The sequence below is a fragment of the Cytophagaceae bacterium ABcell3 genome, assembly GCA_030913385.1.
Classification (GTDB): Bacteria; Bacteroidota; Bacteroidia; order Cytophagales; family Cytophagaceae; genus ABcell3.
This window is the reverse complement of record CP133159.1, coordinates 4,829,388-4,887,058: the sequence shown is the minus strand read 5'-3', so window position 1 is coordinate 4,887,058 and position 57,671 is coordinate 4,829,388. Positions and strand designations below refer to the sequence as shown.

The 57,671-nt window shown below is 39.0% G+C and carries 40 protein-coding genes and 2 tRNA genes (2 of these 42 cut by a window edge); 31 read left to right on the top strand and 11 right to left on the bottom strand.

What is annotated here, in order from left to right; translation table 11 throughout:
* Positions 1 to 218, top strand: partial view of a guanylate kinase gene (gmk, locus tag RCC89_20065; GenBank protein ID WMJ75436.1) — the end only. The gene continues 355 nt to the left of window position 1, outside the view; the window shows 218 of its 573 coding nt (coding positions 356–573); its start codon lies beyond the left edge, outside the window; its stop codon occupies positions 216 to 218.
* A 91-nt stretch (positions 219 to 309) separates the two neighbouring features.
* Here gmk and RCC89_20060 read toward each other — a convergent pair whose 3' ends face one another.
* Together RCC89_20060 and RCC89_20055 are read right to left on the bottom strand one after the other, a co-directional pair.
* The gene (locus RCC89_20060) at positions 310 to 1,608 is read right to left on the bottom strand and encodes an ABC transporter permease (GenBank protein ID WMJ75435.1); all 1,299 of its coding nucleotides are present in this window, start codon (positions 1,606 to 1,608) and stop codon (positions 310 to 312) included.
* Positions 1,608 to 2,495, bottom strand: a complete 888-nt coding sequence (locus tag RCC89_20055) for an ATP-binding cassette domain-containing protein (protein WMJ75434.1) — start codon at positions 2,493 to 2,495, stop codon at positions 1,608 to 1,610. Before RCC89_20055 ends, RCC89_20060 begins: the two co-directional genes overlap by 1 nt.
* A 291-nt stretch (positions 2,496 to 2,786) precedes the next feature.
* Between RCC89_20055 and RCC89_20050 the strand changes: the two genes are divergently transcribed.
* Positions 2,787 to 9,170 carry a gliding motility-associated C-terminal domain-containing protein gene (locus RCC89_20050; protein WMJ75433.1) on the top strand — a complete coding sequence of 2,128 codons (6,384 nt, stop codon included), beginning with the start codon at positions 2,787 to 2,789 and terminating at the stop codon, positions 9,168 to 9,170.
* Between the two features lie 254 nt (positions 9,171 to 9,424).
* On the opposite strand, the gene RCC89_20045 is transcribed toward RCC89_20050, so the two are convergent.
* On the bottom strand, positions 9,425 to 9,946 hold the full coding sequence (locus RCC89_20045) for an NAD(P)H-dependent oxidoreductase (GenBank protein WMJ75432.1): 522 nt from the start codon (positions 9,944 to 9,946) through the stop codon (positions 9,425 to 9,427).
* A gap of 152 nt (positions 9,947 to 10,098) precedes the next feature.
* Here RCC89_20045 and RCC89_20040 point away from each other — a divergent pair, with 152 nt between their 5' ends.
* The 3 genes from RCC89_20040 to RCC89_20030 are packed head-to-tail and all read left to right on the top strand — an operon-like array spanning position 10,099 to position 12,027.
* On the top strand, positions 10,099 to 10,683 hold the full coding sequence (locus RCC89_20040) for a DUF4230 domain-containing protein (protein ID WMJ75431.1): 585 nt from the start codon (positions 10,099 to 10,101) through the stop codon (positions 10,681 to 10,683).
* Positions 10,684 to 10,707: 24 nt separating this feature from the next.
* Positions 10,708 to 11,127 carry a hypothetical protein gene (locus RCC89_20035; GenBank protein WMJ75430.1) on the top strand — a complete coding sequence of 140 codons (420 nt, stop codon included), beginning with the start codon at positions 10,708 to 10,710 and terminating at the stop codon, positions 11,125 to 11,127.
* 9 nt (positions 11,128 to 11,136) lie between these two features.
* The gene (locus tag RCC89_20030) at positions 11,137 to 12,027 is read left to right on the top strand and encodes a mechanosensitive ion channel (GenBank protein ID WMJ75429.1); all 891 of its coding nucleotides are present in this window, start codon (positions 11,137 to 11,139) and stop codon (positions 12,025 to 12,027) included.
* 382 nt (positions 12,028 to 12,409) lie between these two features.
* Here the strand turns inward: RCC89_20030 and RCC89_20025 are convergent, their stop codons facing one another.
* The gene (locus RCC89_20025) at positions 12,410 to 14,314 is read right to left on the bottom strand and encodes a glycoside hydrolase family 9 protein (GenBank protein ID WMJ75428.1); all 1,905 of its coding nucleotides are present in this window, start codon (positions 14,312 to 14,314) and stop codon (positions 12,410 to 12,412) included.
* 228 nt (positions 14,315 to 14,542) lie between these two features.
* On the opposite strand from RCC89_20025, the gene RCC89_20020 reads away from it, so the two are divergent.
* Together RCC89_20020 and RCC89_20015 are read left to right on the top strand one after the other, a co-directional pair.
* The gene (locus tag RCC89_20020) at positions 14,543 to 19,618 is read left to right on the top strand and encodes a GEVED domain-containing protein (protein WMJ75427.1); all 5,076 of its coding nucleotides are present in this window, start codon (positions 14,543 to 14,545) and stop codon (positions 19,616 to 19,618) included.
* 296 nt (positions 19,619 to 19,914) lie between these two features.
* A complete protein-coding gene (locus RCC89_20015) occupies positions 19,915 to 22,554 on the top strand; it encodes a GEVED domain-containing protein (GenBank protein WMJ75426.1) in 2,640 nt (879 codons plus the stop codon).
* A gap of 199 nt (positions 22,555 to 22,753) precedes the next feature.
* Here the strand turns inward: RCC89_20015 and RCC89_20010 are convergent, their stop codons facing one another.
* From RCC89_20010 to RCC89_20000, 3 genes are all read right to left on the bottom strand, one after another.
* Positions 22,754 to 23,506, bottom strand: coding sequence for a succinate dehydrogenase/fumarate reductase iron-sulfur subunit (locus RCC89_20010; protein WMJ75425.1), 753 nt, complete (start codon positions 23,504 to 23,506; stop codon positions 22,754 to 22,756).
* A 63-nt stretch (positions 23,507 to 23,569) separates the two neighbouring features.
* The gene (locus RCC89_20005; GenBank protein ID WMJ75424.1) at positions 23,570 to 25,483 is read right to left on the bottom strand and encodes a fumarate reductase/succinate dehydrogenase flavoprotein subunit; all 1,914 of its coding nucleotides are present in this window, start codon (positions 25,481 to 25,483) and stop codon (positions 23,570 to 23,572) included.
* A 51-nt stretch (positions 25,484 to 25,534) separates the two neighbouring features.
* Positions 25,535 to 26,200 carry a succinate dehydrogenase cytochrome b subunit gene (locus RCC89_20000; protein ID WMJ75423.1) on the bottom strand — a complete coding sequence of 222 codons (666 nt, stop codon included), beginning with the start codon at positions 26,198 to 26,200 and terminating at the stop codon, positions 25,535 to 25,537.
* Between the two features lie 169 nt (positions 26,201 to 26,369).
* On the opposite strand from RCC89_20000, the gene RCC89_19995 reads away from it, so the two are divergent.
* Both RCC89_19995 and fabD read left to right on the top strand, forming a co-directional pair.
* Complete coding sequence (locus tag RCC89_19995; protein WMJ75422.1) at positions 26,370 to 29,006, top strand: gliding motility-associated C-terminal domain-containing protein; 2,637 nt, start codon at positions 26,370 to 26,372, stop codon at positions 29,004 to 29,006.
* Between the two features lie 302 nt (positions 29,007 to 29,308).
* The gene (gene fabD / locus RCC89_19990; GenBank protein ID WMJ75421.1) at positions 29,309 to 30,175 is read left to right on the top strand and encodes an ACP S-malonyltransferase; all 867 of its coding nucleotides are present in this window, start codon (positions 29,309 to 29,311) and stop codon (positions 30,173 to 30,175) included.
* A 77-nt stretch (positions 30,176 to 30,252) separates the two neighbouring features.
* Here the strand turns inward: fabD and folK are convergent, their stop codons facing one another.
* A complete protein-coding gene (folK, locus tag RCC89_19985) occupies positions 30,253 to 30,747 on the bottom strand; it encodes a 2-amino-4-hydroxy-6-hydroxymethyldihydropteridine diphosphokinase (GenBank protein WMJ75420.1) in 495 nt (164 codons plus the stop codon).
* Between the two features lie 241 nt (positions 30,748 to 30,988).
* On the opposite strand from folK, the gene sppA reads away from it, so the two are divergent.
* From sppA to RCC89_19970, 3 genes are all read left to right on the top strand, one after another.
* On the top strand, positions 30,989 to 32,749 hold the full coding sequence (gene sppA, locus RCC89_19980; protein ID WMJ75419.1) for a signal peptide peptidase SppA: 1,761 nt from the start codon (positions 30,989 to 30,991) through the stop codon (positions 32,747 to 32,749).
* Between the two features lie 79 nt (positions 32,750 to 32,828).
* Entirely contained in the window at positions 32,829 to 33,833 is a 1,005-nt protein-coding gene (gene bioB / locus RCC89_19975; GenBank protein ID WMJ75418.1) for a biotin synthase BioB, read from the top strand.
* A 12-nt stretch (positions 33,834 to 33,845) separates the two neighbouring features.
* Positions 33,846 to 34,562, top strand: coding sequence for a hypothetical protein (locus RCC89_19970; GenBank protein WMJ75417.1), 717 nt, complete (start codon positions 33,846 to 33,848; stop codon positions 34,560 to 34,562).
* 705 nt (positions 34,563 to 35,267) lie between these two features.
* Here RCC89_19970 and asnS read toward each other — a convergent pair.
* On the bottom strand, positions 35,268 to 36,707 hold the full coding sequence (gene asnS / locus RCC89_19965) for an asparagine--tRNA ligase (GenBank protein ID WMJ75416.1): 1,440 nt from the start codon (positions 36,705 to 36,707) through the stop codon (positions 35,268 to 35,270).
* Positions 36,708 to 36,912: 205 nt separating this feature from the next.
* Between asnS and rpoN the strand changes: the two genes are divergently transcribed.
* Genes rpoN through RCC89_19950 form a run of 3 tightly spaced genes read left to right on the top strand, consistent with a single transcriptional unit; the run spans position 36,913 to position 39,809 of the window.
* A complete protein-coding gene (gene rpoN, locus RCC89_19960) occupies positions 36,913 to 38,355 on the top strand; it encodes an RNA polymerase factor sigma-54 (GenBank protein ID WMJ75415.1) in 1,443 nt (480 codons plus the stop codon).
* Between the two features lie 53 nt (positions 38,356 to 38,408).
* On the top strand, positions 38,409 to 39,029 hold the full coding sequence (locus tag RCC89_19955; protein ID WMJ75414.1) for a hypothetical protein: 621 nt from the start codon (positions 38,409 to 38,411) through the stop codon (positions 39,027 to 39,029).
* Positions 39,030 to 39,032: 3 nt separating this feature from the next.
* Positions 39,033 to 39,809: an enoyl-CoA hydratase-related protein gene (locus RCC89_19950; GenBank protein ID WMJ75413.1), complete on the top strand. Its 777-nt coding sequence runs from the start codon at positions 39,033 to 39,035 to the stop codon at positions 39,807 to 39,809.
* Positions 39,810 to 39,824: 15 nt separating this feature from the next.
* On the opposite strand, the gene RCC89_19945 is transcribed toward RCC89_19950, so the two are convergent.
* Complete coding sequence (locus RCC89_19945) at positions 39,825 to 40,553, bottom strand: outer membrane beta-barrel protein (GenBank protein ID WMJ75412.1); 729 nt, start codon at positions 40,551 to 40,553, stop codon at positions 39,825 to 39,827.
* Between the two features lie 137 nt (positions 40,554 to 40,690).
* Here RCC89_19945 and RCC89_19940 point away from each other — a divergent pair.
* Both RCC89_19940 and dinD read left to right on the top strand, forming a co-directional pair.
* Positions 40,691 to 40,764: transfer RNA gene (locus tag RCC89_19940), tRNA-Arg, on the top strand.
* Positions 40,765 to 41,285: 521 nt separating this feature from the next.
* Positions 41,286 to 42,128 carry a DNA damage-inducible protein D gene (gene dinD / locus RCC89_19935; GenBank protein ID WMJ75411.1) on the top strand — a complete coding sequence of 281 codons (843 nt, stop codon included), beginning with the start codon at positions 41,286 to 41,288 and terminating at the stop codon, positions 42,126 to 42,128.
* 1,099 nt (positions 42,129 to 43,227) lie between these two features.
* Here dinD and RCC89_19930 read toward each other — a convergent pair.
* Complete coding sequence (locus tag RCC89_19930; protein ID WMJ75410.1) at positions 43,228 to 43,608, bottom strand: hypothetical protein; 381 nt, start codon at positions 43,606 to 43,608, stop codon at positions 43,228 to 43,230.
* Positions 43,609 to 43,715: 107 nt separating this feature from the next.
* Here RCC89_19930 and RCC89_19925 point away from each other — a divergent pair, with 107 nt between their 5' ends.
* The 14 genes from RCC89_19925 to RCC89_19860 form a co-directional block, all read left to right on the top strand.
* Positions 43,716 to 45,194 (top strand): tyrosine-type recombinase/integrase, encoded by a 1,479-nt coding sequence (locus RCC89_19925; protein ID WMJ75409.1) that lies wholly within the window; start codon positions 43,716 to 43,718, stop codon positions 45,192 to 45,194.
* A 686-nt stretch (positions 45,195 to 45,880) separates the two neighbouring features.
* Positions 45,881 to 45,974: transfer RNA gene (locus tag RCC89_19920), tRNA-OTHER, on the top strand.
* A 55-nt stretch (positions 45,975 to 46,029) separates the two neighbouring features.
* Positions 46,030 to 46,716, top strand: coding sequence for a hypothetical protein (locus RCC89_19915; protein WMJ75408.1), 687 nt, complete (start codon positions 46,030 to 46,032; stop codon positions 46,714 to 46,716).
* A gap of 162 nt (positions 46,717 to 46,878) precedes the next feature.
* Positions 46,879 to 47,502, top strand: a complete 624-nt coding sequence (locus RCC89_19910; protein ID WMJ75407.1) for a hypothetical protein — start codon at positions 46,879 to 46,881, stop codon at positions 47,500 to 47,502.
* Between the two features lie 5 nt (positions 47,503 to 47,507).
* Positions 47,508 to 48,863 (top strand): ParB N-terminal domain-containing protein, encoded by a 1,356-nt coding sequence (locus RCC89_19905; GenBank protein ID WMJ75406.1) that lies wholly within the window; start codon positions 47,508 to 47,510, stop codon positions 48,861 to 48,863.
* Positions 48,848 to 49,807, top strand: coding sequence for a DNA adenine methylase (locus RCC89_19900; GenBank protein ID WMJ75405.1), 960 nt, complete (start codon positions 48,848 to 48,850; stop codon positions 49,805 to 49,807). The genes RCC89_19905 and RCC89_19900 overlap by 16 nt, the downstream gene beginning before the upstream one ends.
* Positions 49,808 to 49,836: 29 nt before the next feature.
* Positions 49,837 to 50,745, top strand: coding sequence for an SDR family oxidoreductase (locus RCC89_19895; protein WMJ75404.1), 909 nt, complete (start codon positions 49,837 to 49,839; stop codon positions 50,743 to 50,745).
* A 156-nt stretch (positions 50,746 to 50,901) separates the two neighbouring features.
* Positions 50,902 to 51,477 (top strand): hypothetical protein, encoded by a 576-nt coding sequence (locus RCC89_19890; protein WMJ75403.1) that lies wholly within the window; start codon positions 50,902 to 50,904, stop codon positions 51,475 to 51,477.
* Between the two features lie 299 nt (positions 51,478 to 51,776).
* Entirely contained in the window at positions 51,777 to 51,962 is a 186-nt protein-coding gene (locus tag RCC89_19885) for a hypothetical protein (GenBank protein ID WMJ75402.1), read from the top strand.
* A gap of 205 nt (positions 51,963 to 52,167) precedes the next feature.
* On the top strand, positions 52,168 to 53,418 hold the full coding sequence (ltrA, locus tag RCC89_19880) for a group II intron reverse transcriptase/maturase (protein ID WMJ75401.1): 1,251 nt from the start codon (positions 52,168 to 52,170) through the stop codon (positions 53,416 to 53,418).
* Positions 53,419 to 55,316: 1,898 nt separating this feature from the next.
* Complete coding sequence (locus RCC89_19875; protein WMJ75400.1) at positions 55,317 to 55,841, top strand: TetR/AcrR family transcriptional regulator; 525 nt, start codon at positions 55,317 to 55,319, stop codon at positions 55,839 to 55,841.
* A 4-nt stretch (positions 55,842 to 55,845) separates the two neighbouring features.
* Positions 55,846 to 56,256: a nuclear transport factor 2 family protein gene (locus RCC89_19870; GenBank protein ID WMJ75399.1), complete on the top strand. Its 411-nt coding sequence runs from the start codon at positions 55,846 to 55,848 to the stop codon at positions 56,254 to 56,256.
* A 158-nt stretch (positions 56,257 to 56,414) separates the two neighbouring features.
* Positions 56,415 to 57,053 (top strand): hypothetical protein, encoded by a 639-nt coding sequence (locus tag RCC89_19865; protein ID WMJ75398.1) that lies wholly within the window; start codon positions 56,415 to 56,417, stop codon positions 57,051 to 57,053.
* Positions 57,054 to 57,292: 239 nt separating this feature from the next.
* On the top strand, positions 57,293 to 57,671 hold the 5' portion of the coding sequence (locus tag RCC89_19860) for a hypothetical protein (protein ID WMJ75397.1). 125 nt of this gene lie beyond the right edge of the window; 379 of the gene's 504 nt are visible here — the first part of the coding sequence; its start codon is at positions 57,293 to 57,295; its stop codon lies off the right edge, out of view.

The window sequence follows — 57,671 nt, the reverse complement described above, 5'->3', positions numbered from 1 at the left end:
CCTTGGCTATTTTTGTGAAATGCCCAAGTCAGGCTGTGTTGGAAAGAAGACTTCGTGAACGAAATACTGAATCTGAAGAAGCTATTTCTGCCAGGCTTTTTAAAGTCAATTTTGAAATGTCGTTTGAAGACAAGTTTGACACTACTCTTGTCAATAACGATCTTGAAGCGTCTTTGGCAGAAGCTGACAATTTAGTTGAAAACTTTCTGAAAAGTTAATTCTTGCCTTTTTGATAAAAAGCCATGGGTATAGCAGTTGCTAAAAAGCATGGGCGAAGCTTGAGTCTAAAGCATATTTTGTTTACTTGGATCAACTGTTACTGAACAACCATTTGGCAGCATCTTTAAAAGACGCTTTTTTACCATAAAATAATATGCCCACACGGTATATTCGTGCGGCAAGCCAAGTAACTATCAGAAAAGTAATACATAATATTGCTATAGAAAGCGCCAGTTCTTGCCATGGTACACCGAAGGGTATTCTGACCATCATTATTATAGGTGACGTAAAAGGAATCATGGACAGCCATTGCGCCACTGGACTGTGAGGGTTTTCTGTAACTGTTGCAGCCATAACAAATGAGAAAATGAGCGGAATAGTGACGGGGAGCATAAACTGTTGCGTGTCAGTTTCTGAATCAGCCAATGATCCTATGGCAGCAAATAAGGCACTGTACAGTAAATACCCTCCTAAAAAGTAAAAAGCAAAAGTGAGTAGCAAAGTGCCAAAATCTACAGAAGCTATTAAGTTCAAAACCTCGTTGACCTCTAACGCTTGCTGAATGTCTGTGGTAGTCCTTAAGGTTTCATGAATATTTTCATCCGCAAACCTGTCTAATTGGTACCTAGTAGCTATAAATGTAGTTACTCCTGCAGTAAGTGTGAGCCAAATAATAAACTGGGTTATACTTAATAATGCTATCCCTATAATTTTGCCCATCATTAGCTGAAATGGTTTGACAGATGAAATAATCACTTCAATTATTCTATTTGTCTTCTCTTCAATCACTCCTCGCATTACTTGAACACCGTAAAGGAAAATGAAAAAATAAATGAGTATAGCGGATACCAATCCAGCGGTGCTGAATGCCCTGAGATCGTGAATGCCCTCAAATTCATCTGTTATATCGGTAGTGGCAATAGATATTTTATTTTGTACTTGTGCTATATAATCTTTGGGTAGCCCATGTCTTGTCAGTGCGTGTTGCAATAAGACATCTCCCATAATAGCTGAAATTTCTTCATAATCTTGGGGGCTAGTCTGACTTTTTGCAAAAAGCTCGGCATTTACATCTTCTTGATAAGAGAAGGGGGGGATGTATAACAGCATATCTGCGTCATTGGCAGCAAAAGCTTCTTTGGCTTCCGAAAGCGAACCGCTTGCGTAGGTAAATCTTAGAAGCTCTGTACTTCTTAGCTTTTGAGTAAATAAAAAGCTATGGTCGAGTACTGTTACTGCTTTAGGCTCATGGGTAGCCATATTTAGCCACACCGGAACAATCAACAGCAATGCAAAAAATAAAGGCCCCAATAAAGTCATTACTATAAAAGACCTTTTTCGGATGCGCGTCAGGTATTCCCTGAGTATTATATGAAAAATTTTGTTCATTACGCTTCTTTGACACTTCTAATAAATATCTCATGTATACCGGGCAGCTCTTCGTTGAACGCTAGCACTGTGGCAGATTTCATTATTTCATGCAACAAATGATTAGGCGAAGTATCTGCCCAGCGGACACGTCCCTTCCAAGTTCCTGTTTTTGAAATCTCTTCTTCTAATATGTCCAGGTGCATGTCCGGTTTTTTATCTGTTTCCAGCGCAAATATGTTCTGTCTGTATGTTTTTCTTATCTTTTCGGGTTCACCCTCCAGAATGATCCGGGATTTGTTGATCAAGGCTATATGGTCGCACATTTCCTCTACTGTTTCCATTCGGTGTGTCGAGTAGATTATGGTTGCCCCTTTTTTCTGAAGTTCAAATATTTCCTCTTTAATGGTAATCGCATTTACAGGGTCGAATCCCGAAAAAGGTTCATCCAAAATAATTAGATCTGGTTCATGTAGAACAGTGGCAATAAACTGCACTTTCTGCTGCATACCTTTAGAAAGATTTTCGATGTTCTTTTTGGCCCAAGGGGTTAGGCCAAATTTATCTAGCATTTCTAGGGATTTCTTCTTGGCATCTTTCCCGCTCATGCCTTTTAACCTGGCCAAGTAAACTAAGTGTTCTTGTACCTGCATTTTTTTATACAGACCCCTTTCTTCCGGTAGGTATCCAAAGCGGTTGACATCTTCATCTTTTAGCTCATTGTCCTTATAGCGTATATTGCCAGAGTCGGGCAGGAGAATTTTTGTTATTAATCTTATCAGCGTAGTTTTTCCTGCTCCGTTGGGTCCTAGAAGGCCAAAAATACCCCCTTGACAAATCTTTAAGGATACGTCATTGAGGACATGAAGGTTGCCAAAAGATTTATTTATGTGATTGATTGTTAGCAAGCCCAATGTAATTTTTTTTTATATTCGGTTACTTTTTAGCAAATTTGGAGATTAATATACTATCTGAGTAACAAAGTTCAGATTTTATTAACCCAATACAACGGATTTTGAAAGAGTTTTGTCTTTTAAAATGTAATAATTTGCATAATGTATTGAAAATAAATAATAGAAATATTGTCTGTTTAAGTTTTTTTTAATTATTTTTATATTCCTAAATAGAAAATTTCTGCTATTTATTTGAATTTTGCCAACAACTGTAAGATTTAGAAAGAACTAATCGCCATGTATCATATGAAGAATCTATTACTCTTCTTATCAGGGTTTTCTAACCTGCCAATGATGACTGTATTGAGGTTGATGACGATTGTAACATTGTCGTTTTTTACTTCTGCGTCTATTGCACAGGAAACCTACACTGTTACTAATACTGAGCCCGGGGGTGGGACTAATGGAAGTTTAGCTTGGTGCATTCAGCAAGCAATTAATGAAGGACCTCCTCCAGGTGGTGGCAGTCATACTATTAATTTTAATATACCTGGCGGTGGGCCTCATGTGATTAATATTGGTGAAGCTTATAACCTTTGGGGTAATAGTAGTGTAATTATAGATGCGACAACACAGCCTGGTTATGATGGTACGCCTATAGTTGTTATTCGCGGCAATGGTGGTGGTACCGCTTTTGACCTGAACGGCACCAGGGCAACGATACGTGGCTTGGCATTTCAAAACTTGCAACATGGAATTAGGATCAATCAGCGGAATGAAAATATTGTTCAGGGCAACTTTTTTGGCTTAGGGGTAGATGGCAACTCTACTGCTAACAATAGCAGGCTTACGGGTGTAGGTGTTTTTGTAAGAGGTGGTACCTCTTCTAATATAATAGGTGGCGATGAACCTGAAGAAAGGAATATTATAGCTAATTGCGGTGAGTTCGGTATATTTTTTGACGGCGCAGGAGCAAATAACCAAGTCATAAACAATTACATTGGTACTAATTTAGAAGGTACGGAAGCCCGTGCAAACGGAACGGAAGTGCAAAACCATGCGGGTATCCGTGTAGATGGTGCTAGTTCGTTGCTTATCCATAATAACGTAGTATCTGGTAATAATGGTGTTGGTATTAGAATGTCTGGGAATTCAGGAGGGTCTGTAATTACTGGCAATAAAGTAGGTACTAACGCTGAAGGAATGGACAGGATTCCTAACCTTTCAGGAGGTATTCGTATTGACGACTCTAATAACCATAGAATAGGTGGTAATACTGAAGAAGAAAGAAACTTGATATCTGGTAATGGTGGTGCAACACACGCTATTGAAGGTCCTAACGATACTTATGACAGGAACAACCAGAGTGGTATTTACTTTGTTAATGTTAACAATTCAACTATAAGTGGAAACTATATAGGTACAGATATTACAGGTAGCTCAACCGGAGTTGACAACAGGATGGGTAACTTGTATAGTGGTATTAAAATGGAGTCGATGGGTAATGGTACTTGTGCCAATAACGTTGTTGGTGGTGATGATGCGACTTATAGGAATGTCATAGGTGGTAATGGCTTCTGGGATCCTGATTTTAGGAGCCACGGTGTCTTGTTTAAAGAAGGCGAGTGTCATTCTAACCGTGTTACAGCGAATTATATTGGACTTGGTGCCGACGGAGTTTCTAATATCGGAAATGCCCAAGATGGTGTATCCTTTTTGGGTGCAAAAGACAATATAATAGGTGGTTCTACCAGTGAACTGAGAAATGTTATTGTTAATAATACTTGGGGGGTATTTCTTCAGTCAAATTTTTGGCCTGAAGACTATCCGACTCAATCAACAGGAAACAGGATTATAGGTAACTATATTGGTGTGCTGGAAGATGGTTCTACCGTTGCCGGTAACGGGTTGATGGACGGGGAAGAAGGTGGTGGTGTTGGTATCCAGCATGGTTCTAGTGAGAATATTATCGGGGGGACAGAAGAAGGAGAGAGAAACCTTATCTCTGGTAACTATGCCGGTGTGGTTTTCAGGCATGAATTCGGGAATAACCCTCCTTCAGAAAACCACATTATTAATAACTACATAGGTGTCGACAACAGCGGTAATACAGCCCTTCCTAATCAAACAGATGGTATTATCATAGCGGGAGGTGCTACAGAAAACTTGATCGGTGGGGCTGTTCCAAATATCATTTCTTCTAATACTGAGAACGGTATACTTATCGCTAATGGTGAAAATAACAGTATTTTTAATAATTATATAGGTGTTGGTGCAGACGGTTCTACGCAGTTAGGAAACGGCCAAGATGGTATAAGGTTAATGGCTGATGAAGACTCAGGTGATGGAAGTGTCGGAAACTTACTGGGTGGTACAGATGATAACCAAGGAAATACTATCGCTTACAATGGAGAAAATGGTATTGCTATTTTGGATGAAGCCTCGCTGGACAATGCCATCCATAGAAACAGTATTTTCTGTAATGCTTTAAGGGGAATTGAATTGAACGGTGTTGGTAATGAGAACTATGCTAGTGGCTATGGCAATGGAGGCGTAGTGGAAATGTCATATAATGCTGATAGGGAAGTAGTACTTACTGGCCCTGAAGGATCATATATTGAAGTCTACGAAACAGGAGAGTGCTTGCAATGCGATGAAGATCTTCTTGAAGATGATGATGAAAAAAGAAGGTTGCAAGGAAAAACCTTTATTACCAGCGGATTCTCTCCTTTGAACATAGGAGATATTGACGAAAAAGAAATAGTGGTGACTGTATCAGAAAATAATACTACAGAGCCATATAATACTTCAGAGTTTTCATATTGTACAAGAATATGTGCTACACCTGAGGATGTTGTGGAGGTGGAAATTTCTGATGAGTATGTTTGCTTTGGATATGATGGAACTATTACCCTATCATCTCCTGATGAAGACAGAGTAGACGAGGAAATTGTTTGGTATGATGGCAACCCTGAAGACGGCGGAGTTTTGTTAGGATCTGGAATTTCTTTAGAAATTACCGCACCAGAAGAATCTACTACTTTCTATGCTGCTTGGGCTAGTGAGTGTGATACGTCTAATTTTATTACACTGGAATTTGAAGTTAAACCGCTCCCTAATGTTAGCATAACACCAAATGGCGATATTGAAATTTGTGAAGGTGGTAGTGTTGAGTTATTAGTAGAAGGGGATGAGGGTACTTTGGAGTGGTTCTTTGATGGCGAAGCTAGACCCGATATTGACGGTGATTCATATATTGCCAGTGACAGTGGTATTTATCAAGTTGTGTTGACCGATATACACGAATGTGAAAACTCTGATACAGCAAATGTAATCATACTACCGACCGAATTTGCAGAAGTAAACTTGCCTGACGGAGAGTTTTTCTGCGAAGGTGATTCTTTGCTGCTAGAAGCTGAGCCAAATTCAGGGGTTGAATATACTTGGTATTTTGATGGTGAGGAAATAGAAGGGGAAACAGAGTCAGTACTTTATGCTACGCAGCCGGGTGTTTATAGCGTTGTTATAGTTATGGAAGAGGGGTGTACGGATGATGCCGAAACCGAAATTTTCATGAACGACAACCCGGAAGTTTTTGAAATTACTGCTGATCCCGGAAGTGCATTTTGCGAAGGCGACTCTACTACTTTGATTATTTCTTCTAATGAAGACGACCTGCTTTTTAGATGGATTAAAAATGGACAAGAACTTGACGATGATGAAATAGAGCTAGTTGTTAGCGAAGAAGGTTTTTATAGTGCAGTTATTGAATATGAAAGCACTGGGTGTAACACCTCATCTAACAATGAGATTGAAGTTGTAGTACATCAAATCCCAGATATTTCCCTTACGCCTAGTGGAGATCATATTGCTTGCGAAGGTTCTACGATAGAAATCATAGCAGAAGGTGATGGCACTATTGACTGGATTAGGAACGGACAGCCAATTACGGCACCGTTAAACAATATTTACGAGGAGACTGAATCTGCATCATTTAATGTTACTGTAACCAGTGCTGAGGGTTGTGTTAATGAAGACTCTACCGATGTATCTTTCGAAAGAGAAGAGTTTGTAAATATTGACCTTTCTGATGCGGAGTTCTGTGAAGGTGAAACTGTAGATCTTGTAGCCATTACTAATGGTACAGATGGAAACACTTATGCATGGTTCCGTGACAACGAAGACTTAAACATTGACGCGGGAGAATATACTGCAAGCTTAGGAGGTAGATACAGGGTAGAAGCTGTTAATGCTGATGGGTGTTTTGATGATGATGAAGTAGATGTGGTAATGCATATGAACCCTGACCCTTTTGAGTTGACTGTTGATCCAGATGCTGAATTCTGCGAAGGCGAGTCGGCAGTAATTAGCATTGGATCAAGTGAAGAAGGTTTGCTTTATAGCTGGTCGAAAAACGGGGAAGACTTCGAAGGCGATGAAATAGACTTGACGGTAACTGAAGCTGGAACTTACGGAGCCATTATTATTAATGAAATTACGGAGTGTCAAACTTCTTCGGATAATGAAATTGAAATCATTGTTAGAGAGAACCCTGTGGTTGCTATTGTTGAAGGACCTGAATCAATCTGTGAAGATACTGAAGAGGTAGAGTTTGAGGTAAGTAATGCTCAAGAAGGTGTCACGTATGATTGGTTGGCTGAAGTTGCTGATATTGCTTCTGGGCAAGGTTCTAGTTCTGTAACTGTAAACTTCCCTGATGGCGGTGGCACAGTAAACATTTCTGTTAACGCTACCAACCAGTATGGTTGTGAGTCTTCAGAACCTGGTACTTTTGAGGTAAGTGTTGATGAAAGGCCTGGTGACATAGAAATTGTTGGAACAAGCCCTGTTTGTAACAGCTCTGAACATGACTACTCTGTTGAACCTGCTACCGATGGATCTACTTATACTTGGACGCTTCCGGGTGGAGCATCTTTTGAAGGTGGTGAAGATGGACCAACTATTTCTGTCAATTTTGGTGAAGATGCAGAAACTGGACTTATTACTATAGTAGAGACCAACGAAGCTGGCTGTACTTCAAGGGCAGAAGCTGAAAAAGAGGTTGTGGTTAACAACCGCCCTTCAGGTGGCTCTATCTCTGGGGATAATCCTGTGTGTGAAAACTCTGAAGATATTCTTTATGAATTTAGTGGCCCAGCTACTTCTACTTATGAGTGGACAGTTCCTTCTGGGTCTTCGATTGGATCTGGAAATGGAACAAACGCTATCAATGTAAACTTTGGCAGCAACAGTGGATCTATTTCTGTATTGGAAACCAATGAGCATGGTTGTGTCGCTTTAGAATCTGTAAGCATGAGTGTTACCGTTAATAGGGCTCCTACAGCTACTTTAAGTGGTCCATCTAGGGTTTGCTATGGTTCTGAAATGGTTTATGAGATGAGAGGGGGACTGAATAATTCTACTTATGAATGGACTGTTGACGACTCGGAAACTTCAATTGAGTATACCATTGATAATAATGAACTTACAGTGGTCTTTTCTCCAATGAATGATAGAACGACTCAGGAGCTTTTACATATTGAGGCAATTGAAGTGACAGACAATGATTGTGCTACCCCGGTACCACAATCCACTACAGTAACTATAAGCCCTCAACCTAGCATTTATCTAGAGAATAGTTCTATGAATGCTTGTAGCAGAGATACAGTTCAGCTAGAGGTATTTGTAGAAGATGGTACTGGCTCAGGGGAGTATGGTTACAGATGGTCTTCTTCTCAGTTCTTTGAAGATCCGGCTGTAGGTTTCGTGAATAACGATACTTTAATAGCTAACCCTGAAGTTCACATCACTCGAGATATTACTTATTATGTTTGGGTGGTAGACTCTTTAGGTAGATGTGATGCTGTTGAATCCATCAGTATTAATATGGTTTCGCCAGAAATAAATATCCCATCATACCTGCACATGTGTAGAGATGAAGAAAGGGAACTCCCTGTAGTTGTAATTGGTGCGTCAGGCAACTTAGGATTTAGCTGGGCTTCGAACAATGAGGATAGCCATATAGGTTATATTCATGAACCAGATGATAGTATCCCAACATTTATTGCTGAGGAACCTGGGCGATTTTCTTATGTACTGACTGTTACGGACTTTAACTTTAATTGTGCGCTATCTGATACGATTGAAATCTATGTTACAGAGCCTCCTGTTGTGGAGCTTGAAAGTTCAGTGGATACGGTATGTGCAGGTACAAGGGCAGATATTATAGCAACTGCTTATGGTGACCATGCCCCAGACTTTAGATATTATTGGTATGAACATGAAGATATAAGGCTGTTTGACGACCCTACATTCCATAATAAGGTTCCTGTGACTCCTTCGGAAATAACATATTATACGGTAATAGCTGTTGATACCATGGGCTGTCGTGGTTCTGATACAACTGGTATTGTAGCTATGTCTGAACAGGACTTAGTTTTACCAAACCTATTTACTCCTAACGGTGATGGTTTGAACGATACTTATGTTATCAAAGATGCTCATGGTTATGATATGTTTGAGGGTGCGCGAATTGAAGTGTATAACAGGTGGGGTAAGCTAGTTTATGAATCTGAAGATTATGACAATAGCTGGGATGGTGAGAACCTTTCTGATGGTGTGTATTACTATAACTTAAAGCCTTCCTGTGGTGAGAAGACCTTCAAAGGGTGGGTGCAGTTGATGCGATGATTGATATAATTTGATATAACCAATAAAAAAAGCCTCTACAAAAGAGGCTTTTTTTATATACTATTAAAAGTTATGGGTTAAGCACAAGGTATGCCTTGTGGCTACACACACTTGTGACTTTTACAGCAATTAAAATTAGTTTTCTGCCCAAGATTAGAGGTGTGTTAGGTATTGCTTTAGCACTAGGGGTATTAATGTACTGCAACTTAAATCATAGGGCGGACTGCTAAAGTTTTTTGAAGTAGAAATAAGGCCTAAAAAGATAAAAACTCTTCTACCTGCCTGCTTAACATATTTAAATAATGTTCCTTGTTCTTTTCTTTATACAGAACATTGCTCACATCAGGAATCTTTATTTTTTTGGCTAATACATGTACTCCTAGATAATTCAGGATGTCGGTAAAATGACTTAACGCAATAGTTCCTGCCGACATACCTGTAGAAATGCCTACCAGGGCGCATTTTTTATTTTTTAAAGGAGAAGGGTAGCTGAATCCATCTATAAATGCTTTCAGTATTCCTGGGAAGGATCCATTGTATTCAGGAATGATAAAAACTATTTTTTTTGCCTTAAACAAGCTTAATGTAAGGTCATTAAACAATGGATTTGAACCTGATCGCTCATACAGGGCTGTAAAGGCAAAGTCTTCAGGGAGTTTTTCGAGAGAAATGATTTCTGACTCAATACCTTTTTCTTTTAATAAGTTTTTGTAAATAACCGCTACTTCAAAGGAGTTGCTATTTTTTCTGTTTGTACCGGATATGATCGCTACCATATCTTTATGTTTATTTATTACGTTAATTGATATGGATTGTCAATATATTTAAGTGAGTTTGATTATCACGACATCATATTATGCATCCAAAATGTAAAATTAAAAAATGAAGGCATTATAAGTTAATTTAATTTAGAATATTACTTTTGAATATGCGTATTCTTTTACACTTGTTTCCCTGGGGTATTGTTATTTTGATGGGGGTATATATTTATGGGAGTGGTCAAAAGCATCAAAATGATAAAGAAGAAAGAGAGGTTGTCTCTCATGATGTACTTGTGGAGAAAATTTCTTCTCTTGGTAAACTAGAACTTATCAAATATAACCTGAAGGATATAGTTGAACATAAGGTTATAAAGCAATGGTTGCCGGATCCAAAAGTAGTTCTTATAGCTAGTGGAGAAATCGTAGGTTGTGTCAACTTGGCAATGGTAGATTCTAGCAGTATTAGAATAATGCCTGATGCCATATACGTTCAGTTGCCTGAACCTGAAATTTGCTATTTGAAATTGGATCATCAACGTTCGAGGGTTTATCATATGGAGTACCATTATTTTGAACAAGCCAAATTGATTGACAAGGCTTACCGACAGGCTGAAAAGCAAATGGCTAAAAGCGCCCAAGAATTGGATGTTGTTGGACAGACAAAAGCACACGCTAAAGTGATGCTTAAATCTTTCTTGGAAAATTTTACTGATAAAAAAGTTTATTTGAATTTTGAGTCAGATGAACTTTAAATCTTTCTTTAAGTTTAGGTAATTATGAAAAATGTCCCTGTTTTTGTATTCGTGTTGTTAATTGCTACTGCTTGCTTAAGAAACCAAGCATTATCTCATGATGAAGTGAAAGAAGTTATTATAGATAAAAATTTTGACAGCCGGAAGGCAGACGCTGATGTAAAGGTGTTAACGGCCACTGTCGAGGGAGATGTTCTTTCTGTTGAGTTAGAATGTGATGGATGTGGCGCAGGGGCTGCCTTTGACATGGTTAACGATGGCAAATACATGAAGTCCCTTCCTCCTGGGACTTATTTATATCCGGTAAAGACCTCCGATGGCAGAAAGTCAGAAACTGGTTCAGGTGTTTATAAATATGATATTTCTTCACTGCAGTACCATAACACCAATAGCATTTTTCTTCTTATCAAGGGATACGACGATCGCATAATGTATAAGTATTAATTTCTTATAATGGATTGGGTTTACAAGATTTTAGATTTTTTAGGGGATTTAATAAATAAAGAGCTTTTTACCATTGGTGTAAGCAGCATTACAGTAGGCTCTATATTGTATTTTTTCTTTTCTCTCGTTATCCTCTTTTTTCTTGCAGAGAGATTGCGGATGGTAATGATTTTTAGGGTTTTCCCTCGTTATAAAATAAGCTCCGGGGTTAGCCAAGCTATTGCCACTATAGTCAAATACTCTATTTTGACTGTAGGTTTTATTGTAATCATTCATTCTATAGGAATAGATATGAGTGCTTTGGGCATTATTGCTGGTGCTTTAGGTGTGGGTATTGGTTTTGGCCTTCAAAATATTACAAATAACTTTATTTCCGGTATCATTATCCTTTTTGAAAGGCCAATAAAAATAGGGGACAGAATAGAAGTTGGGGCTATTGTTGGCAATGTTGTGTCTATTGCTGCCAGGGCTACCACTGTTATAACTAATGACAATATAGCAGTTATCATTCCCAACTCTGAGTTTATTGCTTCTAAAGTCATAAACTGGAGCCATAGCGACCAGAAAACTAGGTTTAATTTTCCTGTTGGAGTGCATTATAAGGAAGATCCAGAAAAAGTCCGTCGTGTGTTGCTTGAGGTGGCTCATGAAAACTCTGGTGTACTCCAAAGTCCAGCGCCCGATGTCTTGTTTGATAAGTTCAATGATAGCTCTTTGGACTTTACTTTAAGGGTTTGGACAAGCATGTATGTGCAAAGTCCTAGTGTGCTTAAAAGTAACCTCTATTATGCAATAGCCAAAAAGTTTAAAGAACACCAAATTGAAATACCATACCCTCAAAGAGACCTGCATATAAAAAGTGGGCTCGAGAGGTTCGAAAGGACAGAAAAATTTAATTAAACCTGAAATACCCAAAAGAGCTTTTTATTAGGTAGCAAAATAGTCAAACCAGTCGCTTTGCTCGCATTTGTGTCTTAACCATAACGCTGCTATGTTTTGCGACCCCCAAGTGCTGATTTGTTGTTGCTTTGCTTCGCCTCAATACTTTTTTTTGAAGTACTTTAATGCGTCTTCATGTAAGGCCATGCGTATCTTGAACACTTGTGAGTTTTCAGCAGGCCCTATAATATAGTTTTGGATAAAAAAAAGAGGGTTGGTTTTCCCTCTTTTTTGTTTCGATGATTCCGTATATGGCAAAAGCACAACGTGCCAGCCACTAAAACTTAACCGCAACAGTTAATGGCTGACTATGCTTCAACCATTTAACGCTGTTTGTTATGTTTTACTTTTTACCTGCTTGAGATAACATGTTGGCTGCCATTATAAAGTATGCATTGTTAGGAATGTGGTACTCATTTGGCCACCACGCATAAGTCCAACCTCTTGCGTCAGTGTCAATGGCTGGGTAGTCTTTTGGAAGATAATAGCCTATGACAAAATTTTCAGCACCTTCATCTCCAAGAAACAACAGGTCTCCTGTTCCAGCTTTAATACCATTTAGCACCCCACCTGGCACAATTCCGTCTTCATGTCCTGGGATAGAGGTGTACCTGTGGTGGTAAGCGCCAGGGCCAAAGCCTACACCTGCCATCATGGAAACGTCTGCTGGGTTATAACCTAATATCCAGTTAAAGTTATGTACGGCCGTTTCACGATATTTTTCGTCTCCTGTTAGTGAATAGGTAAAAGCCAGTGCCCAAGCATTATATCCAGCAGTTTTATTTTCCATTATAAGCGAGAACTCGTTGTTTTCATATTTGCCAGTATGGCCAAAAGCGCTTTTCTCTGCATGTGTTACATAAAAATTGCTGTAATTAATAAATGCTTCTTCTATAGATTTTTTTAAACGATCATTTTCTGTAAAATGGTAATAATCATAAAGCGCTGTAAGGTACATGTCTGGCCAATAAGCTTTAGATTCTTGGTCATAGTCAGAATAGAAAATGCCCTCTGGCGATTGTGCTTTTAGTATAGCCTCTGCACGCTTTTCTGCATCTTTTTCATATTTTTCATCTTCTTCAAAGGCAAGTAGTGACAAGTTTGCAGAAAGTAAAGCAGATTGGATGCTTAGGTAATCCTGTTTGTCTTGCTCATATTCTTTGGTATTATAATCAACAGCTATAGCTCTGTCATATACTTTTTTTGTCAGGTTCAATGAAGAATCAGCTAGTTCTGGATAATGCTGTTTTAAGTGTATTGCACTTTTTAATACAGCAGCGCCTATTTTTATACCACTTGAGATGCTGGCAGGGTCGCCATTTCCTACATTGAAATTTACCCCAACTCTTTGTTCTTCTAGTTCAGGTACACCTGCCCATAACCAAGGCTTGTCTTCTTTCGAAATAATGGAATAAAAGGTACCATCATCTTTTTGCACCTTACATAGAAACGATAATTCCCATGCTAACTCATCAAGAATTTCACGTCCTTTTTTGTTTTCTTCTTTGTGGTGGTATTGTTCTTCATAAAGCATGCTGAGCGCCACAAGTGGGGGTGGGGTATAGGTTGGCCACTTATTATAATCGCCAGCATCGTGCCAGCCGCCAGTTACGCACTTTTCTTCGCTTTCTAGTTTTGCATCATTTAAATGGCATGCTTCATACCAGCCTTCTACTTCTACTCCGCACTTTTGATAAGCAAACCAATCCGCAGCTTTTTCAGCTAATTCGGCATACAAGTTTTCTTTAATTGGAAAATAGTAGCTGTCAGTAGTTTCGTAAGTTTCATTGAGCCTTAGTCTTAGTTTGTAAAGGCCAGGCGTCTTGAAGTCTGAGAAATCTGCTATAAGATTGTTTCCGCCCCAGATGTGGTTTCCTGCTTTTTTCAGCTCTCCTGTATATACTATAGGTTCTGCAGGTGGTTGGGAGTTTCTTTGTACATCTATAATTTCAAATTTCCCCGTGTACTCTTCATTGTTAGTCCAGATAACTGCTTTTTTAGACGCCCAAGGCTCATACCCTCCATGTGCAAGAATTGGTTTAATGGTTTTTTGAGCGATAATCTGATCAACAGAAAGGTCAGACCAACTTTCGGTTTGTGCTTTTATCCAACGTAACGTTAAGGGTTCAGTGCCCTTTAAGATCTTTTCGAGATCGGCGTCTACATCTCGGGTTTTCTCTTGCTTTTCAGGTGCATTACATGAAAATGCCATGCAGACTAAAGTAGCAAAAACAAATAGGTTCTTCATATGTTATTATTTCTTTTTCTCTTCAAAAATATTGAATTATCAGGAGGGAGCGAAATTTATTGTGTTTTTTACACTATTAAGATTTTTTGACCGTAGATTTTGTGGCCAGCATTTAGTTACTAATGCTTATTTCAATTGTATTTATATGCATTAAGCTTTTTTAGCAGATAATTTATCTTTAAAAATTGCCTGCATTTTAATATATTTAGGATTTAAAATATATAAAATATGATTAATCGAATTTACTGTTTACTTCTTCTGACCATGATCTTTTGTGTAGAGACTGCTATGGGGCAGGTTAGCGAAGGTGGTGAACCTTTAAGCTTTAGCGATAGATTGAAAGTAACTAACAAAGTTCCCTATGTCACTATGCCTGCTTTTGACATAGAGGCTGTACAGGAAGAAGCTAAGAAAAACAGTAAAGGGAAATATCATCAATTTGGCCATTCTTTGGAGCTTAATAAGGGTTTGGACGAGATTGGTCTTTGGGAAGATATTGGAAATGGCGATCGGATATGGAGGGTTGGGATACGTTCTGAACAGGCTTTCGCTATTAATTTGGTATTTAGTAGGTACAAACTGCCTGAAGGCGGAAAGCTTTTTATATACGACGCTAGCCGGTCTGAAGTGCTAGGTGCTTTTACTTCTAAAAATAACCAGCCTGATGGTATGTTGGGTACCATGCCTGTAAATGGTTCGGAAGTGGTAATTGAATATTTTGAACCTGCAGAAAGTGCTGGACAGGGTGAGCTGGTCATTGGTGAGGTTGTGCATGCCTTCGAGGATATCATGCCTATCATGAAATCATATGGGCTTGGACAGTCTGGCGATTGCAATATGGACGTAAATTGTCCGGATGGTGAAGAGTGGGAGAAGCAGAAGAGGTCTGTAGCCTTAATTGTAACCGGTAGTGGCTTTTGTAGTGGCGCACTTGTTAACAATACCGCTCAGGATAAAAAACCATTGGTCCTTACAGCCAATGATTGTATGATTGGCAGTAGCTCTGTTTCTGGGTGGGTTTTTGCTTTTAATTTTGAAAGTGCAGAGTGTGATGGTAACGATAGCCCGGTTGCCCAGTCAATATCAGGGGCAGAGCTAAGGGCAAATTTTGCTTATTCTGGATTCGCCTTATTGGAAATGCATTCCGCACCTCCGGAAGATTATAACACTTACTACTCCGGGTGGTCACGTGCCTCTTCTTTGGCTACCAGTACAGCCAGTATTCATCACCCTCAGGGAGATGTGAAAAAAATATCTTTTGACGACAACTCTGTTTATGACTCAGATGAGAATGAATGGCGAGTGCAGTGGGACAGAAATACAGTTACTGAAACAGGGTCTCTTGGCGCTCCCCTTTTTGATCAGAATCAACGTATCATAGGTCAATTGAGAAGGGGACATTCTAGCTGTGACAATCAAGACGGCTATGAGTTTTTTGGAAAGTTTAACAGGTCCTGGGAAGGGGGCGGTACTGATAACTCAAGGTTGAAAAATTGGCTTGACCCTGTTGGTGCGGATCCTGAGTACTTAGACGGGCTGGATGCTTCAGGAGAGCCTGAGTGGAATTATTGTGTTTCGGAGGCTGCTGAAGAGGATGGTGCTCGCATTGATTTGGTGGTGGTAGGAGAAGATAGTTTAGCATCGGAAGACCCTGTATGTAGAAAATATTCTGATTTTACTGATACCAAACTGTCTATTGTTCCAGATGAAGAACTGAACCTAAATGTTGTCACGGCTTCTTGCGATGATGATCGGGCAAGAAAGGTTAAAGTATGGGTTGATTGGAGCCGGGATTTCGACTTTGATGATGAAGGGGAGCTGGTAGCGGAATCAGAAGAGACAGATGGCGGCTCTCCTCTTGCTTTATCTTTTACAGTACCTGAAGATGTTGAGGAGGGGGCTGTATTCCGTATGAGGGTAGTTACATGGGAATCTGAACTGGATGAAGATGTTTCTCCTTGTGATATTTATCAAAGAGGTGAAACACAAGACTTTTCATTGGAAGTTTTATACGAAGGTGATGTGCCTGTAATCTCTGATTTTTCTCCTTCAAGTGGGGCACCTGGAGATGAAGTAACTATTACTGGTGAATTTAGGGCTATTCAAGAGGTGCTTTTTGGTGATATTCCCGCTTCTTTTACTGTTGTTTCCGAATCGGAATTGTTGGCTACGGTTCCTAGTGGATTTGAAGGAGGCCATATTGCCATAAAGAATCCCGCTGGAACTGTATTGTCTGATGATATTTTTTCTTTTGAGCCTGCTTACTGTACCTCTATGGCTACTACTTCTAATGGCGCAATAATTACCCATGTGGAATTTGGAGATATTAGTGAGGCTTTGTCGAGCTCCTGTAGACGTTATTCTAACAATACGCATCTTGTCAACGAAATGGAATATGGAGCGTCTCAAGAACTTTCGGTCTCAGTAGGGGCATGTGATGAACATTATAATAAAATGGTTAAAGTTTTTGTGGACTGGAATGGAGATGGTGATTTTGAAGATGAAGGCGAAGAACTGGGTGTTTCTCCCGTTTTTAGCCGTGAAGGTACTTTTGATTTGCTTGTAGAGGTGCCAAATCGTGCCGTAACAGCACGCCCTGTTAGAATGAGAATTATTTGCTGGGAGTCAAGTGGTATGTCTGATTTGGGGCCATGCGATTCTTATAACTGGGGTGAAACGCGTGACTATTCTATTCAAGTAAACGAATTTGAAGGGGACGTTCCTGTTATTTCTTCTTTTTCTCCAGAAAACGGTTTTCCTGGAGATGAAGTGACAATTTTAGGATCTTTTGAAATGGTTAATGGTGTCACTTTCAATGGAGTTGAAGCTGAATCGTATGAAGTAATTTCTTCTGAAGAAGTAAGAGCTATAGTTCCGAATGGAGATGTTTACGGTCCTATAGCAGTGCATAACCCAGCAGGCGCTGGAGAGTCTGACGTAGATTTTGCTGCTGGCGAAGCGCCTGTTATCGCTTCTTTCTCTCCAGAAGGCGGAACTGCTGGTACTCAGGTTACCATTGTTGGTTCTTTTGAATCAATTACCAGCGTTACTTTCAATGGTATTGAAGCCGCTTCTTTTACAGTTGTTTCTGATAGTGAAATTAGAGCTGTAGTGCCAGAAGGTGATACAGAAGGGACGATTTCTGTGGGTAACCCTGCAGGCACAAGTACTTCCGAAGGTGTTTTTTCCTTTGTGCCTAGTTATTGCACTTCAAGTCCTAATAGTAATAGTGGTGCTAGGATAGATAGTGTTACCATTGGCTCATTTACAAACCGGCTTGGCGACAATTGTAGGGGATATTCGGATTTTACAAACATGCCTAAAGAGACCTATAAAGGTAAAACTTTGCCAATCGAAGTTTCTGTAGGCGCTTGTAGGGAAAATTATACCAAACGGGTTCGGATTTTTGCAGACTGGGATGCTGATGGTTCTTTTGATGGCCCAGGGGAAATCGTTGCAACTTCTCCTCCTTATGAAGCGGAAGGTACCTTCAGCACATTTTTGACTATACCTGACCAAGCATCTACTTCCCGACCTGTGCGTCTTAGGGTTGTATGTTGGGAATCGGCGGGAGGAGGCCAAGTTGATCCATGTGGCTCTTACGCTTTTGGAGAAACACAAGACTATATTTTAGATGTCAAAGAGTATACAGGTGACGCTCCTGTTATCACTTCTATTTCCCCTGAGGCAGGAGAACCTGGTACGTTAGTGACACTGGAAGGTGAAAACTTTGAAGCCATCACTTCTATATCTTTCGGGGGGGCTGTTACACCGGTTTTTAACGTGGAGTCTGATTCCAGAATTACTGTAGAGGTTCCAACGGGTGCAAGTACGGGGCCTGTAATTGTTACCAACCCCGCTGGTAGTGGCGAATCTTCAGTCTTTCGAATTGAAAATTATTGTGTCAGCCAGGCCTCATCTTCTATCGATACCAAAATAGACCGAGTGCTGTTTGGTACTATTGACAACGAGTCTGGCGATTGTCCGGTATACACAGACTTTACAGACCATGTAGCTAATGTTTATCCTGGGCAGGTTTTACATCTTCAGGTGTTGGTAAATTCTTGTGGAAGTCTGGAAAATCATGCACTAAAAGCTTATATAGATTTTGACCAAAATCATGAGTTTGATGAGGTCGCAGAGCTTGTGGCATCAGGGCAGTCAAATCAGGATATATACAATTTAGAAGTAACAATACCTGAAGACTTGGATGTTACAGGAACTGCTCGTATGCGTCTGGTATGTGTAGAAGGGGCAGAATTGGCTTCTGTTAGTGCTTGTGGCGAGTATAACTGGGGAGAAACAGAAGACTATTCTGTAAATATCGTTTCTTCATCAGAAGATTTCCCTCAAATTGAATCGGTGTCTCCTGAAAGTATTGCATCTGGTACTAGTGTTGTGATATCGGGCAGTAACTTTGAAAATGTATCTACCGTTTATTTTGGAGGGGTGGCTGTTGAAATAGAGAGCCAGACTTCTTCATCCTTATCTGTTACTGCTCCCCAGAATGTAACTGCACCTATAACCGTGGTCAATGATATGGGCTCTGACTCTTACGATGATTTTACTATAGAAGAATATTGTATGTCTGAAGCTATTCAGGATGATTATTCTATTGTTTCTGTTTTCCGCTTTGACGATATGGAGTACTTTTCTTTAGGAGAATGTAAATCTTACCAAAGCTTTGTAGAAGATGAGCCTATAAAAGTGCGACAGGGCGATGATGTATATACTTATATTGCACTGGGTTCATGTGGGGCTGAAAGGAACAGCATGGCTAAAGTATATATAGATTGGAATGGCGACCAAGTATTTACGGAAGATGAAGAAGCGGCTTTTACGGGTACTATGTCTACTGACGACTTCTTTGAAGGTTCAATAGAAGTGCCGGAAGATGCTGTACTCGGTGAAACAAAAATGAGGATTGTCTGTGTCAAAACTGATAACCCAGATGTAATTCAGCCGTGTGGCCGTTATCCTCACGGGGAAACACAAGACTATACTATTTCTATTGACGAGATTATGTCTGCTAATAGACAAATCAGCAATAATGTATCTGTTACTTCTTACCCTAACCCTTTTAATGATATTACTAATTTTAAAATAGCCACTCCTAAAGGGCAGCACTTAAAACTGGAAATACATAATGTTTTAGGAGAATTGGTATCTGTAGTATTTGACCAGCAACTGGGCAGCGGTGAGCACTTATATAAGTTTAATGGCAACTCTTTGCCTGCCGGTACTTACATTTATAAACTAACTGGCGAAGATGTGGATTATGTTGGGAAAATCGTTAAGTATTAATGCTTAACGTTGATATGGAAATTATTGGGTTCTAAAGGTGAACAAAAAACTCTTAAGAAGTTTATATACAGGACAAAATTTACTGTTGCCTTTACGTTCTTTAAATAATTTCCATATCTTTAAAATGATATTATCCCAATTATTCCATGAAGAATAAGCTTTATGTCGTTTGCTTTGTTTTTAGCACAATTTTTTTTCTAGGTACCAAATCTTTTGGTCAAATAAGTGAAGGTGGCGAGCCCTATAGCCTTAGGAATAGTTTTGCCCGAAAGTCATCAAATGTACCGGTTATAAACATGCCGAAATTTGATGTTGAAAAGGTGAAAGCTGAGGCAAGAAAACTCGGCAAAGGCAAATATTATCAATTTGGGCATTCGCTGAAATTGGAGAAGGGGCTGGAAGATGCAGGAGAATGGACTTCCTTACCCAATGGAGATCGGTTGTGGAGGTTAGGTATACGCTCCGAAGGAGCCTTTTCTATTAACTTGATCCTTAGTAAATATAAACTTCCTGAGGGAGCCTCTCTATTTATCTATAATGCCGACAGGTCTGAGGTGCTTGGCGCATTTTCCAGTAGAATAAATCAAGATGATGGTAAGTTAGGCATTATGCCTGTGAGTGGGGAAGAGATATATCTTGAATACTATGAACCTGCCAATGTAGCAGGCAAAGGACAGTTAGTTGTAGGGCAGGTAATTCATGCTTTTGAAGATGTTTTTACAAAGATGAAATCTTTTGGAGGGTTTGGGGATTCGGGTGATTGTAACATGAATGTTAATTGTCCTGATGGTGCCGATTGGGAAAAAGAAAAGAGGGCTGTTTCTTTAGTTCTGGCTGGTGGTGGTTTATGCAGTGGTGCCTTGATCAACAATACAGCCAATGATGGTACGCCCTATATATTGACAGCAGACCACTGTTTGGTTTCTGGTGGAGATGTGTCCACTTGGGTATTTGCTTTTAATTATGAAAGTCCTGATTGTAGCGATCAGGATGGACCTTCAAATTATACCGTTTCTGGTGCTAGTCTAAAAGCTAGAGACGAGGTGTCAGATTTTCTGCTTTTAGAAATGAACTCCAAGGCGCCGGAACATTATAATGTGTTTTATGCTGGCTGGTCTAGAGAAAAGACTGCTCCTTCCAGTACGGTAAGCATTCACCACCCTTCTGGAGATATTAAAAAGATTTCATTCGATGACTCTCCTGCAGATGGAGAACATCTTGGATATCCTGATATGTGGGAGGTACAATGGGACAGAAATACTACTACAGAAGCTGGTTCCTCAGGAGCCCCTCTTTTTGATGAAAACCACCGAATTATTGGTCAGCTTTATGGTGGTACGGCCTCTTGTTCCCGTGCCGATGGAGTGGACTATTATGGAAAGTTTTACGTTTCCTGGAATGGTGGCGGAATCACATATCGTCGTTTGATGGATTGGTTAGACCCTGTTAATAGCGGAGCAATGTTCCATGATGGGATGGAAGCTAACGAACGTCAACAATATTGTGTGTCTGAGGCTAGCAATGAACAGAATTCTCTTATTCAAAGGGTGACAATAGGTGGTAGTTTGGATACTTCTTTTTCCGAGAACTGTAGGACATATACGGATAATTCCAGCTTGGTAAATGAAGTATATGAGTCTTTTGAACTGGGGGTTTATACTGGAACATGTGGTTTAAGCAATAGCCAAAAAATTAAAGTCTATGTCGACTGGAATAACAATTTTGATTTTGGGGATGAAGGCGAGCTAGTTGTTGAAACAGGGGAGTTGTCGTCTGGCAGCGATTTTTCTTCTATGATTGATGTCCCCGAGCATGCTGTTCCTAATAGCCGGGTTCGAATGAGGGTAATTGTTTGGGAACACGCGCACGACACGGATGTCAGTGCTTGCGGCAATTATAGCTACGGGGAGACGCAAGATTATACTTTGCGAATAGGTTCAGGGCCTGTAGATGCTGTGCCAGAAATTACTTCTGTTTCACCTGCTATGGGTGTAAGGGGGAGTAAGGTGACAATAGAAGGCGTTTTTAATGGTATTACTTCGGTGACCTTTAATGGAAACGAAGCGTACTTCAATGTTTTGTCAGAAAATACAATTGAGGCAACTATTCCTTATAACGACCCGATAGGTACGTTGGCTGTAACAAACGCTGCGGGAACTGCCGAGTATGAGCATATTTTTTATGCTATTCACCCATACTGTAACTCAAGGGCAATATCTGATGAAGATGCGATTATTAACAGTGTTAAATTTGGGGATATAAATACCTCTTTAAATAACAACTGTAGGACTTACTCTGATTTTTATGATGAGTTCGCCGAAGTTTACCATGGACAAGAAATAGAATTAGAGGTTGGTTTAGCTAGTTGTCAAAATGATTATTCTAGAAGGGTAAAGGTTTATATCGATTGGAATGGAGACGGTGTTTATAATGATCACGATGAATTAGTCAGTACATCTCCAAACCTGTCTCATTTTCAAACAACCTATACAACGACGGTAAGAGTCCCTAATGCCACTGCAAAAGTTTTAGGTATGCGAATTATTTGCTGGGAGACGGAGTATGTGTCAGGTGAAGTTGCAGCTTGTGGGTATTATCCCTATGGAGAAACACACGACTATGTGTTAATCAATAAGGAGCCAGCTATTGTAGGAAACCGGGAGAAGAAAGTGGTGGTCAAAAATGCTAATATATTTAACTATCCGAACCCATTCAATGGTCATACAACCTTTAAGGTCAGTTTAGAAGAGCCTCAGCATGTACGTTTGGAAGTACTCAATATGCTTGGGCAGATAGTTGGTGTAGTTGCTGATCAAACGGTAAGTGCAGGGGAGCATGAATTTGAATTCAACAGCCCAGGGCTACAAACTGGCACTTATTTATATCGCTTGTCGGGGGAGGGGATCAATATTACTAAAAAAATGATCTGTTATTAATTAGGGCGTTCTGACAAGCGCCCAAAAGTACTGATTATTGCTATTTTGCTCCTCAATACGAAATCTATCGCATAATTCAGGTTAAAAGAAAAAAGCCGACGGTTTTAGTAAACTATCGGCTTTTTTTATATGTCTTGTTCAATGTTGAACAAACTACTGCAAGGGGATCTTTAACAAAGCTCCCTGTTTAACGCAAGGCTTACAAGTTCTCAGAAGAAGCTTTTGCTTTTATATACTCCCTGTTCAACCTAGCAATATTATCTTGAGAGATTAGCTTAGGGCATTCTACAGAGCACGCGCCAGTATTGGTGCAAGAGCCAAAGCCTTCTTCGTTCATTTGCTCTACCATTCTCTCTACACGGGTTTTTCTTTCTACTTTACCTTGAGGGAGTAGGGCCAATTGAGATACTTTGGCAGAAACAAACAACATGGCAGAGGCATTTTTACAGGCAGCCACACAAGCACCACACCCTATACAGGTAGCAGCGTCAAAAGCTTTGTCGGCATCTTGCTTAGGAATAGGAATGGCATTGGCATCAGGTACGCCTCCGGTATTTACCGAAACATAACCACCAGCTGACATTATCCTGTCAAAGGCTCCTCTGTCCACAACCAAGTCCTTGATGACCGGAAATGCTGCAGCTCTCCACGGCTCAATAACTATGGTGTCTCCATCTTTAAAACTTCTCATGTGGAGCTGGCAAGTGGTTACACCAGATTTAGGGCCGTGGGCTCTTCCGTTAATATACATACTACAGGTACCGCAGATACCTTCACGACAGTCGTGGTCAAAGGCAATAGGCTCATCGCCTGATTTTATAATGCTCTCATTTACCACATCTATCATTTCTAGAAAAGACATGTCTGGGGATATATCTGTAGCTTTATAAGTAACAAGTTTGCCTTCAGATTTAGCATCTTTCTGACGCCAAACTTTTAGGGTTAAATTCATATTTCCGGCCATGGTATTAAGATCTAATGAATTATTGAAAGATTTAATTTAATAGACTCTAGCTTATTTATAGCTTCTTTGAGTCAGTTTTACATTTTCGAATTTCAGTTCTTCTTTATGAAGCTCATGCTGTGCACCTTCTCCTTTATGCTCCCATGCTGCTACATAGGCATAATTTTCGTCATCACGTCTTGCTTCATTTTCTTCAGTCTGATATTCTTCTCTAAAGTGGCCACCGCATGATTCATTTCTGTTCAATGCATCATCCACCATTAGTTCTCCAAGCTCCAAGAAGTCTGCTACTCTGTTAGCTTTTTCAAGGTTTTGGTTAAGTTCGCCTTCAGCACCTGTTACTTTTACATTTTTCCAGAAGTCTTCACGCAACTCCTTTATCATGGTTTTAGCTTTCTTAAGCCCTTCTGCATTTCTGGCCATTCCGCAGTAGTCCCACATAATATGGCCAAGCTCACGATGATATTCGGTAACGGTTTTGGTACCTTGTATAGAAAGTAGTTTTTTTATTCTATCTGTAACTTCTTTTTCAGCTGCTTTGAAAGCAGGGTCTTTAGCATCTACAGGCTTTGGCCCTATAGTCGCCAAATAATCACCAAGTGTATATGGAATTACAAAATACCCATCGGCAAGTCCTTGCATAAGAGCACTGGCTCCAAGACGGTTTGCGCCATGGTCTGAGAAGTTTGCTTCTCCTAGTGCATATAAGCCAGGAATGGTTGTCATTAAGTTGTAATCTACCCAAAGACCACCCATTGTATAGTGTACTGCCGGATATATTCTCATTGGGGATTTATAAGGGTTTTCTCCGGTAATCTGCTCGTACATGTCAAACAAGTTACCATACTTGGCCCTTACTGCATCTTCGCCCATTCTGTTTATTGCGTCAGAAAAGTCGAGGTATACTGCTAAGCCAGAAGTTCCTACACCTTTACCTGCATCACACTGCTCCTTGGCATTTCTTGAAGCCACATCCCTTGGTACTAGGTTACCAAAAGAAGGGTATTTTCTTTCTAGGTAATAATCTCTTTCATTTTCAGGGATATCCTGAGGCTTTCTCTTGTCTCCTTTGGCTTTAGGCACCCAAACACGACCGTCATTTCTTAAACTCTCACTCATCAGTGTTAGTTTTGACTGATGGTCGCCTGTAACAGGAATACAAGTAGGGTGAATTTGTGTATAACAAGGATTGGCAAAATAAGCACCTTTTTTATGCGCTCTCCATGCTGCTGTTGCATTTGATCCTTGTGCATTGGTAGAAAGGTAGAAAACATTTCCATAACCACCTGTACATAGAAGCACGGCATGGCCAGCATGTGTAGTAATTTCACCAGTTACAAGATCTCTGGCAACAATTCCCCTTGCATGTCCATCTATGGTAATGACGTCAAGCATTTCAGTTCTTGGATACATCTTTACTTTTCCAAGCCCTACTTGCCTCGAAAGTGCACTATATGCACCTAGTAGCAACTGCTGACCGGTTTGGCCTCTTGCGTAGAAAGTTCTAGATACCTGAGCACCACCAAATGAGCGGTTGTCCAAATACCCTCCGTATTCTCTAGCAAAAGGAACACCTTGTGCTACACATTGGTCTATAATGTTGACACTGACTTCTGCCAGTCTGTGTACATTGCCTTCACGAGCCCTGTAGTCTCCACCTTTGATCGTGTCATAAAACAATCTGAAAATACTGTCACCATCGTTTTGGTAGTTTTTGGCAGCATTGATACCCCCTTGAGCAGCAATACTGTGTGCTCTTCTAGGGCTATCTTGGTAACAAAATGCCTTTACATTGTAGCCAAGTTCTGCAAGGGTTGCGGCGGCAGATGCACCTGCAAGACCAGTACCTACTACAATAATATCGTATTTTCTTTTATTGGCTGGGTTTACCAGCTTCAGGTTAAATTTATGTTTGGTCCACTTTTCTGCTAGCGGCCCATCAGGTATTTTTGATTCTAATTTCATAATTGTAATGTCTCAGCTTTCAAACTTTAATTTTTTATAAATCCGTCAGGATCATTGTTGGGCAAAATACATGTAAACAGGTATGAATGCAAAAAGCAGAGGTACTATGATTGCAAAGCCATACCCTATTAACCTGATTGCCGGAAAATATTTCGGATGTCTTAATCCTAAAGTTTGAAAAGCACTGGAAAAACCATGTACAAGGTGAAATGCCAATAGGATCATTGCAAATACATAGAATAAAACATATAAGCCACTAGAAAAGGCTATAACTGCTTCATCATACATATTGTCAGCTCTAGGCTCAAACCATCCAGCTTTGTGTGGTATGAAAAAAGTTCTTAAGTGAAGGATCAAAAAGATTAAGATGATACTGCCTGTAAGCCCCATGTTTCTTGAAAACCATGAGCTGTTAGCAGAAGCATTGTTGTGGGCATATGCCGTCGGACGGGCTTTTTTGTTGCTGGATGTTAAGAAGGCAGCAAACACAATGTGAAAAATAAAGCCAAATGCCAAAACAATTTCCATTAGCTTTATGATTGGGTTTTCCTTCATGAAATGTGCGTAAGCGTTAAATGCTACGCCACCGTCATCTCTAATGAGCAGGAAATTACCAGATAAATGGACTATTAAAAAACTTATAAGGAAGATGCCGGTTAATGACATTATTAGCTTCCTTCCTATACTGCCTGAGAAGGCTCTTGCAAACCAGTTCATTCTGTCAATATTTAGTAATGGTTTTCGTTTATTTTATATATTGCCCAAATTTAACCCCCAATCCGGTCAAAAGCAATTATTTTTACAGGTGGGTAAGTTATTTACGGCTAACACCATTTTAAAACATTTATCAGGATATTTCTGTATACTTACATTATATAAATAAGTAATGAACGCTCAGATTAAATACTTACTTGCTTTGTTGTTGCTTATAGGCGCTTCTACAGCCTTGCATGCCAGTCATATAAGGGCAGGTGAAATTACGGCCCAGCGGGTTTCGGAGAATAGTTTGACCTTTAGATTTACACTTACCTTATACCTTAAAATATCTTCTGGAATCGATCAAAGGACTGCCGATTTTGACTTTGGGGATGGGACTACCAGAACTGTTAATGTAAGGTCTACTGTCAATATAGGTAACGATACGGAAAGAAGAACTTATGTTGTTGAGCATACTTATGGTGCGGCTGGAAATTATCGTGTAAGTTTTGTTGAAATTTACAGAAATGCTGGTATCCGCAATATTTCTAATTCTGAAAGAGTAGAGCTTTACCTGCAGACAGCCATTAGTATTAACCCTTTTATGGGCGTAAACAATACACCGGTTTTATTGAACCCTCCTATAGACCGTGCAGTGGTAGGCGAAACCTTTATTCATAACCCCGGTGCGTTCGATATTGACGGCGATAGCATTTCTTATCGTATGACCATACCTCGCATGGGGCCTGGCGTAAATGCCCCTGGTTATCGCGATCCTAACGATCCTGCTTTTGGTGGCGGCAGCTTGAACTTAGACCCTGTAACAGGTGATTTAGTGTGGGACGCCCCTGCAGAACCTGGTATTTATAATGTGGCTTTTTTGATTGAAGAGTGGAGGGACGGGCAACGGATCAGTCATATCGTGCGGGATATGCAAATAGAAGTAATTAATAATAGAAATAGAAAACCTGAACTGGTTATTCCTGAAGATACTTGTTTGGTTGCTGGAAAAAAACTTGAAAGGGTAATTGAAGCAGATGACCCCGATGGACATAGAATAAACCTTAGTTCTGTAAGCGGTATATATTTACAAGATTTTTCAGACAGGGCATCGTTTTCTGCTTCAGGTTCTCAGCTCCCTATTGCCACAGGAGATTTTGAGTGGCAAACTACCTGCGGGCATGTCCGCAAAGAACCTTATCATGTATTGTTTAAGGCTGAAGATATACCTGGTGGCAATAGTGTAAGGCTTGTGGATATGAAAACTTGGCAAATTTTTGTCTATGGCCCTGAACCTACTGGTTTGAAAACTACTCCTGAAGGTAGGGAAATGCTCCTAGAATGGGATGATTACTCCTGCCCTGATGCGAGGGCAATGGCTATTTATAGGAAAGAGTGCGACCCAGGTGTTGAGTTGGAACCGTGCGACGACTATTCTTTGGAAAATAATGGATTTAGGATGGTAGGGCGTGTGCCTATTGGAACAACCTCATGGACTGATACTAATAGGGGAGAAGGGTTGAACAAGGGTTCTGAGTACTGTTATGTAATTGTTGCAGAGTTTCCAGATCCTGGTGCTGGGCGGAGTTTCCCTTCAGAAGAAGTATGTGGTGGCTTGATTCCTGATGAGCCTTTGTTTTCAAATGTATCGGTAAATTTGACAGATAGCCTTGCTGGTGAAATTACGGTCAGGTGGATGAAACCTCCTGCTCTTACAGGAGAACCCGCATTTGAATATAGGCTTTATAGAACTGAAGGAATAGACGGGCAAGAATATACCCATATTCATACGGCAAACGATATCGATGACACCACCTTTGTAGATGTGGTGGACAATGCTACTATGGCTTATAGTTACCGGGTAGATTTTTATCATAACGGTGGGGAATACCTAGGGCGGTCTGAACGGGCTTCGTCAGTGTGGTTGCAAGGGGCGCCAGGAGATGAAAGGGCTATACTTAGTTGGGAATATGATGTGCCTTGGAATACTTCTGGTTTTTATCACAGAATATACCGGAGTGTAAATGGTGAATCGTTTAGTTTGCATGATAGTTTAATGCATGCAGGAGACGCTGGAAGCTATGTTGATGTTGGTCTGCAAAACGATGATACGGTTTGTTATTATGTTGAAACTGTGGGTGAATATTGCCGAGAAATCTTTACAGATATTTATTACAATACCTCGCAGGAGGTATGTATTATACCTCGTGACTCAATAGAGCCTTGCCCGCCAGTTCTTGAAGGGTTGAACTGCGCCGAAAGGGATATTGATTACAACGATTTGTACTGGACGCTTTCTGTGGAAGAAAACTGTTTGCCCGAAAGCTATGGTTATAAAGTCTACTTTGCTCCTCACGAAGATGAAGAGCTGGAACATATTGCTGATGTTCAGGATGAGTATTTTCGGCATATAGATACAGTTTCTACTGCGGGGTGCTATGCCATATCGGCAGTCAATTATTATGGTATGGAGGGAGCTAAGAGCAATAAAGTTTGTGTAGACCTCTGCGTAGGGTATGACCTGCCAAACCTTATTACCCCGAACAACGACGGATATAATGACTTTTTTGTTCCTTTGTCAGAGCCGTTAAATGTAGAAAGCGTGCTATTCAATGTTTATAATCGCTGGGGAGCGCTTGTTTACAGTAGTAATGATAATATAAACTTAGATTGGGATGGGAAGAATTTCGAAGGGTATGATTTAAAAGAAGGAGTTTACTATTATAGTGCCGAAGTTACGTATAGAAGGCGTTTGCGGAAAGAAGATCAAGTAAAAACGCTTAAAGGTTGGGTGCATATATATGACCGGAACCCATTGAGTGATTGATGTTGTTGCCCCATCATGATATTATAAATAGAGACTGTTCTTTTCTAGCGCAGTCTTTTTTATTATGGGGTAGCCCGCTTAGATATCTTATGCGTTATTAGCTTACTTAGGCTCGCTAAGTTACTTTTTGCCTCGCCGGCAGGGCCTTACTTTTTTTCTTAGACAAAAAAGTAAGCAAAACGCTAGTGCATGTTTCAGGTTAAACCAATGGCTTCACTTGGTATTTGAGTCAGTTGATCTATTTGCTGTTAACAGATTGTTAATTTTTTATAACTTTACGGCCTAAAACAAATATTTTGCAAATGAAAAAAGCATATGTTTTTCCCGGTCAAGGAGCTCAGTTTCCTGGCATGGGTAAGGATCTATATGATCAGGCTAAAGAAAAGTTTGCGTTGGCCAATGATGTAGTTGGGTTTGACATTACTAAAACAATGTTTGAGGGATCGGATGAAGATCTTAGGCAAACGAAAGTTACTCAGCCTGCCATTTATATCCATTCTGTGGTTCTTGCCCAAAGTTTAGAAGACTTTGCTCCTGATATGGTGGCTGGTCATTCATTGGGAGAGTTTTCTGCATTGGCAGCAAGTGGTGCTTTATCTTTTGAAGATGGCCTAAAGCTTGTGTTCCAAAGGGCTATGGCAATGCAAAAAGCTTGCGAAAAAGAGCCTTCTACCATGGCCGCCATTTTGGGTCTGGACGATGCAAAAGTTGAAGAGATTTGTAACGAAATTGATGATATTGTAGTTGCTGCTAACTATAACTGCCCTGGTCAATTAGTGATTTCTGGGTCAGTTAAAGGAATAGAGGAGGCGTGTGAGAAAATGAAAGCTGCCGGAGCCAAAAGAGCTTTGCCTTTACCTGTAGGTGGCGCATTTCATTCTCCTTTTATGGAACCTGCCCGGGCAGAGCTTGAGGAGGCAATTAACAAGACTGTTTTGAATAAGCCTATTTGCCCTATCTATCAAAATGTTAATGCATTGCCATCTGATGATGTGGAAACCATTAAGAAGAATTTGATTGTACAGCTTACCGCACCTGTAAGATGGACCCAATCTGTCCAAAATATGATTGCAGATGGAGCCGGTTTGTTTGTTGAGTGTGGGCCTGGTAAAGTATTGCAGGGTCTGGTAAAGAAAATTGAAAGATCTGCGGAAGTGTCTGGAGCCTAACAATCGGCTATTTTATGGTTTTTAATCTGAGATTTGTAATGGGACTAAGTTCTATTGCATGATCTCAGATTAAAAATTTATTTGTATACTTTTACCTCACACTGATCCGGGCATTGTGCCAGCAGCTTTTGGTTGCTGATGTTGAAAACCGGGTGAAGAAAATCAGGAGCTAATTCTACCAGAGGGTATAACGTAAATCGTCTGTTGTGGAGTTCTGGGTGAGGGACTTTTAGGTGATCACATACGATTATATCGTCATTATAGTATAAAATATCAATATCAATATTTCTTTCTGCCCACCTTTCTTTTCTTACTCTGCCCATATACGTTTCAATTTGATGGATTTTTTTTAGCACTTCCTGTGAAGATAGTGGGGAGGAAACTTTAAGCACCTGGTTTAAGAAAGATGGTTGATCTGTTTTGCCCCAAGCCGCAGTCTCATATATCTTTGATTTTTCCGCTATTGTACCAATTTGCTCTTCTATGTGTACACATGCGCTCTCAAGCTCTTGGCGTCTATCGCCCTGATTGCCTCCTGTTAAAAGGTAAATTTCATTTAAAACCAAAGTCATTGTTCGCTAATTATGATAACAAAATGTACTTTTGTATAGTATTTATCCCGGAATATCAATATTATTTTTAATACAAAGTAAAATAAAAAAATAATCAGTCGCTTCATTCATGTTTGTATATTAAATTTAGTGCTGCTATATTTTTCTTTACTAAGTGGCTGCCAATATTTTTGCCGCTCGTAGTAAAACCCATATTGCATAATCCGAATGTATCTTTTTTGCCTTTAATTAATTAAAATTTATGTTAAAGTTTATAAGACAAGTTCTGGCCACTATAGTAGGCATTTTTTTGTTCACGGTTTTTTCTTTTTTCTCACTTTTAGCCGTTATAGCTGCTCTTGTCCCAGATAGGGAAGCAAGGCTTGAGGAAAGGCCTGTATTGAGAATTGTTTTGAACAAAAATATTACAGAAAGGGAAACCGACGATATTTTTGGACAGTTTACCAGTCCATTTACCAGCAGGGAGTCAGGTAGCTTAGGATTGATTGAGCTAAGAAAGTCCATCAAAGAAGCTGCCCGAAATAATCATATTAAAGGCATTTTGCTGGATATAAGAAACTTTGATGCTGGAATGGCTCAAATAGAAGAATTGAGAAATGAAATAAAGACCTTTAAAGAATCCGGTAAATTTGTATATGCTTGGTCCGACAATTATTCTGAAGCTGGGTATTTCTTGGCATCGGTGGCAGATAAGATTTTTTTGCCACCAATAGGTGATCTGGAGTTTAATGGTTTGAGTAGCGAGGTGGTATTTTTTAAAGGTACGCTTGATATGTTAAATGTTCAACCTGAAATCTTTAGGGTTGGGGATTATAAAAGTGCCATAGAAACATTTACCCAAAAACAGATGAGTGAGGAGAACCGTGAGCAGATGGAGGTGTTGCTGAATTCTGTTTATGACGATTATCTGCAAAAAATATCAGATGCCAGAGGGGTTGAGGTTTCTCAGTTAAGAAACATTGCAGATTCTATACTTGTGCAAACTGCTGAAGATGCACAGGAATATGAGTTGGTTACACATGTGGCTTATTTTGATAGTCTTGAGTCTATTATTCGGGAAGAGACAGGTATAGAGAAAGATAAAAAGGTGGAATATGCAAGGTACGACGATTTGTATGATCTGTTTGAAAGGGAAAATGATGGGAATAGAAAAGTTGCAGTTATTGTAGCAGAGGGGTCTATAGAACATGGAAGTGGAAGGAGGAATATTATTGGGTCGCATACTTTTTCTGAAGAAATAAGAAAGGCACGCTTGGATGATGATGTGAAAGCCATTGTGCTTCGTATAAACTCTCCTGGTGGTAGTGCGCTTGCTTCTGACCTTATGTGGCGGGAAGTTGAATTGACCGGTAGGGTCAAGCCTGTGATTGCGTCTATGTCTGATGTAGCTGCATCTGGTGGTTATTACATGGCTGCCGCTTGTGACACTATTGTAGCCCAACCTAATACCATTACTGGATCTATTGGGGTTTTTGGCTTACTGGTAAACTTGGAAGAATTCTTGAATAACAAATTGGGTATTACTACAGATCGTGTAAAGACGAACCCTATGGCCGATATAGGAAGTGCTACGAGGCCTATGACAGAAAGAGAAAGGGGGATAATTCAGAAGTCTGTAAACAAGATTTATGAAGATTTCCTTGAAGTTGTTGCCAAGGGTCGGGATTTGGATAAAGAGTATGTGCACAGCATTGCACAAGGACGCGTTTGGTCTGGTATTGAAGCCAAAGAAAATAAACTGTCTGATGTCAATGGTGGACTGGAAGACGCCATAAAAATAGCGGCCGAGAAAGCCGGTATTGAAGATGATTACTCAGTGGTTTATTTGCCTGAATTGCCTGATGCTTTCTTGAGGCAGATTTTAAGAGCTTTTGATGGATCGGATGGAGATGCCTATGATGAGCATTTGGGTAAGTTTGCTCCTTATGTTAAGTCTATTATAGAGCTTCAAAAAATGGAAGGTGTGCAGGCAAGAATGCCTTATGACATTAAAATAAAATAGCTTGTAATCTTATTTGATTTTTCTTTAAGATATACAAGTGAATATTGCTATTTTTGTATATTACTAATTTTCGTTTTCAATGAGTGAGATCAGAAATAACTGGACCAGGGAGGAAATCTCTGAAATTTTTAACCTGCCCATCTTTGAACTTATTTATCGTGCTGCCACGCAACACAGAAAATATCATGACCCTCAAGAAGTACAAGTGTGTACCTTGTTGTCTGTAAAAACTGGAGGGTGTCCCGAAGACTGTGCTTATTGTCCGCAAGCCGCACGCTACCACACCGATGTAAAGGTGCATAAGCTAATGGAAACGGAGGAAGTGCTAAATGCTGCTAAAAATGCCAAAGAAGGTGGTAGTACCCGTTTTTGCATGGGGGCTGCTTGGAGAGAAGTTAGGGACAATAAAGACTTTGACCGTGTGCTAGATATGGTAAAAGGTGTGAGCAACATGGGACTAGAAGTTTGTTGTACTTTGGGCATGCTTACAGAAGAACAGGCAGAAAAACTGAAAGATGCCGGTCTTTATGCCTACAACCATAACCTGGACACCAGTGAAGAGCATTATGATAAGATAATTTCTACCAGAACGTATGACGACCGTCTGGATACGCTTAATCATGTTCGTAAAGCAAAAATTTCTGTTTGCTCAGGTGGAATAATTGGTATGGGCGAATCGGTCACTGACCGTATAGGTATGTTGCATACCTTAGCTACCCTTCCTGAACACCCGGAGTCAGTGCCGGTAAATGCTTTGGTACCTGTAGAAGGGACACCTTTGGAAGAACAGCCTCGTGTATCTGTGTGGGAAATGATAAGAATGATTGCTACGGCACGTATAATTATGCCTAAATCCATGGTCAGGCTTTCTGCTGGAAGAGTCAGGATGAACATGGAAGAACAGGCATTGTGTTTTATGGCTGGCGCAAACTCCATTTTTGCAGGAGATAAGTTATTGACTACGCCAAACCCTGAATATGATGCTGATAAGGAGATGTTCCAAGTGCTTAACCTTAAACCAAGAAAAGCATACAAAGATCAAGATAAACCAGGGGTTAGTTTTGAACAAATACCACAACATTAAGTATTTAATGGCATGAAGCATCTAATAAAAATTTTACTTTTACTAGGAGTTTTTTGCTCTGGATCGATAGCGCAAGATTGTAACGTATATTTCCCTTTTGAAGAGGGTGTAAGTTTTGAGGTAACAAATTACAATGCCCGCGGAAAGAAACAAGGTACAGTCTCTTATGCCGTGAAGGAAGTTTCTACTGTCGATGGTAAGCAGCAGGCTATTGTTTCTTCTCAATATGCGGATAAAAAAGGCAACGAACAAAACGATGCTGATTTTAAAATGATATGTGGGGATGACAAGGTTAGTTTAGACCTTACCAGCATCTTGTTTACGGCAGGTGTTTCCCAAGCTACGGAAGGCATGGAAATTTCTGCCGATGGAGACTTGCTGGATTTTCCACTCAATCCTCAAGAGGGACAATCACTACCTGACTCCAAAATGGATATTAAGTTTTCTGGTGAAGGTGGCGGTAGCGACATAGCAAACGTGGTAGTAAACGTTACTAATAGGAAAATAGAGGGGAAAGAAGAGGTAGAGTGTCCTGCTGGAAAGTTTGAAGCTTGGAAAATAAGCTATGATGTACAGGTAGAGACAGAAGTGATGGGGATAAAAGTTCCTGGGGCAAAAACGCAAAGCATTGATTTTATAGCTCCTGGACACGGTAATGTGAGAAATGAAGTCTATAATAAGAATGGCAAGCTTCAAAGCTATTCGGAGTTGACTGAGTTTAGTAGGTAGAGCCTGAGCCTTCTGGTAATAAAAATTTTAGGGTTACCCACTGAGATATCTTATGTGTTATTAGCTTACTTAGGGCACGCTGAAAAATGCCCAAAACATTGATATATTAATAATTGTATAAAAGTTAGGAGGTATAGGAGCAAGGGTTTTTCGGTTACTTCTTATTTTTCCGTGCACATTAAATTGAGAAGCTTTTAACTCAATACTTTTTTGGGCTAGCCACAAGCGCACAATCTACTTTATGGCCTTACATTCGAAGTATTCCAATACGTCTTCATGTAAGGCCATGCGTATCTTGCACACTTGTGACTTTTTCAGCAGGCCCTACTTAGGCTCGCTAAGTTACTTTTTGCCTCGCCGGCAGGGCCTTACTTTTTTTTCTTGGACAAAAAAAGTAAGCAAAAAAGTCAAGGCCCTGAAATTTGCTGAACTTTATAACCATTACGCTATTCCGATAGCTATCGGAATGAAACTCACCCCCTTGCGTCGGGCTTAAACAGCAAATTTTTTGGCCGCTTCATGGTTACAAAGTTCTAACCTGCCTACCTACGGCAGGCAGGCGCAATTTCATCAATGGCCGCTTTATTTTCTAACAATGGCACATATCGCCATTTAAGAAAGGAGATTACATAAAAAAAAGGATGCTGGTAACCGGCATCCTTTTTTTTATGTAAAATTGCTTTTTGCTATTAAGGATATTAATGGTTAGAACTCTGCGTTTTGCGGGGTTCTAGGAAAAGGAATTACATCCCTGATGTTGCCCATGCCGGTCACGAAAAGCATGAGCCTTTCAAAGCCAAGACCGAAACCACTATGAGGTGCCGTCCCAAATTTCCTGGTTTCTAAGTACCACCAAATATCTTCTTCGTGGATACCAAAATCTTTCACTCTTCCTAAAAGCTTCTCATAATTGTCTTCCCGCTGCGAGCCTCCTATGATTTCTCCTATGCCTGGAAACAATACATCCATGGCTTTTACAGTTTGCTCATTGTCATTGAGCTTCATGTAAAATGCTTTGATTTTTGCTGGATAATCGGTAATTATTACCGGCTTTTTGAAGTGTTTTTCAACCAAGAACCTTTCATGTTCCGATTGTAAATCTATTCCCCAAGAGACAGGAAACTTAAACTGCTTCTTTTTAAATGGCTTCGAGTTTTCAAGAATAGAGATTGCTTCTGTATACGTGACCCTTTCAAAGCTGTTTTCAGTTACAAACTTAAGCTTTTCAATAAGCCCCATTTCACTTCTTTCCTCTTTTTTCTTTTTAGCTTCCTCTTTTGCATATCTTTTGTCCAAAAACTGTAGGTCTTCCATGCAATTGTCTAGGGCATACTTAATGAGATACTTCATAAAGTCCTCTGCCAGGTCCATGTTGTCGTCCAGGTCGTTGAAGGCAACTTCTGGCTCAATCATCCAGAACTCCGCCAAGTGTCTGGCTGTATTAGAGTTTTCAGCACGGAAAGTAGGGCCAAAAGTATAGATAGCACCTAGTCCCATAGCGCCCAATTCACCTTCTAGCTGGCCAGATACGGTCAGATTGGTCTTTTTTCCAAAGAAATCCTCCCTAAAGTCCACCTGTCCTTGGTCGTCCATAGGTGGGTGGGCAGGGTTTAAGGTGGTTACTCGGAACATTTCTCCCGCACCTTCTGCATCTGCACCTGTAATGATGGGTGTGTGCAAGTAAAAGAAACCATTGTCATTAAAGTACTTGTGAATGGCATAGGACATGGCATGCCTTAACCTGAAAACAGCGCCAAAAGTATTGGTCCTTGGTCTAAGGTGTGCTATTTCCCTAAGAAATTCCATTGAGTGCTCTTTGGGCTGTAATGGGTATTTGTCAGGGTCTGCTGGCCCATATACTTCTATGTCCGCCGCTTGTACTTCAACTCTTTGGCCTTTGCCTGGTGACTCAATTAGTTTACCTTTGATGTTCACACATGCTCCTGTAGTGACAAGCCTAAGGATGTTTTCTGAAAAGTTCTCTACATCAGCCACAACCTGTATGCTGTTGATCGTAGAGCCATCATTCACAGAAATAAAAGCTACATTTTTGCTTTCTCTTTTATTCCGTACCCATCCTTTTACATATACTTCTTTTCCTGCTTCTCCTTTTTCAAGAAGTTCCTTGATTTTATATTTGATCATATTATGATTTATTATGCCAGGGGCTGAAACTGTAGTTCTTAAAAATGCGTTTTTTGAGCAAACAAATATTTATGTTTTAGAATCGTTAACAAAAAAAGTATATTTTACTATTTTAGGCAAAGATTTAGTTAAATATAATAATTTTGTCCCTAGTGAAAGGTGTATGTTTTTCTGGTTGCCTATAGGTACATTATAGTAAAATTTTATGCAGAAACTTAGTTTATCTCAAACGCTGTCGCAAAAGCTGTCACCACAGCAGATTCAGTTTATAAAGCTGTTGCAGGTGCCAGTGGCGGAACTTGAGTCCCGGATTGAAGAGGAACTTGAAGTGAATCCGGCTCTTGAGGAAGGGAAGGAGGAGCCTGACTCACAAAGTGACGATAACTTATTTGATGATGATGGTAAGGACGACAACTTTGATGAGATAAATGTTGAAGACTACATCAGGGATGATGATATAAGTGGATATAAAATGCATGGCGATGGCCCTTCTGATGATGATGAAAAAGAATTGCCTATCGCTAGCTACTCTTCTTTGACAGAATCTTTGTTAACCCAATTGGGTTTTCTTAAATTAGATGATAGACAGGAAATTATTGGCAAGCAGCTTATAGGGTCTATTGACGCAGACGGTTACCTGCGCCGTGATCTTGAGTTAATTGTCAATGACCTGGCATTTCTGCAAAACATTGAAACTTCCATAGAAGAAGTTGAGGAAATTTTGTTTCGAATTCAGGATTTTGAGCCAGCAGGGATTGGAGCAAGGGACTTGAAGGAGTGCCTGAGTTTGCAGTTAGAGAAGAAATACTTGGCTGACCCTATGGTAATTATTGCCAAAAGAATTATTGACGAATGTTTTGAAGAGTTTTCTAAAAAACATTACGATAAAATTCAAAGGAAACTCAATATTGACGACGAGCAACTTAAAGAAGCTGTCGGTATTATTACCAGATTAAACCCTAAACCAGGAGGAGATACCGGTGGTGATGTTAAGACCCAGTATATCATTCCTGACTTTATATTGTATAACAACAATGGAAAGTTGGAGTTGTCCCTAAACTCGAAAAATGCACCAGAGCTAAGGGTTAGCAGGTCTTATGCTGAAATGTTTGATACATATGACAAAAGCGCCAAAAAGGATAAGAAGTTGAAAGAAGCGGTCACTTTTGTTAAGCAGAAGCTAGATGCTGCCAAATGGTTTATTGATGCTATCAAACAAAGGCAGCAAACCTTGTTGAAAACAATGGATGCTATCGTAAGATATCAATATGAATTCTTTCTGGAAGGTGATGAGAGTAAGCTCAAGCCGATGATACTGAAAGATATTGCCACGCAAATAGATATGGACATCTCTACTGTGTCAAGAGTGGCCAATAGTAAAACTATTCAGACCGAATTTGGTGTTTATCCATTGAAGTACTTTTTCTCGGAAGGTATAGCCACAGATTCGGGAGAGGATGTCAGCAGTAGAGAAGTGAAGCATACGCTTAAAGATATTATAGAATCGGAAGATAAAAAGAAGCCACTTTCAGATGAGAAGCTGGAAAAGATGCTCAAAGAGAAGGGTTATAACATTGCCAGAAGGACGGTGGCTAAGTACAGAGAACAATTAAATATACCTGTAGCACGTTTAAGGAAGGAATTATAGTGCATAAGTCTGAATATAGAACAATAAAAAATCGCTTGCTGTTTTACCGAGTTTTGTCTTGGATATTATCCATTGCGCTTCACCCATTGCTCATGCCCACGGCTTTGTTTGGCATTATCGCTTTTCAAGTACCCGACATCATGAACCCTTTGAGCAATGAAGGAAGAATGAGTGTGCTGTTCTTGATTTTTCTTTCCACATTTGTAATGCCTTTCCTCATGATTTTGGCCATGCTTGTGGTTTCTAAAAAGGAGTTTTCTTTGGGTAACCTTCAGATGAGCAAGGCAAAAGAGCGGTTTATGCCTTTCTTCTTTACAAGTATTTTCTATCTGGTAGTCACCTATTACCTGTTTAGCTCCTTGAATACGGTTATTCTGCTCATTATGGCTGGTATTACCGCCTCGACTTTTATAACTGCCGTAGTTTCTTACTTTTGGAAAATCAGCGCCCATGCAGTGGGCATCAATGGAGTGATCGGTTTCTTGATGGCCCTCACCTGGATGTATAAAGAAAATGCATTGCTTTATCCTCTCGTGATTATCATATTGCTTTCAGGAGCGCTTCTGTCTGCCAGGCTATACCTTAATGCACACACACCTGCCCAAGTTTTATGGGGCGCTGTGTTAGGATTTGTATCGGGCGTTGGTTCGTTGGGCTTAATTTATTTTATATAATCTATGGCAAATAAAGTAGTATATCAGGTTGATGAAAATGTAGCTTTCTTGACTTTAAACAGGCCAGAGGTAGTCAATGCTCTTGATCCGGCGCTCTCGCTGGAGCTTCAGGAATGCATTCAGTCCATAGCTTCAAATAAAGACATTAAAGCTGTTTGCTTGTCTGGCAGTGGAAAAGGTTTTTGTAGCGGACTTGACTTAAAAGCCTTTTCGGGCAACTTGGACAAGCCTTCTGATATACTGGACAAATATTTTCATCCCGTTATACTTGGTTTGCACAAACTGCCTATACCTGTAATTGGCAAACTTAAAGGTATGGCCGCCGGCGCCGGTGCTTCACTTTTATTGGCTTGTGACATGATTATTGCCTCCGAAAATGCTGGAATAGCTTTTTCTTTTATGAAAATTGGCCTTGTCCCTGATTGTGGGGCTACATGGTTCGTAAAAGAAAAAGTTGGGTACAATAAAGCCTACGAGATTTTTGCTACAGGTAAAACTTTAAGCGCTAAAGAAGCCTTGGATCTGAACCTCGTTAACCAAGTGGTGCCAGAAAATGATCTTGATGTAACAGCTGACGAAATGAGCCATTGTCTTTCTAAAGGGCCTGGAGTAGCTTTAGGGTTAATGAAAAGTAACCTTCGTCAAAGTGCTAGCCCATCGCTAGAGGAGGTTCTGGAAATAGAGGCAAAAGCCCAGGATATAGCTGGGGCAACGGAAGATTTTCGGGAAGGTGTAAATGCCTTTATTGAAAAAAGGATGCCCAACTATCAAGGAAAATAAAAAAGCCTTTCTTCCCTAAAAAAACGAAAGGCTGAGTCCAAACATTACAGGACGCATTTCTGGTGCTGTGCCATCTCTAAAGAGGTTGTTGAGGCCATAGTAACCGTAAAACAAGAGTTTTCCATATCCGATTCGCCCCGTTAGGCCAAACCTAAACCGGTTTACATGATGGTGGTGCTTTTGCTGTTCTCTAATTCTTCTGTCTTCGGTGCTGTATACGAACTTAGTTTTGGCATCGAACATGACACCTGCTTTTACCCCAAGGCCTAATTTAAAAGCTTTTCTGTTGATGGTACTGCTCTTAAACCTTATTTCTACAGGAATATCTATATAGTTTGCATTCAACTTAGACCGCCTGTATGTAATGCCTTCGATATCTTCTTCGTAAGCAACCACCTCGTCTCCTAAGGTTTCTAGTCTTACATTGTCCTCGAAAAAGTAGTTGTCAAAAGCCAATCCTATACCTGGGTTCAAGGTCAGCTTTTCGCTTCCGAGCTCAATACGGTGGTAGTAGTAAATATTTAGATTGGCCGGACGGTACCAGCGGGTTTGCAACACAGAGGGCGCCCCTTGAAGGTAGGCAAAACCTTTGTCTATCATTAACCCTTTCCATGCGCTATGTCGTGGTTCTAGCAGATCAAGGTTTAACGGTTGGTCTGCGGTATCTTTCCTACTGCTTATGTCAGCAAATAATTGAAAGGTGTAAAAAAAAGATATCAGTAAAAACGCTAAAGACTTGTTCATAATTAGAAAAAACTTACTGTATAGAACCTGAAACTTCGGCAAATGTTTAATTTGGTAAAAAATCCCATTTTGCTTTTAAAATACATAATAAAGTATTTAATTTGCAACCTAGTTGAATGAAGGGAAGGTAGATATTAGCACTCGTAGCTCAATTGGATAGAGCATCTGACTACGGATCAGAAGGTTTGGGGTTCGACTCCCTACGAGTGCACAAGAAAAAGCGTTTAGGGTAATCTCTAAACGCTTTTTTTATGCTTCCACTTGTTGGTGTTTTCACCAACTGGCTGCCTGTCAAAAATTAGCATTAGCGTATCTTCGGCCTAAAATGATGCAAGCTTGTAGCTTGTGCTATGTTTTTTTTCGGGTATACTTTTGGTTAACATTTTTTAGCTAATGGACAGGGAGTAGGTATTTCATGATCATCTCCAGCTTCACTTCGTGTCTTTTGCTACTATCAATTGGATTGATGTACTTGTAAGGCTTGATGAGTGTGCCACACCTAACAATATTTTGGATAATCAAATAAACCCTTTGAAACTACGGTTTTTTTTAGATAATTTAATATCTGTATTTAGCGTTAGCAAGCATTTATAAATGTTAAAAAGGAATTTATTGTTGAATGTCAGCTATTTGCTGTTTTTGAATAAAAAAATTATAAAGTAGATGTATCCTGAATTTTTTGGGATGCATAATCATTCGTTGACGTGCATTAAAACGAACTAAATTTACAGCATGAAGAAAGAATTAATCACTGAATTATTTGAAAAATTTGAAGACGCCTGTTACGATCTTGACGGGCTTGAATGTTGGAGTGGCAGAGAGTTACAAGAAATTTTAGGCTATTCAGATTGGCGAAATTTTACAAATACAATACAGAAAGCGGTTAAGTCTTGTGAGAACTCAGGGGAAAAGGAATCGGATCATTTCGTTGGTGTCACCAAAATGATAGAAATTGGAAAAGGTGGACATAGAGAAGTTCAAGACGTGGCTTTGACAAGGTATGCTTGCTATTTAGTTGCACAAAATGGTGACGCCTCTAAACCAGAAATAGCCTTTGCGCAAACCTATTTTGCTGTTCAAACCAGAAAACAGGAGTTGATCGAGCAAAGGCTTCTTGACATTGCTCGAGTAAATGCTCGTGAGAAGCTCTCTAAATCAGAAAAGAAACTTTCAGGAATTATTTATGAAAGGGGGGTTGACAATAGAAGTTTCGCAATAATTCGCTCTAAGGGAGACCAAGCTTTATACGGTGGCAAATCAACTCAATTTATGAAAAACAAACTTGGTGTCCCAACAAACAGACCACTTGCTGATTTTCTTCCAACTCTAATGATAAAGGCAAAAGATTTTGCTACTGAATTGACAAGCCATAATGTCGTGGACAAAGACTTGTCAGGCGATCAAGCAATCAGCAAAGAACATATTGATAATAATAAGGAAATCCGTAAAATGCTTTTAAAACGTGGAGTAAAACCTGAAAATCTCCTCCCTTCAGAAGATGTAAAGAAAGTTCAAAGAAGAATAGATAGCACGGAGAAGAAGATTTTAAAAGACATAAAAAAGGATAAAAAATAACGACACCCCAATGAGTAGACGGCTTTGCCAGCTAGAAAACTGGCAGAGTGCGACCCTGTCTTTGCCAGCAGGCAGGTCTCTCACACCACCGTATCCCGAGGCTACCAGGAGGTCTCTTTACAGGCCGGCCCATCGCTAAAAATCTCTAATGGAGATTTTCGTAATACTTCCATCCCCACTTGTTGGTGTTTTCACCAACATGCTTCCGACATAGGAGTACCCCCAGCATTTCAATTTATAAATGACGGGCAACATCTAGGGTCTACAGCAAAAAAACGCATCTTGTATTTATAGGCAATTAGCACCAACGGTGCGAAATATAAAACAATGGGTAACAGTCCATTGTGCTAGACCACAACCTGCCTAAAGCCCCAAAGGGGCGCAATAGGAAACACTTTAATAGGTGAAAAAGTGATACCATTTCCCTTTTCGGGATTCTAAACAACCTCACCCTCCGGAGAAACTCCCCCCACTTGTTGGTGTTTTCACCAACAAGCTTCCGACATAGGAGTATACCCAGCATTTCCGTTAATAAATGACGGGCAACATCTAGGGTCTACAGCAAAAAAACGCATCTTGTATTTATAGGCAATTAGCACCAACGGTGCGAAATATAAAACAATGGGTAACAGCCCATTGTGCTAGACAACAACCTACCTAAAGCACCGAAGGGGCGCAATAGGAAACACTTTAATAGGTGAAAAAGTGATACCATTTCCCTTTTCGGGATTCTAAACAACATCGCCCTCCTGAGGAACTTGTTTGACTCTAGCAGTAAAGAAGGATTAAGCTGGTTGGCCTCGGTAAAGGCTGAAGTTAATTTTTCTGCTACTTTTAACCTCAGTAGTAAAAGAGCTTTTTCCTCCTCCCATGACATGAAAAGATTCCTAAAGGAATAACAGGAGAATAGTTGTCATGCTGAGGCACGAAGCATCTGTTTGCTTATGGGCGAATGCGGTCAGTCTGAGCCCTATCTAAAGGTAAGAGGTGTTGTCTGGCAGTACCTTCGCTACACCAGGGTGCCAGGAAGAAAGTCCCGATTCAGACAATACAAGGTTCCCTTAGAAACCTTTGTAAAGCTTTTTTGCCTAGCCATTTTTTATACCGGTGTCCAGTTGTTCATGTAGTTTTGGCGGTTGATGATTACAGCCTTTTCTTTGCCCTCAAGGAGCATATAAGCATATTCATAGCAGCAGTAGTAGATGTTTCCTGAAGAGGTTTTGTAAATATTAGTAAAAAAGCCGAAGTCAAAGTCATATTCTTTCAAATGCTGGATTCGTACAGTAGTTTTTCCAATAGGATTTAATTTTTTGAGGATCGTTCTGTTTCTTCTGAGTACTTGGTTAGTCTCAACAATGGTTTTTTCGTGGTTGCGTCTTTCGCTGTTGTGGTATGATGCCCTGCATTGATCTGTACAAAACTTTTTATCAAATCTCCCTGTAAATTTTTGATTACACTGCAGACAAACTTTATCTTCCATATTATTATACGTATAGATACGAATATAAACGTATATATACGGATAATAACACGAATAGTCAAGTAAAAGTCCTGATATTCATATTCTAATCAAAAAATAAGAAGATTATGTTTACCAGGACTACGATTAAACAAAACAAGGTTATTCTAAATGGGCATCCGTACTATACTTACCATTTTAAAAGAGATGTAAAACTTTTTAAAGAAATCCTTTCTTTAGACGGCATAGCCTATAATCATGATTTAAAGTGCCTTATTTCTCCTGCAGATGAGCTTTACCCGGACTCTATAGAACTTAATTTTGGAAATAGAATAGTTTTAGATAGGGTGTATTTGAAAAAAGAGGCTGTTAGCAAAGCAAATCAACATGATGGCTCTTGTATCAGAGACGAATACTTTGAGATACCCACCATTCGACCTTTTTTTAAAGCGACTGTAAGAAAAGCTGAAATTGAGGGGCAGCTTATGTATATGTTAACCTCAGAGCGAATTATGGAGTTAAAGAAGTACTTAAAAAACATTGATTTTGTTAAGTATCATCGGAAGATGAGTGCATTATATATGCTTGCGGACGAAAAACTACTTTACCGCCTGCTAAGGTGTGTGCAAGGAACGGTTTATTTTTTCATACACCAGAATATGTCCATACAAAGTCTAATACTTAAAGAGCAATTTTGGACTCAATCGTACAAAGATCGGATACATATTCCTGAGGACTATCTTAAAACATTGAAGGCCAGAAATTATAGCGATAAAACCATTAGTTCTTACTATAATAACTTTTACAGGTTTTGTTTTTACTGGCAAAATAAAAGCAAAAAAGTCGACGACCTGCACTTTGAAGAAATAAACAGCTATGTATTAGCTTGTAGTACAGTTAGGAAGTATGGAACATCTAGTGTTCATGTGATGATTAACGCCATCAATTTTTATTATAGAGAAGTTCTGAAAAGAACAGATGTATGTTTGGCCGTAACCCGGCCACAAAAAGAAATCAGATTACCGAAAACATTTTCTAAAGAAGAGATACAGAGGATTCTTTCCAAGTGTAAGAATATAAAACATCTTTGTATGCTTACGCTGGTATATGCTTCCGGTTTGCGGGCAGGTGAGTTGCTAAACCTAAAAATCTGTGACATAAATAAAGAACAAGGGTATCTGATGATAGAAAAGGGCAAAGGAGCAAAAGATCGTATTACTTTACTTTCTAAGCAAAACCTGGATCTGCTTAGAGCTTACTATAAAGCCTACAAACCATCACACTATCTTTTTGAAGGGCAATTTGGAGGACAATATTCAAAAAAGAGCCTACAATCGGTCTTTAAAAACGCCTGCCTGGACGCAGGGCTTCCTCAAGATGCTACCTTGCATTGGTTGAGACACTCATTTGCCACCCATCTGTTAGAAAATGGAACAGATATAAGGTACATCCAAGAATTATTGGGTCACAATAGTAGTAAAACAACTGAGCTATACACCCACGTAAGTACAAGGTACATTAAAGGCATAAAAAGTCCGGCAGATGATTTGAATTTATCGAACTTAAAGCATATATTGAAGACTAAAAGGAAACCAAAAGGGAAATAGGCGCAATAACATGCGCCTATCCGCAAGTTGGGGGCTATAGATTGCGAATCTCAGGCATATCTGCTATAAAACCATGTTCCTAAAAAGGGGCAGGTTGGTAAGCTATCGCAGGATAAAATACGATTCCTTTACTAACTTATAGTTACGGCGCCGAAACGGATTTTCTTTCGTCGCGGCAAAACGCAGCTGCTCATTAATATGATACTGCACCGCCAACAGGAAAGCTGTTAAAAGTTAAAAAATAAAGAGATATCTTTTTAACAGGAGAATAGCTTAAACCTAATATCTATACTTTCTTTAACTATCTAACCTGAACGGGTTTTTGGTATGTGAAGATAAGAGATTGAATAAGAGTTGACTAAACAGAACCACAAAAGCTGTGATTCTAAAATGCTCTTGCCGTCAGGTGTTAACCAACCGGAAAGAAAGCTGTTAAAACACCGATAGCCACCAGCTGAAGAGCTTTGTCAATATACTACAGCCCCCAACAATAGCTATAAGAGACCGCAGGTAATCGTTGATATTTCTCTGTTATTCGTTATATTTAAGCTTTACAAGGCTTCGAGGTTGGCGTACATAAACTGCGGCCTCTCATAGCCTGACGTTAGCGGATATAAAAATAAATAGAGTGCCAACAAGAGCTCAAAAGAGAAAAATGCATATATTTAGGAAAAATATTTTTAGATGTCTCAATAGTTTAACGGGCAAAACATGGCGGCATTTAAACAAGGAGCAAAGACTTTTAACCATCATTTGTAGGTTCGAGTCCTGCTTGAGACACTAAAGCTCCTTGTTATAGACTGACTCTAAGCGGGGTCAGTCTTTTTTTTAGATTATGAGTAACTTAAAGAATATACAAAGAAAGATAAGCGAAGGTGTGTCAGGTTGGCTTTTGTTTGAGTTCAACTGCTTCAGGGGCTATTTATTTAATGAAAAGTACTTATCCTATCCTGTTGGTCAAATTTTAAATAGTATAGCAGAATATAAGACCCTAACTGAAATAAATCATCCATGTACTAATGATGGTCAAGGACGACCGCTTCAGGTTGACTTTGTTTTGATGGATGAAAAATCAAAGTGGAAATTTGCATTTGAGTCAAAGTGGATTGGCAATTCAATAATTTCTTTGGGTTCTGTTATTTGGGACTTAATTCGACTTCAAAATCTTGACATATATCACCAAGACATAAAGTGTTATTTTATACTTGCCGGTTTCAATAAGAAAATAAATATTCTACTCGAAGAATTTGATATCTGCTATGATAAGAATTCAGAGAAGAAAAATGAAATAGCAAAAGCAAACTCCACCTATTTAATTTTTGACTTATTCAAGCTTGATGATTCAACAAAAAGTTATATCAATGAGAAGGCAAAAAAGTATCCCAACTTTAAGATATACTCGAAAATTCGATGCAGACCTGCTCACAGATTTCCAAAAAATGATGTTATTAATATGACGTTTACGACTTACATTCTTGAAATTTTAAAACCAGATAAGACACACAAAATTAATGAACTGTGAAAAAATTACATCCGCTAACAATGTATATAAGCCAGAGGGCGTGTTGGTTGTAAATCAGGCTAATGTTGGGTATCTTTACTTTGGTATCGGAGGATAAGTCCGAATGGTAAAATTCGCCCTCCGTCCTATATACAAACGTTGGGCACAATATAAAACAACACTATGCCAATAGCAGACTTTAACGGAAATACATTTGTTGCATTTACTGACATTTCAGGTTTTAAAGAACTAATGAAAAATGACGCAACTGCACTAGAAGCCATAAAATATTTTTATCAGACGGGCTTCAATGTGCTAAGAGAAACTGACAATGTAGAAGGATTCTTTGTATCTGATTGTGGAATTTTGTTTTCTCGAAATGGAGACAACCAGACAAAACTTTTGAGTATTTTGGATGCCGTGAAGAAAATTAACAAAAGAATGATCGAAAGGAACTATATGTTGACGACATCAATTTCATTCGGTTCTTTTGATTATCAGGGAAAAATTGAATTTCAGGGAATTGAAAAGAATGCGATTTATGGTGGTGCATACGTTCAGTCATTTTTAGACAACGAAACGGGTAAGCCAAAAATTCAGCCCGGTCAATGCAGGTTGGTAAAGCAAAATTTACCACAGCTTAATATAGAAAACATTCCGCTTTTAGTAGAAAGGGGAAACGACAGACAGCATCTGTATTATTATTGGCATCTAGAGAACCCCGAAGAGATTCAAAACTTTGAAAATAATTATCGAGACAGTTATTCTTTAAAATATGCAGGAATGATTAACGCTTTAAAGTCATAAACAAAATGAGCCATAAACGAACATTATTGGACATAGCCGATTTACACATAAATATCGAAAATCCCAGATTTGAGATGGTCGGCAATCAAAGGGAAGCAATCAAGACAATGATTGAAGACCAAGGAGAAAAATTGGCCAAGTTAGCTGAAGACATTACCAATGAAGGGTTAAACCCAGGCGACCCAATTTTTGTAACAAAACACGAAAAACAGCCAAATCAATATAATGTATTAGAAGGTAATCGAAGAGTTACTGCACTAAAGCTGCTTGAAAATCCCGACCTAATTCCTGAAACGAATAAGTCCCTTTTAAATAAGTTCAAAAAGCTATCTGAACAATACTCAAAATCACCTATTGAAAAGGTGCCTTGTATACTTTTTGATGAAGAAAAGGAAGCAGAGCATTGGATTGAATTAAAGCATACAGGCCAAAACGATGGAGTTGGAACTGTTGTTTGGGATGCTCAACAAAAAGCCCGTTACGATGAGCGAGTTAAAGGAACTTCAAGTTATGCACTACAAGTAATTGATTTTTTGCAAAAAGAAGATTCCGTTGACTCTGAACTTAAAAAGAATTTAAGCAAAGTAAAATCTTCTTCACTTCAACGTTTGGTTACCGACCCTGACTTTAGAAGAGTTGCAGGAATTGATATCAAAGATGGCAAGGTCATTACTAGATATGAACCATCAGAAGTAGCAAAACCTTTAAGCAAAGCCGCAAATGATTTATTGAGAAAAGATTTTACAGTTAAAGACATTTACTATAAAGACGACCGTCTCAACTATCTTGAAACTTTTAAGAAAACAGACCTGCCTGACAAAACTCAGGAACTATCAGGAAATTGGGAATTGATTAGCACAACTAGACCAAAGAAAGCTGACCCCAAAAAAGACAAGCCAAAAGGCAAAAAAAGTAATCCGTTGATTTCTAAACGGCACACAATTATTCCTAAAAGCACAATAATTCCTATTAGTCAGCCTAGAGTTAATAAAATTTACCACGAACTCAAAGACCTTGATTTAAGGGATTTTGAAAACTCAGGTGCCATTGCTTTTCGTGTGTTCATTGAATTGTCGATGGATAGTTACATAGAAAAAAATCCAATTACAGGAGTTAACGAGAATAGTAAATTAAGTCATAAACTAAAATCCGTAGCATCAGACTTAGAAAGTAAAGGAGTGCTTGATAAAAACAAATTAAAAGGTGCATATACTGCTTCTACAATGAAAGACAGTATTTTTTCAATTGACACATTCAATGCCTTTGTACATAACAAAGACTTCAATCCAGATGCTGAACAGTTGAAAAAGAATTGGGATAACTTAGAAATATTTTTTGTAAAACTATGGGAATTAATTTAAACACAAATTATTATTCGCCCCTTCGTTACCCAGGCGGAAAAGGAAAACTGTCGCATTACGTTCAATTACTTATTGAATATAACCTATTGACAGATGGCCACTATGTTGAACCATATGCGGGTGGTGCGTCCGTTGCTCTTTCATTGCTATTCAACGAATACGTCCAAAAAATCCATATTAATGATTATGACTTTCGAATTTATGCATTTTGGGACAGCGTATTAAACCAAACAGACGAACTTTGCGAAAAAATAATTGAAACTGATATTACAATAAAGAATTGGGAAAAGCAGAAGGAAATACAGCAAGCCCCTAATAACTACAATAACCTTGAAATTGGGTTTTCAACTTTTTTCCTAAACAGAACTAATAGGTCAGGAATCTTAAAAGCAGGAGTAATTGGCGGTAAAAATCAAACCGGTGATTGGAAAATTGACGCAAGATTTAATAAAGACGATTTAATCCAGCGAATAAAGAAAATAAGCCGTTACAAAAATAGAATTGCCTTATACAACTTAGATGCGGTTGATTTAACGAATAGATTGGATAAGGAACTGCCCGACAAGACTCTTTTTTATTTTGACCCACCTTATTACAACAAAGGAAAAGACCTTTATATCAACTTTTACGAGCACGCAGACCATCAACAGATTTCTCAAATAATCTCAAAGCTAAAAAATAGATTTTGGCTAGTTTCGTATGACAATGACGTGAATATCAGAAATCTTTATCAACCTTTCCTACAAAGAACGTACGAGCTGAATTACCACGCAGCTAATGCTTCAAAAGGAACAGAAATAATGATTTACTCACATAATTTAATAGTACCTGAAATCCATAACCCGACAAATAAGATTGAAATAAAAAAGATTGACTTACTTGGTTTAAAGGCCAATTGGATTGAAAAAAGGAAGAATACTGTGCCCAACAAAGTGTATAAGTAATAGCGGGTTAAGTGGTAAATCGAAGGTCTGTGCTTCTAAAAAACCTTGTGCTAAGCGGAAAGGAAAGTGCTTCGAAATCCGCTACTACTTATACACTCAAACGTTATAGGGCATTTAAAAAAAAAGACACTAAGAAGATAAAAATGAGACTAAAAGACAAAATAGCATTAATAACAGGTTCGGCTCGTGGAATCGGACGTGCAACTGCTGAACTCTTTCATAAAGAAGGAGCAATTGTAATCGTTTCTGACATTAGGGACGAAGAAGGAAATGCTCTTGTTAAGGGTTTAAAGACAAAAGCTGAATATTTAAATTTGGAAGTTGGAAATGAAGAAAGTTGGTTGAAAGCAACCGAGTACATAACTAAAAAATTCGGACGCCTTGACATTTTAGTAAATAATGCAGGGATAACAGGATTTTTAGAATCATCGGGACCTTGGGACGCTGAAAACTCAGACTTACAATCTTGGGAAGAGGTACACAGAGTAAACTCAACAGGCGTTATGCTTGGATGTAAATATGCCATAAAACTAATGAAGGAAAAAGGCGGAAGTATTGTAAATATTTCTTCAAGAAGTGGTGTAGTTGGAATTCCAGGAGCTGTTGCATATGCTTCAAGCAAGGCAGCCGTTAGAAATCACACAAAAAGTGTAGCCCTACATTGTGCAGAAAAAGGATATAAGATTAGATGTAACAGTGTTCATCCAGCAGCTATTATGACACCAATGTGGGACGCTATGCTTGGTGAAGGAGAACAAAGACAACAAATAATTGAAGATGTAGAATTTGGAATTCCAATGGGACACTTTGGAGACCCGATTGATGTTGCTTACGGAATTCTGTATTTAGCAAGTGACGAAAGTAAATATGTAACCGGAATTGAACTAACTATTGACGGTGGAATTTTAGCAGGAAGTGAAGCGAAACCAAGAAAATAAAAGAAAAACGCCCTATAACATCATCTATACACAAGCAGGGGTTTCGTACTTCGTAGGACAGGAAAGTGGTAAATTTAAAGTTCAGCTCTTCGCAGGAAGTTCAGTGGTTATAATCCCTGCCTGTGTATAGCTGAGAAACGTTGTGGTACATTTAAAATGAATAAGACATCTGTTATAGTAATTCTTTTGACTGTTGTTTTGCAAGCAAACTCTGTTTTCGGTCAAAACTCAAATTTAGATACAGTTTTCGTAAAAAGAAGTGTGTCAGATAGTGAATTTGAAATAGATACTTTATATATCCCCGGTGGAAGAAGTACTAAGCAAGTACTTGCAGGAACAACATTTCTTCCCTATTCAGAAAAAATGATTAAACTTCTGAACAATGGACTTTCTCCAATTAACTTGGAAATATTAAATGAGTGTGATAATTCAGGAAAACCAGATACATTTAATAACTATCCAATATTTAATAATATTATTAGAGATAAGGATGATTTGATAATTGATGTGACGGTTGTGGCAAACTGTTGTCACAATTTCCTTGGAGAAGCCGAAGTAATTGGTAGTGATACATTAAATTTAATTTATACATCTTATGGTGGATTTTGTTCTTGTGATTGCTGTTTTACCTTGAGGTATAAATTTGATACTTCAATGGAAGAACATTACCAAATTTTAAAAAATGTGACAATTAACAGCAGTAAAAAAACGGGAAAAATACCTGAAAAATAATAAAAAACGTACCACAACAATGCATATAGCAGACCAGCAGGTTCTATAGAATCCGATACTTCAGAGCTTTATCTGTTTTTTGTTTCGGTGGATAGTTAACTGCTTTAAAATCTGCTGGCCATGCCATAGTGTGCCAAGAAGCAGTGTCGGCATTAAACACACTGCATGCTTTAATTGAGATGGTGGAGACCGTTTGTAAGGTTGGCCCACCGGAATCGTCTTACAGGAGAGGGTTCCAAACCACCTGAAGGTGCTGTAGTAAAGAGCTATGGTGCTGAGCGTTCAGGAAAAGTAGTACCATGAGTACTACAGGTAAGAATAAAAGAGATGAACTAACCGTAACCGCTGATGAGGTGTCGAGAACCAGCCACATTCCATCAAAAGCTGTAGAGTATGCTATGCAGTTAAGAGTTCAGCGGAAACCTGTCTACTGGCTGAACGATGGGCGTCATTCAGGCGGCATGACTTTATTCAGGCTCAATTAAGGAACTTGGGAACCTGCATAGTGTTGAGGCTGGGGACAGTTCCAGCCCTCAAAGGGAAATGCACAATAGGAACAACCTAAAGGCAAAATACCGGTGCATTATGCAGGGGCGGACTAACTCGTAGTAGTGATGAAGCTCCTGTAATGGGAGTGGAGCGAAGGGGTTAGGTTATACAGTCAATTACATTTAACAACTCCGAAAGAGGATGATTTTATGGAATGAGACAAAATCAGTACCCATAAGCCGTCAAATGGTTTGGGGAGCTTATAAGAAAGTCAAAGCCAACAAAGGGAAGGCAGGTATAGACTCTGTCAGCATGGAAGAATTTGATGCCGATAGGTCAAAATACCTGTACAAACTTTGGAACCGGCTGGCTTCAGGAAGCTACTTCCCCCCACCAGTTAAAGAGGTAGAAATACCAAAAGACGACGGTAAATTGCGGAAGCTGGGAATCCCCACCATAAGTGACAGGGTAGCTCAAATGGTAATCAAGGAATATCTGGAACCAAGGTTCGAAGAGGTCTTCAGTCCCGACTCATATGGTTATCGTCCAAGCAAGAGTGCACACCATGCATTACAAGCTGTTCGATTAAACTGTAAAAGGTCTGACTGGGTAATAGACCTTGATATCAAAGGATTCTTTGACAATATAGACCATTCCAAGTTATTACTGGCAGTAAAGAAGCATGTGCCGGAAAAATGGTGCCTGCTATATATCGAGAGGTGGTTAAAAGCCCCCGTGCAAAGTAAATCAGGTTCCCTGATTGAAAAGCAAGGAAAAGGCACGCCACAAGGAGGTGTTATCAGCCCGTTACTGGCAAACCTGTTTCTTCATTATGGTATGGATAAATGGCTTGACCGCAACCACCCTTCAGTGAAATATGTCAGATATGCCGATGATGCCATACTTCACTGTCGTTCAAAGCCTCATGCAGAATATGTTCTAAGGTCTCTTCAGTACCGTATGGAGGAGTGTAAACTAGAACTTCATCCAGAAAAGACCAAACTTGTCTACTGTCGCGACTATCGAAGAACAGAAAAATTCCCTGTTGTAAAGTTTGACTTTTTAGGTTTCTCTTTTCAACCACGAACCACAAGTTCGAAAGAAGCGGGGAAACTGTTCGTAGGTTATGACTGTGCTATCAGTATAAAGTCAAAGAAGCGAATTGCAGATAAATTGGAAGCGTTGGATTTTGAAAAGCTGAGTTTCCACTGCATTGTCGGAATAGCAGGATACTTAAATCCCTTTATAAGGGGTTGGGTAAACTATTATGGCAAATATCGGAAGTCAGCACTTCATCCGGTATTTCGTATACTGTCACAGAGGATTGTCCGGTGGGCAAGGAAAAGGTACAAGCGTTATAAAACAAGCCTGAAAAAGGCCTACAATTGGCTTGAGCAGATTAGAGAGCAATTTCCTAATCTATTTTACCATTGGCAATTAGGATTTAAATAGGCTAACGCTTAAGATTGTATAACAAGAGCCGTATGATGGGAGACTATCAAGTACGGTTCTGTGAGAGGCTTGGGGTGAAATTCCCCTTGCCTACTCGACTGCTCACGTTGGGCAAAATTTGGAAAAAAAATGACGACTTCTTTCCGGAAAAAGTAGATTTTTTAACTGTCTTTAATTCACCGGAATTTTTTTAGGAATTAATTCTTTACTATTCGGTTGAATTTTTTCCAGATCTAGCATTATCTATCTGAATGCTCATGCCCCAAAACAAACCCGCTTTTAGTAGCAAATTTAATTTTTAATTCATTGGAGGTTTGTCAATGCTGTCCAGGTAAGTAATAATTTTTCTGCTCGTTAAATACTGATAATTAACTAAAAGGAAAATAAATATTAATAGGAATAAAAAATAAAAAGATTTTAAAATTTAAAAGAAAATGGGTCTGCTTCTTAATATTTTAACGGCATAAAGCTGAAAGCACTTCTCATCTTAACGGGGAAAAATCAAACTTTGCCCAACAGTGTGTATTACACATGGGGCGGGAGGCTTGTAAGTCAGGCTGTTTCTCACTATCTTGTCTTTTGTCGCGGGGGATACTAAACTAGCTTAAAAAGGCCCCACGTGTAATACACCGACGTTGGGGGCTATAGATTGCGAATCTCAGGCATATCTGCTATAAAACCATGTTCCTAAAAAGGGGCAGGTTGGTAAGCTATCGCAGGATAAAATACGATTCCTTTACTAACTTATAGTTACGGCGCCGGAACGGATTTTCTTTCGTCGCGGCAAAACGCAGCTGCTCATTAATATGATACTGCACCGCCAACAGGAAAGCTGTTAAAAGTTAAAAAATAAAGAGATATCTTTTTAACAGGAGAATGGCTTAAACCTAATATCTATACTTTCTTTAACTATCTAACCTGAACGGGTTTTTGGTATGTGAAGATAAGAGATTGAATAAGAGTTGACTAAACAGAACCACAAAAGCTGTGATTCTAAGATGCTCTTGCCGTCAGGTGTTAACCAACCGGAAAGAAAGCTGTTAAAACACCGATAGCCACCAGCTGAAGAGCTTTGTCAATATACTACAGCCCCCAACAATAGCTATAAGAGACCGCAGGTAATCGTTGATATTTCTCTGTTATTCGTTATATTTAAGCTTTACAAGGCTTCGAGGTTGGCGTACATAAACTGCGGCCTCTCATAGCCTGACGTTGGGGGCTATAGATTGCGAATCTCAGGCATATCTGCTATAAAACCATGTTCCTAAAAAGGGGCAGGTTGGTAAGCTATCGCAGGATAAAATACGATTCCTTTACTAACTTATAGTTACGGCGCCGGAACGGATTTTCTTTCGTCGCGGCAAAACGCAGCTGCTCATTAATATGATACTGCACCGCCAACAGGAAAGCTGTTAAAAGTTAAAAAATAAAGAGATATCTTTTTAACAGGAGAATGGCTTAAACCTAATATCTATACTTTCTTTAACTATCTAACCTGAACGGGTTTTTGGTATGTGAAGATAAGAGTTAACTAAACAGAACCACAAAAGCTGTGATTCTAAGATGCTCTTGCCGTCAGGTGTTAACCAACCGGAAAGAAAGCTGTTAAAACACCGATAGCCACCAGCAGAAGAGCTTTGTCAATATACTACAGCCCCCAACAATAGCTATAAGAGACCGCAGGTAATCGTTGATATTTCTCTGTTATTCGTTATATTTAAGCTTTACAAGGCTTCGAGGGTGGCGTACATAAACTGCGGCCTCTCATAGCCTGACGTTACCTGCAAGCCGATTTAAACAGCCATACCAAAATTATATTACAATTTTTTAAAATAAAACATAGACAGACTTGTCTGTTCGTTTGATGTTTTATACCTTTGTTGAACAATTAGGTAAATATGAGTTTTCCGAAAGAAAGAATATTAGAACAAGCTTCCCTATTATTTCATCAACAAGGTTATAACAGTACAGGAATTAACCAAATTATAAGTGAAGCAAATGTAGCAAAAGCTAGTTTTTACCAACATTTTAAATCTAAAGATGATTTATGTGTTGAGTATCTTAATAGAAGACATAAATATTGGTTTAATGAACTTTCAAATTTTACTTTAAAATCTAAAAAATTGAAAGAAAAAATTTTATCTGCATTTGATTTCATAATACATATGAACAATAAAGAGAACTTTAGAGGTTGTAGTTTCTTGAATATTTTATCTGAAATATCAAAAGAACAAGAAAGTATTCTTACAGTTATCCAAACTCACAAAAATGATTTAAGGATTTTTTTTGAACTATTAGTCGAAGATGAATTATTGGCAACACATATTTACCTTCTATTTGAAAGTTCTATTATAGAAAGTCAACTATTTAAATCAAATGAAATCGTAAATAAATCAAAATCGATAGTAAACAATTTAATTTAAAAAAATGGAACAAAAACATCCGCTCCCACCTTTCACCCTGGAAACTGCAAAACTGAAAATTCAAATGGCTGAAGATGCTTGGAATTCACAGAATCCAGAAAAAGTTTCATTAGCATATACTATTGACAGCGAATGGAGAAACCGAAATACATTTGTCAATGGTAGAAAAGAAATTGTAAAATTCTTAGCTGATAAATGGAAAAAGGAATTAAATTATAAGCTCAAAAAAGAGTATTGGTCACATTCAGAAAATAGAATTGCGGTTAGATTTGAATATGAATATCAAAACAAAGATGGTAAATACTTCAGAGCCTATGGGAACGAAAATTGGGAATTTGATGAGAATGGACTAATGAAAAAAAGGTATGCAAGTATAAACGACCTTGAAATCAATGAGTCTGAAAGATATTTGTAGAAAGGCCTGCAGGTAACAGCATATATACCTCAGAGGGGGTGGGCGTTGTAAGTTAGGCTGTTTTTCATTACCTTACTTCGGCATCGGCGGATACTGAACTGCTATACCCCTCCCCTCCGAAGGTATATATCAACGTTATGAAACATTAAATAAGTAAAATGGAGTTCACAAAAGAAAACATAGCCTTGATTAGGGATATAATCGCAATAATTGGTTTCCCATTAATTGTTTACCGTTTATGGATATTGAAATCTACCTTTGAACAAGATCATGAAAATAAAAGAAATTCTAAAGCTGTGGATTTAATCAAAGATTGGACTAAATCACTAAATAGTAAATCATCTACAGCTAGAAAATTAGTGGAAACATTTGACCAACAACAATGCATTAAGCTAAATAAGCAAGAGACCTTTGAAATAGAAGATTCGGAAAGCAATAAAAAGTATTTTAAAGTTATATTTGAATCAGAACCTACTGCAGCTAATTCAAAGATTTCAATTGATTATGAGAATTCATCTAAACTTCGATGGGAAATTATTACTTACCTTAATACTTTAGAAAGTATACTAACTGCATATAGACATAATGTTGCAGACCGAGAGATTTTAAAAGAACAATTTACATACCTAGTTAAGCCAGAGGAAAACCATTATGTTTTAGCAGAATTTAGAAAAGCGTCAGGGGACAAAAACTATCCTGCAATTCTAGATTTTGCAGAGGAATTAAAGAATGATATGAATAAAAATAATAATGGAAAACCTAAAACAGGTCGACTTTGGGGGTGGAAAAAAAAATAAACGTTTCATAACATTAGGTATAAGCAAGCGGGCGGAATGTAGGAGTAGAAACATTAACACCTTAAGCAAACTTTATATTACGGCGGATACGGACTGCCAGGCAAACGCCCGCCTGCTCATACCCGTTACGTTGGGCGCAAGGCAAAGAATGCTTCATCAACGTTTTAATCATTAATTTTAATCGGATTTTATAAAAGGATTATTATAAAATAAATAATATAATTTTCAAAAGTGTTAATATGAAATACCTAATTCTATATTTTGTGTTTTTATCTTCAAATGTTTTTGGTCAAAATTTATCAATAAAAGAAATGGAGTCCTATTTAGGGAACAATAAAAATGATGTCATAACAATCATTAAAAACAAGGGATTTAAGTCAGTAACATCTGGAGAGATAAAAAATGCAGGTGATGAAATGGCCACCCAACTTACTAAAGTTACAGGGAAGAAACTTAAGGCGGAAAATTTATCTCTAAATAGTTATTCTCTAACTCTAATAGTTGATGAAAAAGGATTGATTAGAGCTATTCAGATAGGAACGAAAAGACTTAAAGGAGACGAAGTAACTAATCGAATTCAAGAAATCGAGAAAGCAGGGTTTGTCAAAAACTCCGATA

Coding starts and splice junctions, on each gene's coding strand:
- RCC89_20060 (WMJ75435.1), bottom strand. CDS start 1,608: ATGAACAAAATTTTTCATATAATACTCAGGGAATACCTGACGCGCATC.
- RCC89_20050 (WMJ75433.1), top strand. CDS start 2,787: ATGAAGAATCTATTACTCTTCTTATCAGGGTTTTCTAACCTGCCAATG.
- RCC89_20045 (WMJ75432.1), bottom strand. CDS start 9,946: ATGGTAGCGATCATATCCGGTACAAACAGAAAAAATAGCAACTCCTTT.
- RCC89_20040 (WMJ75431.1), top strand. CDS start 10,099: ATGCGTATTCTTTTACACTTGTTTCCCTGGGGTATTGTTATTTTGATG.
- RCC89_20035 (WMJ75430.1), top strand. CDS start 10,708: ATGAAAAATGTCCCTGTTTTTGTATTCGTGTTGTTAATTGCTACTGCT.
- RCC89_20030 (WMJ75429.1), top strand. CDS start 11,137: ATGGATTGGGTTTACAAGATTTTAGATTTTTTAGGGGATTTAATAAAT.
- RCC89_20025 (WMJ75428.1), bottom strand. CDS start 14,314: ATGAAGAACCTATTTGTTTTTGCTACTTTAGTCTGCATGGCATTTTCA.
- RCC89_20020 (WMJ75427.1), top strand. CDS start 14,543: ATGATTAATCGAATTTACTGTTTACTTCTTCTGACCATGATCTTTTGT.
- RCC89_20015 (WMJ75426.1), top strand. CDS start 19,915: ATGCCGAAATTTGATGTTGAAAAGGTGAAAGCTGAGGCAAGAAAACTC.
- RCC89_20010 (WMJ75425.1), bottom strand. CDS start 23,506: ATGAATTTAACCCTAAAAGTTTGGCGTCAGAAAGATGCTAAATCTGAA.
- RCC89_20005 (WMJ75424.1), bottom strand. CDS start 25,483: ATGAAATTAGAATCAAAAATACCTGATGGGCCGCTAGCAGAAAAGTGG.
- RCC89_20000 (WMJ75423.1), bottom strand. CDS start 26,200: ATGAACTGGTTTGCAAGAGCCTTCTCAGGCAGTATAGGAAGGAAGCTA.
- RCC89_19995 (WMJ75422.1), top strand. CDS start 26,370: ATGAACGCTCAGATTAAATACTTACTTGCTTTGTTGTTGCTTATAGGC.
- fabD (WMJ75421.1), top strand. CDS start 29,309: ATGAAAAAAGCATATGTTTTTCCCGGTCAAGGAGCTCAGTTTCCTGGC.
- folK (WMJ75420.1), bottom strand. CDS start 30,747: ATGACTTTGGTTTTAAATGAAATTTACCTTTTAACAGGAGGCAATCAG.
- sppA (WMJ75419.1), top strand. CDS start 30,989: ATGTTAAAGTTTATAAGACAAGTTCTGGCCACTATAGTAGGCATTTTT.
- bioB (WMJ75418.1), top strand. CDS start 32,829: ATGAGTGAGATCAGAAATAACTGGACCAGGGAGGAAATCTCTGAAATT.
- RCC89_19970 (WMJ75417.1), top strand. CDS start 33,846: ATGAAGCATCTAATAAAAATTTTACTTTTACTAGGAGTTTTTTGCTCT.
- asnS (WMJ75416.1), bottom strand. CDS start 36,707: ATGATCAAATATAAAATCAAGGAACTTCTTGAAAAAGGAGAAGCAGGA.
- rpoN (WMJ75415.1), top strand. CDS start 36,913: ATGCAGAAACTTAGTTTATCTCAAACGCTGTCGCAAAAGCTGTCACCA.
- RCC89_19950 (WMJ75413.1), top strand. CDS start 39,033: ATGGCAAATAAAGTAGTATATCAGGTTGATGAAAATGTAGCTTTCTTG.
- RCC89_19945 (WMJ75412.1), bottom strand. CDS start 40,553: ATGAACAAGTCTTTAGCGTTTTTACTGATATCTTTTTTTTACACCTTT.
- dinD (WMJ75411.1), top strand. CDS start 41,286: ATGAAGAAAGAATTAATCACTGAATTATTTGAAAAATTTGAAGACGCC.
- RCC89_19930 (WMJ75410.1), bottom strand. CDS start 43,608: ATGGAAGATAAAGTTTGTCTGCAGTGTAATCAAAAATTTACAGGGAGA.
- RCC89_19925 (WMJ75409.1), top strand. CDS start 43,716: ATGTTTACCAGGACTACGATTAAACAAAACAAGGTTATTCTAAATGGG.
- RCC89_19915 (WMJ75408.1), top strand. CDS start 46,030: ATGAGTAACTTAAAGAATATACAAAGAAAGATAAGCGAAGGTGTGTCA.
- RCC89_19910 (WMJ75407.1), top strand. CDS start 46,879: ATGCCAATAGCAGACTTTAACGGAAATACATTTGTTGCATTTACTGAC.
- RCC89_19905 (WMJ75406.1), top strand. CDS start 47,508: ATGAGCCATAAACGAACATTATTGGACATAGCCGATTTACACATAAAT.
- RCC89_19900 (WMJ75405.1), top strand. CDS start 48,848: ATGGGAATTAATTTAAACACAAATTATTATTCGCCCCTTCGTTACCCA.
- RCC89_19890 (WMJ75403.1), top strand. CDS start 50,902: ATGAATAAGACATCTGTTATAGTAATTCTTTTGACTGTTGTTTTGCAA.
- RCC89_19885 (WMJ75402.1), top strand. CDS start 51,777: ATGAGTACTACAGGTAAGAATAAAAGAGATGAACTAACCGTAACCGCT.
- ltrA (WMJ75401.1), top strand. CDS start 52,168: ATGATTTTATGGAATGAGACAAAATCAGTACCCATAAGCCGTCAAATG.
- RCC89_19875 (WMJ75400.1), top strand. CDS start 55,317: ATGAGTTTTCCGAAAGAAAGAATATTAGAACAAGCTTCCCTATTATTT.
- RCC89_19870 (WMJ75399.1), top strand. CDS start 55,846: ATGGAACAAAAACATCCGCTCCCACCTTTCACCCTGGAAACTGCAAAA.
- RCC89_19865 (WMJ75398.1), top strand. CDS start 56,415: ATGGAGTTCACAAAAGAAAACATAGCCTTGATTAGGGATATAATCGCA.